The sequence below is a fragment of the Roseibium aggregatum IAM 12614 genome, assembly GCF_000168975.1.
In the GTDB taxonomy this organism is placed as follows: Bacteria; Pseudomonadota; Alphaproteobacteria; order Rhizobiales; family Stappiaceae; genus Roseibium; species Roseibium aggregatum.
On record NZ_AAUW01000009.1, the window covers coordinates 1 to 57,671 of the forward strand.

The 57,671-nt window shown below is 58.4% G+C and carries 51 protein-coding genes (1 of these 51 running past the window's edge); 33 read left to right on the forward strand and 18 right to left on the reverse strand.

The window, feature by feature from the left end:
* The 6 genes from SIAM614_RS13200 to SIAM614_RS13230 form a co-directional block, all read right to left on the reverse strand.
* Positions 1–634 (reverse strand): SulP family inorganic anion transporter (locus SIAM614_RS13200; protein ID WP_040440177.1); only part of this gene is annotated, 634 nt, incomplete at its 3' end.
* Between the two features lie 93 nt (positions 635–727).
* Positions 728–2,398 (reverse strand): bifunctional protein tyrosine phosphatase family protein/NAD(P)/FAD-dependent oxidoreductase, encoded by a 1,671-nt coding sequence (locus SIAM614_RS13205; RefSeq protein WP_006935207.1) that lies wholly within the window; start codon positions 2,396–2,398, stop codon positions 728–730.
* 139 nt (positions 2,399–2,537) lie between these two features.
* The gene (locus SIAM614_RS13210) at positions 2,538–3,431 is read right to left on the reverse strand and encodes an MBL fold metallo-hydrolase (protein WP_006935208.1); all 894 of its coding nucleotides are present in this window, start codon (positions 3,429–3,431) and stop codon (positions 2,538–2,540) included.
* A 35-nt stretch (positions 3,432–3,466) separates the two neighbouring features.
* Positions 3,467–3,901, reverse strand: a complete 435-nt coding sequence (locus tag SIAM614_RS13215; RefSeq protein ID WP_006935209.1) for a DUF6691 family protein — start codon at positions 3,899–3,901, stop codon at positions 3,467–3,469.
* A 4-nt stretch (positions 3,902–3,905) separates the two neighbouring features.
* Positions 3,906–4,334, reverse strand: coding sequence for a YeeE/YedE family protein (locus tag SIAM614_RS13220; RefSeq protein ID WP_198137321.1), 429 nt, complete (start codon positions 4,332–4,334; stop codon positions 3,906–3,908).
* Between the two features lie 510 nt (positions 4,335–4,844).
* Positions 4,845–6,920: a bifunctional DedA family/phosphatase PAP2 family protein gene (locus SIAM614_RS13230; RefSeq protein ID WP_006935213.1), complete on the reverse strand. Its 2,076-nt coding sequence runs from the start codon at positions 6,918–6,920 to the stop codon at positions 4,845–4,847.
* A gap of 220 nt (positions 6,921–7,140) precedes the next feature.
* On the opposite strand from SIAM614_RS13230, the gene pap reads away from it, so the two are divergent.
* Positions 7,141–8,607, forward strand: a complete 1,467-nt coding sequence (gene pap, locus SIAM614_RS13235) for a polyphosphate:AMP phosphotransferase (RefSeq protein WP_040440182.1) — start codon at positions 7,141–7,143, stop codon at positions 8,605–8,607.
* Between the two features lie 100 nt (positions 8,608–8,707).
* Here pap and SIAM614_RS13240 read toward each other — a convergent pair whose 3' ends face one another.
* Complete coding sequence (locus SIAM614_RS13240; RefSeq protein ID WP_006935220.1) at positions 8,708–9,652, reverse strand: IS110 family RNA-guided transposase; 945 nt, start codon at positions 9,650–9,652, stop codon at positions 8,708–8,710.
* 220 nt (positions 9,653–9,872) lie between these two features.
* A complete protein-coding gene (locus SIAM614_RS13245) occupies positions 9,873–11,051 on the reverse strand; it encodes a pyridoxal-phosphate-dependent aminotransferase family protein (protein ID WP_006935232.1) in 1,179 nt (392 codons plus the stop codon).
* 390 nt (positions 11,052–11,441) lie between these two features.
* Here SIAM614_RS13245 and SIAM614_RS13250 point away from each other — a divergent pair, with 390 nt between their 5' ends.
* Positions 11,442–12,536 carry an N-formylglutamate amidohydrolase gene (locus SIAM614_RS13250; protein ID WP_006935234.1) on the forward strand — a complete coding sequence of 365 codons (1,095 nt, stop codon included), beginning with the start codon at positions 11,442–11,444 and terminating at the stop codon, positions 12,534–12,536.
* A gap of 11 nt (positions 12,537–12,547) precedes the next feature.
* Here the strand turns inward: SIAM614_RS13250 and SIAM614_RS13255 are convergent, their stop codons facing one another.
* Together SIAM614_RS13255 and SIAM614_RS13260 are read right to left on the reverse strand one after the other, a co-directional pair.
* The gene (locus SIAM614_RS13255) at positions 12,548–13,729 is read right to left on the reverse strand and encodes an NAD(P)/FAD-dependent oxidoreductase (protein WP_006935235.1); all 1,182 of its coding nucleotides are present in this window, start codon (positions 13,727–13,729) and stop codon (positions 12,548–12,550) included.
* A gap of 121 nt (positions 13,730–13,850) precedes the next feature.
* Entirely contained in the window at positions 13,851–15,068 is a 1,218-nt protein-coding gene (locus SIAM614_RS13260) for an acyl-CoA dehydrogenase (RefSeq protein WP_040440240.1), read from the reverse strand.
* Between the two features lie 157 nt (positions 15,069–15,225).
* Between SIAM614_RS13260 and SIAM614_RS13265 the strand changes: the two genes are divergently transcribed.
* The 6 genes from SIAM614_RS13265 (at position 15,226) to SIAM614_RS31200 (ending at position 21,134) form a co-directional block, all read left to right on the forward strand.
* Positions 15,226–16,149: a LysR substrate-binding domain-containing protein gene (locus SIAM614_RS13265; protein WP_006935237.1), complete on the forward strand. Its 924-nt coding sequence runs from the start codon at positions 15,226–15,228 to the stop codon at positions 16,147–16,149.
* A 264-nt stretch (positions 16,150–16,413) separates the two neighbouring features.
* Positions 16,414–17,322: a lipid kinase YegS gene (gene yegS, locus SIAM614_RS13270; RefSeq protein WP_040440241.1), complete on the forward strand. Its 909-nt coding sequence runs from the start codon at positions 16,414–16,416 to the stop codon at positions 17,320–17,322.
* A gap of 93 nt (positions 17,323–17,415) precedes the next feature.
* Positions 17,416–18,153 (forward strand): sulfotransferase family 2 domain-containing protein, encoded by a 738-nt coding sequence (locus SIAM614_RS13275; protein WP_006935239.1) that lies wholly within the window; start codon positions 17,416–17,418, stop codon positions 18,151–18,153.
* Positions 18,154–18,169: 16 nt separating this feature from the next.
* Complete coding sequence (locus SIAM614_RS30560) at positions 18,170–19,291, forward strand: glycosyltransferase family 2 protein (protein ID WP_006935241.1); 1,122 nt, start codon at positions 18,170–18,172, stop codon at positions 19,289–19,291.
* Between the two features lie 10 nt (positions 19,292–19,301).
* On the forward strand, positions 19,302–20,264 hold the full coding sequence (locus SIAM614_RS13285) for a hypothetical protein (protein WP_006935247.1): 963 nt from the start codon (positions 19,302–19,304) through the stop codon (positions 20,262–20,264).
* 66 nt (positions 20,265–20,330) lie between these two features.
* A complete protein-coding gene (locus SIAM614_RS31200) occupies positions 20,331–21,134 on the forward strand; it encodes a capsular polysaccharide synthesis protein (protein ID WP_081455250.1) in 804 nt (267 codons plus the stop codon).
* A gap of 60 nt (positions 21,135–21,194) precedes the next feature.
* Here the strand turns inward: SIAM614_RS31200 and SIAM614_RS30565 are convergent, their stop codons facing one another.
* Positions 21,195–23,150, reverse strand: a complete 1,956-nt coding sequence (locus tag SIAM614_RS30565; RefSeq protein ID WP_006935249.1) for an acyltransferase family protein — start codon at positions 23,148–23,150, stop codon at positions 21,195–21,197.
* Between the two features lie 296 nt (positions 23,151–23,446).
* Between SIAM614_RS30565 and SIAM614_RS13295 the strand changes: the two genes are divergently transcribed.
* Positions 23,447–24,229: a hypothetical protein gene (locus tag SIAM614_RS13295; protein ID WP_006935251.1), complete on the forward strand. Its 783-nt coding sequence runs from the start codon at positions 23,447–23,449 to the stop codon at positions 24,227–24,229.
* On the opposite strand, the gene SIAM614_RS13300 is transcribed toward SIAM614_RS13295, so the two are convergent.
* From SIAM614_RS13300 to SIAM614_RS13310, 3 genes are read right to left on the reverse strand one after another with little or no spacing between them, the layout of a single operon-like run.
* Positions 24,230–25,048 carry an FkbM family methyltransferase gene (locus SIAM614_RS13300; RefSeq protein ID WP_006935253.1) on the reverse strand — a complete coding sequence of 273 codons (819 nt, stop codon included), beginning with the start codon at positions 25,046–25,048 and terminating at the stop codon, positions 24,230–24,232.
* A gap of 37 nt (positions 25,049–25,085) precedes the next feature.
* Positions 25,086–26,129: a glycosyltransferase gene (locus tag SIAM614_RS13305; protein ID WP_006935255.1), complete on the reverse strand. Its 1,044-nt coding sequence runs from the start codon at positions 26,127–26,129 to the stop codon at positions 25,086–25,088.
* Between the two features lie 7 nt (positions 26,130–26,136).
* Positions 26,137–27,084, reverse strand: coding sequence for a glycosyltransferase family 2 protein (locus tag SIAM614_RS13310; RefSeq protein ID WP_006935257.1), 948 nt, complete (start codon positions 27,082–27,084; stop codon positions 26,137–26,139).
* Between the two features lie 184 nt (positions 27,085–27,268).
* On the opposite strand from SIAM614_RS13310, the gene SIAM614_RS13315 reads away from it, so the two are divergent.
* From SIAM614_RS13315 to SIAM614_RS13340, 6 genes are all read left to right on the forward strand, one after another.
* A complete protein-coding gene (locus SIAM614_RS13315; protein WP_006935259.1) occupies positions 27,269–28,891 on the forward strand; it encodes a long-chain fatty acid--CoA ligase in 1,623 nt (540 codons plus the stop codon).
* On the forward strand, positions 28,888–29,706 hold the full coding sequence (locus SIAM614_RS13320; protein WP_006935260.1) for an SDR family oxidoreductase: 819 nt from the start codon (positions 28,888–28,890) through the stop codon (positions 29,704–29,706). The genes SIAM614_RS13315 and SIAM614_RS13320 overlap by 4 nt, the downstream gene beginning before the upstream one ends.
* A complete protein-coding gene (locus tag SIAM614_RS13325; protein WP_006935261.1) occupies positions 29,707–30,204 on the forward strand; it encodes a MaoC family dehydratase in 498 nt (165 codons plus the stop codon).
* Positions 30,198–31,184 (forward strand): NAD(P)H-dependent flavin oxidoreductase, encoded by a 987-nt coding sequence (locus tag SIAM614_RS13330; protein WP_006935262.1) that lies wholly within the window; start codon positions 30,198–30,200, stop codon positions 31,182–31,184. The genes SIAM614_RS13325 and SIAM614_RS13330 overlap by 7 nt, the downstream gene beginning before the upstream one ends.
* Positions 31,185–31,193: 9 nt before the next feature.
* Positions 31,194–32,429 (forward strand): acyl-CoA dehydrogenase family protein, encoded by a 1,236-nt coding sequence (locus tag SIAM614_RS13335; protein ID WP_006935263.1) that lies wholly within the window; start codon positions 31,194–31,196, stop codon positions 32,427–32,429.
* Between the two features lie 235 nt (positions 32,430–32,664).
* A complete protein-coding gene (locus SIAM614_RS13340) occupies positions 32,665–33,693 on the forward strand; it encodes a phosphotransferase family protein (RefSeq protein WP_006935264.1) in 1,029 nt (342 codons plus the stop codon).
* Between the two features lie 283 nt (positions 33,694–33,976).
* On the opposite strand, the gene SIAM614_RS13345 is transcribed toward SIAM614_RS13340, so the two are convergent.
* The 3 genes from SIAM614_RS13345 to SIAM614_RS13355 all read right to left on the reverse strand — a co-directional run bounded on the left by SIAM614_RS13345 (position 33,977) and on the right by SIAM614_RS13355 (position 37,616).
* A complete protein-coding gene (locus tag SIAM614_RS13345; RefSeq protein ID WP_006935265.1) occupies positions 33,977–36,091 on the reverse strand; it encodes a 3-hydroxyacyl-CoA dehydrogenase NAD-binding domain-containing protein in 2,115 nt (704 codons plus the stop codon).
* Between the two features lie 99 nt (positions 36,092–36,190).
* Positions 36,191–36,655: a tRNA (N6-threonylcarbamoyladenosine(37)-N6)-methyltransferase TrmO gene (gene tsaA, locus SIAM614_RS13350; protein WP_006935267.1), complete on the reverse strand. Its 465-nt coding sequence runs from the start codon at positions 36,653–36,655 to the stop codon at positions 36,191–36,193.
* 70 nt (positions 36,656–36,725) lie between these two features.
* The gene (locus SIAM614_RS13355) at positions 36,726–37,616 is read right to left on the reverse strand and encodes a helix-turn-helix transcriptional regulator (RefSeq protein WP_006935268.1); all 891 of its coding nucleotides are present in this window, start codon (positions 37,614–37,616) and stop codon (positions 36,726–36,728) included.
* 305 nt (positions 37,617–37,921) lie between these two features.
* Here SIAM614_RS13355 and SIAM614_RS13360 point away from each other — a divergent pair, with 305 nt between their 5' ends.
* The 16 genes from SIAM614_RS13360 (at position 37,922) to SIAM614_RS13435 (ending at position 55,442) form a co-directional block, all read left to right on the forward strand.
* A complete protein-coding gene (locus tag SIAM614_RS13360) occupies positions 37,922–38,857 on the forward strand; it encodes an ABC transporter permease subunit (protein WP_006935269.1) in 936 nt (311 codons plus the stop codon).
* Positions 38,858–38,860: 3 nt separating this feature from the next.
* Complete coding sequence (gene livM / locus SIAM614_RS13365) at positions 38,861–40,195, forward strand: high-affinity branched-chain amino acid ABC transporter permease LivM (protein WP_006935270.1); 1,335 nt, start codon at positions 38,861–38,863, stop codon at positions 40,193–40,195.
* Positions 40,192–41,037, forward strand: coding sequence for an ABC transporter ATP-binding protein (locus SIAM614_RS13370; protein ID WP_006935271.1), 846 nt, complete (start codon positions 40,192–40,194; stop codon positions 41,035–41,037). The genes livM and SIAM614_RS13370 overlap by 4 nt, the downstream gene beginning before the upstream one ends.
* Positions 41,034–41,765 (forward strand): ABC transporter ATP-binding protein, encoded by a 732-nt coding sequence (locus tag SIAM614_RS13375; protein ID WP_006935273.1) that lies wholly within the window; start codon positions 41,034–41,036, stop codon positions 41,763–41,765. The genes SIAM614_RS13370 and SIAM614_RS13375 overlap by 4 nt, the downstream gene beginning before the upstream one ends.
* 9 nt (positions 41,766–41,774) lie before the next feature.
* Positions 41,775–42,143 carry a DUF6867 family protein gene (locus tag SIAM614_RS13380; protein WP_006935274.1) on the forward strand — a complete coding sequence of 123 codons (369 nt, stop codon included), beginning with the start codon at positions 41,775–41,777 and terminating at the stop codon, positions 42,141–42,143.
* A gap of 146 nt (positions 42,144–42,289) precedes the next feature.
* Positions 42,290–43,390, forward strand: coding sequence for a branched-chain amino acid ABC transporter substrate-binding protein (locus SIAM614_RS13385; protein ID WP_040440246.1), 1,101 nt, complete (start codon positions 42,290–42,292; stop codon positions 43,388–43,390).
* 482 nt (positions 43,391–43,872) lie between these two features.
* Positions 43,873–44,967, forward strand: a complete 1,095-nt coding sequence (locus tag SIAM614_RS13390) for an ABC transporter ATP-binding protein (protein WP_006935276.1) — start codon at positions 43,873–43,875, stop codon at positions 44,965–44,967.
* Positions 44,968–45,048: 81 nt separating this feature from the next.
* Positions 45,049–46,149 carry an extracellular solute-binding protein gene (locus tag SIAM614_RS13395; protein ID WP_006935279.1) on the forward strand — a complete coding sequence of 367 codons (1,101 nt, stop codon included), beginning with the start codon at positions 45,049–45,051 and terminating at the stop codon, positions 46,147–46,149.
* A gap of 106 nt (positions 46,150–46,255) precedes the next feature.
* Entirely contained in the window at positions 46,256–47,521 is a 1,266-nt protein-coding gene (locus SIAM614_RS13400; RefSeq protein WP_006935280.1) for an ABC transporter permease, read from the forward strand.
* 8 nt (positions 47,522–47,529) lie between these two features.
* On the forward strand, positions 47,530–48,384 hold the full coding sequence (locus tag SIAM614_RS13405; RefSeq protein ID WP_040440187.1) for an ABC transporter permease: 855 nt from the start codon (positions 47,530–47,532) through the stop codon (positions 48,382–48,384).
* A gap of 201 nt (positions 48,385–48,585) precedes the next feature.
* Entirely contained in the window at positions 48,586–49,815 is a 1,230-nt protein-coding gene (locus tag SIAM614_RS13410) for a M24 family metallopeptidase (protein ID WP_006935282.1), read from the forward strand.
* A gap of 630 nt (positions 49,816–50,445) precedes the next feature.
* Complete coding sequence (locus SIAM614_RS13415; RefSeq protein ID WP_006935283.1) at positions 50,446–50,967, forward strand: hypothetical protein; 522 nt, start codon at positions 50,446–50,448, stop codon at positions 50,965–50,967.
* Positions 50,964–52,142 carry a class I SAM-dependent methyltransferase gene (locus tag SIAM614_RS13420; protein ID WP_006935285.1) on the forward strand — a complete coding sequence of 393 codons (1,179 nt, stop codon included), beginning with the start codon at positions 50,964–50,966 and terminating at the stop codon, positions 52,140–52,142. Before SIAM614_RS13415 ends, SIAM614_RS13420 begins: the two co-directional genes overlap by 4 nt.
* Positions 52,139–54,523 carry a SpoIIE family protein phosphatase gene (locus tag SIAM614_RS13425; protein ID WP_006935286.1) on the forward strand — a complete coding sequence of 795 codons (2,385 nt, stop codon included), beginning with the start codon at positions 52,139–52,141 and terminating at the stop codon, positions 54,521–54,523. The genes SIAM614_RS13420 and SIAM614_RS13425 overlap by 4 nt, the downstream gene beginning before the upstream one ends.
* Before the next feature lie 3 nt (positions 54,524–54,526).
* Complete coding sequence (locus tag SIAM614_RS13430; RefSeq protein ID WP_006935287.1) at positions 54,527–55,072, forward strand: slr1658 superfamily regulator; 546 nt, start codon at positions 54,527–54,529, stop codon at positions 55,070–55,072.
* 31 nt (positions 55,073–55,103) lie between these two features.
* Positions 55,104–55,442: a slr1659 superfamily regulator gene (locus tag SIAM614_RS13435; RefSeq protein WP_006935288.1), complete on the forward strand. Its 339-nt coding sequence runs from the start codon at positions 55,104–55,106 to the stop codon at positions 55,440–55,442.
* A 36-nt stretch (positions 55,443–55,478) separates the two neighbouring features.
* Here the strand turns inward: SIAM614_RS13435 and SIAM614_RS13440 are convergent, their stop codons facing one another.
* Complete coding sequence (locus SIAM614_RS13440) at positions 55,479–55,685, reverse strand: hypothetical protein (protein WP_006935289.1); 207 nt, start codon at positions 55,683–55,685, stop codon at positions 55,479–55,481.
* A gap of 183 nt (positions 55,686–55,868) precedes the next feature.
* Here SIAM614_RS13440 and SIAM614_RS13445 point away from each other — a divergent pair, with 183 nt between their 5' ends.
* Positions 55,869–56,564 carry a ribonuclease activity regulator RraA gene (locus SIAM614_RS13445; protein WP_006935290.1) on the forward strand — a complete coding sequence of 232 codons (696 nt, stop codon included), beginning with the start codon at positions 55,869–55,871 and terminating at the stop codon, positions 56,562–56,564.
* Between the two features lie 42 nt (positions 56,565–56,606).
* On the forward strand, positions 56,607–57,671 hold the 5' portion of the coding sequence (locus tag SIAM614_RS13450; protein ID WP_006935291.1) for an ATP-grasp domain-containing protein. Its footprint extends 120 nt past the window's final position; the window shows 1,065 of its 1,185 coding nt (coding positions 1–1,065); it begins with the start codon at positions 56,607–56,609; its stop codon lies off the right edge, out of view.

Genomic DNA, 57,671 nt, shown 5'->3' on the forward strand with positions numbered 1-57,671 from the left:
GCTTCAGCCCGAAGCCGAGCAGCAGTTTCTTCAGGCCCTTGCGCACCCAGAAGAGGAAGACGGTGGCAGACACACCGATTGCGAAGGTGATCCAGTTGATCTCGCCAAGGTGCTGCAGGATGGAGCCCAGGATGTCGTAAAGCGTATGCCCGTTCGCCTTGACGCCCAGGATATGCTTGAGCTGGCTGGAGGCGATCAATAGCCCCGAGGCGGTGATGAAACCGGAAATCACCGGATGGCTCAGGAGGTTCGCCAGAAAGCCGAGACGGAACAGGCCCATGGCGATCAGCATCAGGCCGGACAGGAAAGCAAGAATGATCGCCGCCCCCAGATATTCCGGGGTGCCCTGTCTGGCCAGCTCACCAACGGCGGAAGCCGTCATCAGCGAGACGACGGCAACAGGTCCGACCGCCAGCGCGCGGCTGGTGCCGAACAGGGCATAGGCGACAAGCGGCAGGATGGACGCGTAAAGCCCGACTTCCGGCGGCAGACCGGCCAGCAGCGCATAAGCAAGAGACTGCGGGATGAGCATGATCGTCACGATCACGGCGGCAACGAGGTCGTTCGTCGCCGTTTCCCTGTCATAGCTTTTGCCCCAGTCGAGAATGGGCAGGTAGCGCTTGAGGCGGATCATTTTTCTTGGCCTTTGTCGGGGCTGGTAAAAACGCGAGCCGGAAAGCCGGCTCGTGTTGCAGGTTGATGTCTTGGCGCCCGTTTGCCGGGTTTGTTATGCTGCCGTTACTTTTTCCGGCTTGGCCAGCCATTCCTTGCCGCGCAACATGGCGCGCCAGTAGATGGGAGGCAGGATGCGCTCCTTCAGGAGCCATGCAGTGCGCGTTGGCTTGGTCCCGTCCACCAGCCAACGCGGGAAGCTCGGCAACAGCGTTCCGCCATAACCGAACTCGGCCAGGACGATCTTGCCGCGTTCCACGGTGAGCGGACAGGAGCCGTAACCGTCATATTGTGCCGTCGCGCTGTGGCCTGCGATATCGGAGACGATGTTCTGGGCGACCACAGGTGCCTGTTTGCGTGCGGCCGCGGCCGTCTTGGCGTTCGGCGCATTCATGACATCGCCGAGCGACCAGATGTTGTCGAAGGTCTTGTGACGCAGCGTGGTCTGGTCGACGTCGACCCAGCCGGCAGCATCCGCCAGAGGCGACACGCGGATGAAGTCGGGTGCGGTCTGCGGCGGCGTGACATGCATCATGTCGAACTCGACTTCCACCTGGCGCGGATCCTTTTCCGGTTCCTTCACCTCGAAGATGGCTTTCCTGGCGGGGCCGTCAACGGCGATCAGATTGTGGAAGAAATTGAGCCCGGCATTATAGCGCTTCACGTAGTCCATCAGCGCAGGCACGTAGTCCTTCACACCGAACAGCACACCGCCGGCATTCATGAACTGGATTTCAATCTTGTCGAGTGTGCCGGACCTCAGCCAGTGGTCAGCCGAAAGATACATGGCCTTCTGCGGCGCACCGGCGCATTTGATCGGCATCGGCGGCTGGGTGAACAGCGCCCGCCCTGCCTTCATTGTCTGCACCAGGTGCCAGGTGTAGGGTGCCATGTCGTAGCGATAGTTGGAGGTGACACCGTTCTTGCCGAGCGTGTCGACAAGCCCTTCGACCTTGTGCCAGTCGAGCTTCAGCCCGGGGCAGACCACCAGGCGCCCGTATTTGACCACCCGGCAGCCGTCCAGAACAACGGCATTGTCCTTCGGCTCGAAGGCGGCGACGGCCGACTTGATCCAGTGAACGCCCTTGGGAATGAGGGACCCCATGGTCTTGGCAGTGTCCGCCGCATCGAAGATGCCGCCGCCGACCATGGTCCAGCCCGGCTGGTAGTAGTGGACGTCCGCCGGATCGATGATGGCGATCTCCAGATCCGACTTGCGGGAAAGCAGACTGGAGGCCACGGAAATGCCGGCCGCGCCGCCCCCCACGATGACGATATCGAAGCGTGCATCCTCGGCTGTTTCGGTCGGCGTGCGTCCGCCATTGGCGATACGCCGCACCACGCCTGCCATGTCGTAGCCAGCGGCCTTGGTTTTGGTGAGGATATCGGACAGCGGCAGCTTTTCGGCCTGGGACAGCGACCAGAGCGTTGCCGAGCGTGTGCCGGTCCGGCAATAGGCCAGGATCGGTTTCGGCAGGCTTTCCATCAACCGGCCGAACTCTTCTGCGTCCTCATCGCCGACCTTGCCTGCGACGATGGGCAGATAGCGTGCTTCAAGGCCGAGCTTTTGGGCGGCAGCCTCGATTTCCTCGAACGAGGGCTGGTCGGCGCCTTCCCCGTCGGGACGGTTGCAGATCACCGAGCGAAAGCCCTGCTGTGCAAAGTCGGCCATGTCCTCGGGTTTTACCTGGGGAGCCACCGATATCTGGGAATTGATTGCTTTCATGGGTCCTGTCCGCCTCCTCCCGGCGATGAAGTCGAGACCGTGTTTCGCAGTCGCCCGCCCCGTGATTACACACGGGGCCCTGGCCGACTGCTCCGGTTCTGTTAGAGAGCCTGTGAGAAGGCCCTGTTAGAGACCCCGATCAGAGGCCGTTGACCGGCACTTTGAGGAAGGTCTTGCCGCTTTCGTCCGCGGGCGGCAGTTTGCCGGCGCGCATGTTCACCTGCAGCGAGGGGATGATCAGCTTCGGCATGTCGAGCTGGGCATCGCGTTCCGTCCGGAACTTGACGAACTCTTCCTTGGTCTTGCCACCGCCGACGTGGATGTTGTGTTCCTTTTCAGCGCCCACGGTGGTTTCCCACTGGATGTCGCGGCCGTTCGGGCCATAGTCGTGGCACATGAACAGGCGCATGTCGTCCGGCAGCGCCAGCACCTTCTGGATGCTGTCGTAAAGCGTTGCCGCGTCGCCGCCCGGAAAATCGGCCCGGGCCGAACCGCCGTCGGGCATGAACAGCGTGTCGCCGACAAAGGCAGCATCGCCCATCACATGCACCATGCAGGCCGGTGTGTGGCCGGGCGTATACATGGCAAAGGCGGTCATCTCGCCAATCTGATAGACGTCGCCGTCCTGAAACAGACGGTCGAACTGGCTGCCGTCGCGCTGGAACTCCGTGCCTTCGTTGAACACCTTGCCGAAGGTTTCCTGAACCACAGTGATCTTGTCGCCGATGCCCAGCTTGCCACCCAGCTCCCGCTGAATGTAGGGCGCGGCCGACAGGTGATCGGCGTGAACATGGGTCTCGATCAGCCATTCCAGCTTGAGATCCTTCTCGTGGATATAGGCGATGATCTGATCGGCATGGTCATAGGTGATGCGGCCGGCGGCATAGTCGATATCCATCACGCTGTCGACAACGGCGCAGGCGTTGGAGGCCGGGTCCTTGACCACGTAGCTGATGGTGTTGGTGGCCGGGTCGAAGAAGGGGGTAACTTCGGGTTTGACCCCCATGTCGACCGGATAGTTTGAATTGCTCATATCAGTCTCCCGTTTGTTTTGCCGGCAGAGCCGGGTCAGGCCTTTGCGGGTTGCTGGCGATTGCCGAGGGCGATCATCCATCTTGCGGTCAAAATGCCCGCGACGATAGCACCGGCGGTCAGCACGGGCTCCATGCCAAGTCCGAGAACCGGCACGAGGCCGCCCGGGCAAAAGCCGCTAAGGCCCCAGCCGATGCCGAAAACCGCCGAACCGCCAATCAGTTTGGCGTCGAGGTCGGTCGTCGTGGGCAGGGTGAAGCCCTGCGCCAGCAACGGCGCGTTCATCCGGAAGACCAGACGATAGCCGATGGCCGTGACAAGAAGCGCACCGCCCATCACGAAGGCAAGGCTCGGGTCCCAGGTGCCGGCCACATCAAAGAAGTTCAGCACCTTGGCGGGGTCGCCCATGCCGGAAATCAGGATGCCGCAGCCGAAGAGGAGGCCAATGGCAAAGGCGGAAAGAAGTTTCATGCCGTTATCCTCCAAAGACGTGGCGTGTCAGGTAGACGGTCACGCCTGCGGTCGCCATGAACGTGACGGTGGCCACGATGGACCGTGCCGACAGGCGCGAGATGCCGCAGACACCGTGGCCGCTTGTGCAGCCGGAGCCATAGGTCGTGCCGATACCGGTCAGAAAGCCGCCGACAACCAGCAGCAGCGGGGATGACGGCACGGTGATTTCCGGCAACTGGCCGGTCACGCCGAACATGATCAGCGGGCTGGCAACCATGCCGGCCAGGAAAGCCGCGCGCCAGGCCCAGTCCTGATTGAACTGGGTCGTCAGAAATCCGCTGGCGATGCCGTTGATGCCGGCAATGCGTCCGAGCACAGCCATCAGGGCAACCGTGGCAACGCCGATCAGCGTTCCACCCAGGAAACTCATAAGGGGTGTAAAGTCAGTCATGATGGACCCTTGATTACGATATATTCAGATATATGAATATAAGAAAAAAGTATCAAGGGGTGAATTTATCATCACAGCTTCAGATGGACGAAGATAACCCCCTGGGTAACTGGCGGCCACACCACCTTACGCCAGTCAGTAAGTTTCGGACAGAAGCTTGACGGACCCAGGTGCACGTTGGATTCGTATGATCCAAAAAGCCTTTGGGGGACTTGATGTAATCGTCTTACGGTCTGCCGTCCGCAGCCACCATCCTGGTGCGCTGCTTGTGGCGGCCTTATGGGTTTTCTCCGGCAGCCAGGCCGCTTTTCCGGCTGAAGAAACAGCCAGAATTGCGCTGAAGCTTTTTGGTAAAAATGACGTCGAAACCCCGGAAAAGCAAGACGGCACTGGCCCGGGGACTTGGCGATGGCGGTCGCCAAAGGATGCTCCGCCTGATCGATGGGCCGGGCGAAGTGCTCGAACTGGAATTGCTTCTCTTGCGCGAAAAGAGCGACTGCGACAAGACGGTTACCGAGCCCGAGGATTGGCCCCTGATTTATCAGTCGTATTGATGTCGGACGGGGGTAAGGGCATGGGTCCAAAATCGAAGCCGAGCACGACTTCGGTGCTGTCAGCCCGCGTTCGTGTTACCGAGCCGGGCAGCAGATGGGCGGGGTTGTCGGTCGGAGCGGGGGTCTCGATATCCGTCTTCGGTCCGGAAAACTCGCCCATCGGGCGCAGAATGTCCTCATGCACCACACTGCCAAGGTAAAGCGGATGCAGGTGTCCCGCTTCCAGGATGGCGTAGCGACTCGGCCAGAGCCGCAACACCCAGCGGCCGCTTTTATCCGCGTCCGCCGACTGGTCCTTGCGGATGAGCACGAGCGCCGGTTGCCGCCCGTTCTGGCTGCGCGGCAGGATGGGCAGCGAATCCGGAGGTGTCTTGCCTTCCACGAAACCGCTTGCGGTCGAAAGCGACCATTTCGGTGGTGTCTGCCAGCCATCGGCTTCCGACGCCTTGGCAAAACGGTCCAGGGATCCGGCGTATTGGATCACCAGCGGTTCTTCCGTATCGCCGTTCAGTTCGATGCGTCTGGCAGGCAGGGCCCGCCAGCCTGTCGCGAGCCAGCCTGTCGAGGTCAGCACTTCCTTGTTGGAACGCGGCTGATAGATTTGCAGCGCCTTGTCGTAGGTGCCCGAAAGGTGCCAGGCACCGAAGATCCCGAGCGTTGCCACAACGATGACGGCAAGTGTCGTGCGGCCGATCTTCTCGTTGTGGATCGGGCCGAATACGAAGGCGAAGGCCGAGACCATGCCGATACCGAACAACAGCCCGGCCAGCACATCCGACATCCAGTGGGCGCCGAGGTAGACGCGCGAAAAGCCGATGGTGATGACCAGTGTCGCTGTAATGGTGAAAATGCTGGCCTTGGCCCAGCGGCTCAGATCATGCGCGATGAGCACGGCGCAGATGCCGTAGAGCACGGCATTCAGTGTCGCATGGCCGCTCGGAAAGCTGTAGGCGTCGGCTCCCGCATAAAGCTCTATCGGCCGTGACCGGTGCAGCATCAGCTTGAACAGAGGCACGAAGACGGCCGTGCCGGCTATGGCGATGACGAAGCCTGTGCCGCGCCGCCAGGCCTTCCTCAGGAAAAGATAGGCGGCGACAGCAAGGGAGACAGCGGTCACGACGATGCCGTCGCCGAGCGAGGTCGCGAACACCATGATCCTGTCGCCGACCGGGGTGCGCAGGCTGTCGAACAGGTTCAGGATGGCAAGGTCGGCCCGCACCATCGGTTCGCCGGGGGCGATTTCACCGACGATCCAGAAGAAGGCCGGCAGCGAAACCAGCAGGATGAGCGCCGAGGCCAGCATGCCCGCCGAGCGCGGATGCGCCGGATCGAAAGTAAGTGCGATCCATTTCGAGACGCGGTCCTGACGCCTTGCGAAGCGTTTGATGATGGCCACGTGGGTGTTGGGAAACAGCGGCAGAACGATCAGGATCAGCCAGCGGCCGAGCATCACCGCCAGAAAGACGATAACCAGCAGCGCCCCAAGCACCAGCGCCAGCCGTCCGCTGATCTGGCCGATGGCGTCAAGCGCCGATCCGGCGATGATGCCGGGGGCGATATGGGCAACCGTCCAGGCAAAGGCGGAGGTGACGTTGACCACAGTAAACCGGGTGAAATTCATGCCGGCCATGCCGGCGATACCTGGAACCACCGACTTCACGCCGGGCACGAAACGGCCGATAAAGACGCTCTTGCCGCCATGCCTCTTGAAGAAATTCTCGCCGCTTTCCACGATGTCCGCGTATTTGTGCAGCGGCCACATCGTCTTGATCTTGTCCTTGAAGGTGTAACCGATCCAGTAGGAGATCGCGTCACCCGCGGTGGCGCCGAGGGTCGTCCAGATGAACAGCGGAACAGGATCCAGCTTGCCGAGCCCAACCAGCGTACCGGCGCCCACCAGCACCACCGTCGTCGGCACGAACAGGCCGATCAGGAACAGCGCTTCGCCCATGGCGGCCAGAAAACAGATCAGACCTGCCAGGGATGGATTGTCCGCGATAAAGGTCAGAACGGGATCAAGGAATTCGGTCACGGGGTCGGTCGTACGGATCGAGAAAAGTCAAAAACAGTCAAATGTTAGGCCCCTTCGAAGACCCGAAGGAACTTGTTATCGCTTCATATAGGCGCGCTGCCTTCCATCCGATAGCGAAAAATTGAAATGCATGTCCATTCCGCAAGAATGAAGCAAGAGATGGTTTTTTAAGCGCCACTGTTTCAAGATGCAGCCAGTGCGTTTTTCTATTGAGGTCTTCATGTTCGAATCCGCCCGCCTGCCGCAAAACATGGACAAGAAAACCTTCAAGAAACTGGAGCCGCAGTTGCGCGAGGCGCTGCTGACGGCCCAGTTGCCTGTTGTCGAGAAACAGCCGTTTTCGACGATGATCCTGGTCGACGGCCTCGATGGCGCGGGCAAGGGCGAGGCGGTTGCCAGGCTGTACGGCTGGATGGATGCGCGCCATCTGGTCTGCAACGCCTACGGCGAAATGATGGATGAAGCCCGGTTGCGCCCGCCGCTGTGGCGCTACTGGCGTGATCTGCCGCCCAAGGGCGAAACCGCAATCGTGTTCGGAAGCTGGTATCAGACCGTTCTGCGGGACTGGATCTACAAGAAGATCGATGAAGACGCCTTCGACAAGGCGCTGACCCGCATCCGCCGGTTTGAGGAAATGCTGGCGAACGAGGATGTGCTGATCCTCAAATTCTGGTTCTACCTGCCGAAGAAGGAACAGGAAGAGCGGCTGAAGCACATCGAGAAAAAAAATGTCGCGCGTCACGTGCTGGCCGACTGGGCGGCATTGAAGCACCACAAGAAGGCAAGCGAGGCCGGCGAAAAGATCATCCTGGAAACCAGCAAGGGCTATGCACCCTGGTTCGTCATCCCCTCGCAGGACCCGGAATATCGCGATGCGGCCCTGGCGCAGACTGTTGCCGATGCCATGAAGCTGAAGCTGGAGAACGGCGAGCCGCATTCGATTGCCGCGCCACCGGTTGTCGGCGGACTGAAGCGGGAAACGGCGGTTGATACCATCGACCTGACGGAAAAACTGGACAAGGGCGAATACGAAGAGCTGCGCGACAAGTACCAGAAGAAGCTGTCCGATCTGTCGGACATGAAGTCCCTGTCCAAGACCGGCGTCGTGCTTGTGTTTCAGGGCAATGACGCCGCCGGCAAGGGCGGCGCGATCCGCAGGGTGATCCGCCCGCTCGATCCGCGCATCTACAAGGTTCACCCGATTTCCGCCCCCAGCGACGAGGAAAAGGCCCGCCCCTACCTGTGGCGCTTCTGGCGGCGGGTGCCTGCCAAGGGCCATTTCGCCATTTTCGACCGGTCCTGGTACGAGCGCGTGCTGGTGGAACGGGTCGAGGGCTACGCCGGTCATGACGACTGGCTGCGCGCCTACAATGAAATCAACGAGTTCGAGCAGGAATTGACCGATTTCGGCTACATCGTCTGCAAATTCTGGCTGGCGATTTCCGAGGAGGAACAACTGCGAAGGTTCAAGGCGCGCGAGGAGACCGCCTACAAGCAGCACAAGATTACCGACGATGACTGGCGCAACCGCCTGAAATGGGATCAATACGCCATCGCCGCCGGCGACATGATTGACCGCACCTCAACCCACTACGCGCCCTGGACGCTGGTTTCTTCCGAAGACAAGCGCCACGCCCGGATCAAGGTGCTGAAGACGATCTGTGACCGGCTGGAGGAAAAGCTTTAGTCCATAATGGGCTTAAACCCTGTCGTGCTTGGGTGTGGCTCCATAAATAGCAGCCTCATCCTGAGGAAGCGCGCAGCGCTGTCTCGAAGCAACCATGTTTTTAGGTGCTCATCGGCTGCCATTCCCTATTGTCCCTGACCATTGCGTTGAGGATGGTCAGGAGTTTCCTGGAGCAGGCGATGATTGCCTGTTTCTTGCCTGTTCCACCTTTGATGAGGCGTTCGTAGAAGGTTTTGATGATGGGGTTGTGGCGTGCCGCTGACAGGCTTGCCATGAACAGCATCCTGCGCACCTTGGCCCTGCCGCCGGCGATCCTGCGTTGCCCCCGCATCATGCCACTGTCTCTGGCGAAGGGCGCGACGCCAACCAGGGCAGCAATGGCCCGCCGCGAGACCTGCCCCAGTTCGGGCAGGAACGCCAGGAGGCTGACGGCGGCGACCGGCCCGATGCCCGGAACGGCCCTGAGCTGGTCATAGCGCTGGCTCACCTCGGCCTTTTCGCGAATGCAGCTCTGGATCATGCGGTCCAATTCCGCAAGCTTGGCCTCTATCGTCTCCAGTATATCCCGGTGCATGCGCTCCAGATCAGCATCGTCATTGAGGCCGAGCTGATTGCGCAGCCGGGTCTTCTCGGCAACAAAGCTGTCCCGAGCAGAGGCATAGCGCGCAAGCTTCGCCTCGACGTCGCCCGGACGAGGAGCCGACGGCGGATCAAACACCTGCGCATAGTGGGCCAGAACGGCTGCATCCAGCCGGTCGGTCTTGGCCAACCGACTACCGGCCTTGGCAAAGTCCCGGGGGCGGGCCGGATTGACCACACAAACATGGTATCCCTGCTGCTGCAGCGCCTGCACCGCCTTGCGTTCATAGCCACCCGTCGCCTCAAGGACCACGCGCTCGACTGGATGGGATGACAACCATCCCTCAAGAGCCGCATGGCCGTCACCATCATTGGGAAACCGCTGGCTTTTGCCGACTGGCAGAACATGCACATCCAGCGCTGCCTTCGACACGTCAATTCCGACAAAGTGCTTGGTCTCGTCCATCTGTCCCTGCCTTATCTACGCACTCTTGCGCGAGCAACCATTCGGGATAAGTTGGAAAGTGGACCGGGAACCTGGCTTCGAACGGACTTGCCGAGTACCCAGGATGGTACGGTCTCCGGCCCACTTGGGAGGGCAGCAACCGGCCCTCCCAAGACCAATCTAATCAAATCTCAACAGATAAGGATGAGGGCTGGGTGGGTGAAGTGGAAGACCACCGATCTCAGAGGGCCGTCGCCAGATAATCCATCGCCGCCTGCACACCGCCGCGACCGTGAGGAATGCCCAGTTTCTGGAAGCCGAGTTCGATGGCTGACAGCGTGCCCAGCAGCATGACCGCGTTGACATGGCCCATGTGGGCAATGCGGATGCCCTTGCCGGACAATTCGCCGATGGTCCCGCCGATGGTGACACCGCAGACTTCCTTGGTGAAGGTTCTGAGGGCTGCCGCATCGCCTTCGTTGAACCGTACCACGGTGACGGAGTTCGAGCGGGCATGCGCATCGGTGATGTTGAAATCGACCGCGCCCTTTTCCGCCCAGACCGCAACGGCCCGCCGGGTTGCCTCACCCAGAAGGGCGTGCCTGTGCCAGGTTTTCTCCAGCCCTTCCGCAAAGATCAGGTCGAGCGCCTTGTGAAAGGCGAACAGCAGATGCTCTGGCGGGGTGCCGCAGTATTTCTGGTAGTGCTCCGGCCCCTGCCGAAAGGTCCAGTCGGTGTAGTTTGTGCGCAGCTCCGCCGTCTCATGTGCCTTGTCGGCTTTCGGTCCGGCTGCGACAAAGGAGAGGCCGGGCGGGCACATCAGGCCTTTCTGCGAGCCCGTCAGCGCCACATCGACGCCCCAGGCATCCATTTCAAACGGCATGCAGCCAAGCGACGCGATGGTATCGACCATGAAAAGTGCAGGGTGCCCGGCGGCATCGATGGCCTTGCGCAGGGCAGCAATATCGTTCCAGACACCGGACGCGGTATCGACCTGAACCACCAGAATTGCCTTGATGTCGTGAGACCCATCCTGTTTCAGGCGCGCTTCCAGCCCGGTTGGGTCAACGCCCCTGTCCCAGGCACCTGGCAGAACCTCGATCTGGAGATCCAGCACATTGGCCGCTTCACCCCAACCAACGGCAAAACGGCCGGATTCCAGCACAAGAACCCTGTCACCGCGCTTCAGCGTGTTGCACAGCGCGGCATCCCAGGCGCCATGGCCGTTGGCGGCATAAATGTAGGTCTTGCCTTCTGTCCGGAAAAGCCGCTGCAGGCCGTGCAGGCAGAACCGCGTGGTTTCCAGAAGGGGACCTTCGTAGATATCGACCGCAGGCCGGTGCATGGCCCGCAGGACTTCCTCCGGCACGTTGGTCGGTCCTGGAATCATCAGAAATTCTTTGCCATTGCGAAGCGTCATGGCCGGGTCCTCGTTTGAAGGCAGATCCTGTGCGGAGGGGATTGGGCAGCCGGGGCCGCCGGAGGGGTTGTCTAGTGTGAAAATTGCCCGGCTGCACGCATCCGTCAAGACACCAGTTCCACGCCTGCCAGATGGCGGCCTCAGGAACTCTCGATCGTGCGGTTGCGAAATGATGTGGGAAAGAGAGCTCGCCATCGGAAACGGCTTTCGCCCGGAAGCGGTGCGGGCGATAAGAGTTGGCAAACAGCCATTAACGATGATCTACTTGATGGAGCCCCACCGCTCCTGGGATCAGGTGTCTTTTGGCTGAAAAGAAAATGTCTTGTTTCCGCTAAGTAAATTCTACAAGTTAGAGACCGCACGGTCTCGTCGTTTAGGCGTTGTTGAAGCATGATCCTGGTTGAAGAAGGACAAAGCCCGCTTATCGTCTGCTTGCCCCATTCGGGCACGGATATTCCGAATGCTGTCGAAAAAAGACTGAACGCCACGGGCAGGCTTCAGGCAGATCTCGCATGGCGTCTGGAACGTGTGTTCGACTTTCACGGCGAGCTGAACGCAACGGTGCTTCGCTCCTCCATCTCCCGTTATGTCATTGACCTGGACCGCGACCCGAAAACCCCTGTCAGCGCCGCGAACGATCCCGCGCGGGCCCTTTGTCCCGCGACCACGCTGGACGGCAAGCGCATCTATCAGGAGGGGGAGGAACCCGGTCCGACCGAGATCGAACAGCGTTCACTGCTTTTCTACACGCCGTTTCACAAGGCCCTGCGGCACCAGATCGACCGTCTCCTGCGCAGTCATGGCAAGGTGATCGTGCTGGATTGCCAGTCCATGCGGTCGCATATCAAGGGCGTGACCGACAACGGCCTGCCGATAGTCAGCATTGGAACAGCGGGTGGAACATCCTGTGATCCGGACCTGCGAAATGTGCTGGTCGGCTCGTTCAAGGGGTTGGAAGGCTTCACGGTCAGCGTTGATGAACAGATCAAGGGTGGCTTCATCACCCAGACCTTTGGCCGGCCCGAACGCGGCCTGCACGCCATGACCCTGCTGCTGGCACAGCGGTCTTACCTGCGCCATGAATCGCCGCCGTTCGAACCGGACAAGGCGCGGATGGCACGCCTGAAGGTGGTTCTGCAGGACGCGTTGACCCGGCTGGTGGACTGGACGTCCATCAGCGACGCGTCAACCGGTTCCCAAAGCCAGAACCAGAACCAACCCTTGCCGGTGGATGCGCCTGCTCAGGACGAGGCGGCAGCTGAAGAGCCGGACGGCGCCATTGCTTCGGATGAACCGGACAAGGCTGAGCCGGCTGCCGAAAGCGCATCAGAAACTCCGGGAGACCTTGCGCAAGACACTGTTGATGGCGCGCCCGAAAAGGCCGAAGCCATTCCCGTTGATCCGAAAAGCCTGCCCAGGGTGTCCAGCGCCCAGACGAGCAAGGTCGAGGATGGCCCCGTCACGCCTTTGCTGGTTGCCGAATAGGCCTCAGACTGTCAGACCACATTCTTTTCTATGATCGGCGTTCCGGCGGCGAGACGGTCGAATGCCAGCGGCGAAAGATCCAGCGTCTGATAGCTGCCGGTCGCGATCAGTTCCGCAAGTCCGCGCCCGACTGCTGGCGACTGCTGCAGTCCATGACCTGAAAACCCGAGCGCCAGATAGAAACCGTCCAGCCCCGGCACTGCGCCGACGAAGGCGTTATGGTCGAAGAGGTTCATGTCATAGCACCCCGCCCAGGCAGCCCCCGGACGGATGGCCTCGAACGCGGGAACGCGCGTGGCCAGTGTCGGCCAGATATGCTCTTCGAAAAGCTCGTAATCGACGTCGAAATCGTGGCAGTCCGGATCGCGGTCTTCTGGCGGCGCCGACCCGCAGATATAGCCGGTGCCTTCCGGGCGTGCATAGGTGCCGTTCGGGTCGATCAGCAGCGGAAAACGCTCCAGCCTGTCCTTGCATTCAAAGGTAAAGACGCAGCGCTTTTTCGAAACGATCGGCACATCCAGCCCTGACTGACGGCAAAGCTCGGCCCCGCCGGACGCGCCCGCGCAGTTGACGATAACGGGCGTCGACAGCGTCTCGCCGGACGAAAGTGTCACCGTCCAGCCGCCAGCACCGTCTTTTTCGACTGTGGCCTTGGCAGCGAGATAATCGACCCCCAGCGATCGGGCTTTCTTACGGAAAGCCTGCATCAGGCCATAACCGTCGAACCAGCCTTCACCGGTCAGGCCATGACAGCCGGCGGCCAGGTCGGAAACCTCCAGCCAGGGAAATTTCGCCTTCAGACCATCCGGGTCAAGAAAGGCGATGTCCGCGCCCAGCTCCTGCTGCAGGCGATGATTTTCTTCAAGGATACCGAGCTTGTCGGGCGTTGCCAGAAACAGGTAGCCGCCTTCGTGAAGATCGATCGCGGGCCTGTCGCCGTTCACATTGAGCGCGGCGCCGATCTCACGCAGGAAGCGGATGCCGTAAAGCGAGATCTCGATGTTGATGGCGCTGGAAAATTGCTGCCGGATAGACGCGGCCGAGCGTGCGGAGGCGCAGGTCTCATAGGCGGGGTCCGCCTCGATAACGACAATGCGTCCGGTAAAATCCTCGCGCATGGCAAGGTGGCAGGCGACGGAGGAGCCCATGACGGCTCCGCCCACGATGACGACATCCGCAGTCTGGTCCGCCATGGAGCCTCCTCGAGCGCTGTCAGGCAAAACAATGGGCCTGCTGACGCAAACCCTTTTCAAGAGAACCGAACGAGAGACGGGCGGCCGGGCCGCCCGCATCAAATGTCATGCTGTCAGGGTCTTAAAAGAACGCCTGCAGGCCGGTCTGCGCACGGCCGAGGATCAGCGCATGAATGTCATGCGTGCCTTCATAGGTGTTGACCGTTTCCAGGTTCTGGGCGTGGCGCATGATGTGGTATTCTTCCTGGATGCCGTTGCCGCCGTGCATGTCGCGCGACTGGCGGGCGATATCCAGGGCCTTGCCGCAGTTGTTGCGCTTGATCAGCGAGATCATTTCCGGCGCCACCTTGCCGGCATCGAACAACTGACCGACACGCAGCGCTGCCTGAAGGCCAAGCGTGATTTCGGTCTGCATGTCCGCCAGCTTCTTCTGGAAGAGCTGGGTCTGTGCCAGCGGGCGGCCGAACTGTTCGCGGTCGAGGCCGTACTGACGGGCGCGGGTCCAGCAGTCTTCAGCAGCGCCCATCGCGCCCCAGGCAATGCCGTAGCGGGCACGGTTGAGGCAGCCGAACGGGCCTTTCAGGCCGGAGACATTCGGCAGGAGGGCATCTTCTCCCACTTCGACGCCGTCCATGACGATTTCGCCGGTGATGGACGCGCGCAGGGAAAGCTTGCCGCCGACCTTCGGTGCGGTGAGGCCTTTCATGCCCTTCTCCAGCACGAAGCCGCGAATGGCGCCGTCATGGGCTTCAGACTTCGCCCAGACGACGAAGACGTCGGCGATCGGAGAATTCGAGATCCACATTTTCGAGCCGGTCAGCTTGTAGCCGCCGTCGATCTTTTCCGCGCGGGTGCGCATGCCGGCCGGATCGGAACCGGCGTCCGGCTCGGTCAGGCCGAAACAGCCGACAAACTCGCCGGTTGCCAGTTTCGGCAGATATTTCTTGCGCTGTTCTTCCGAGCCATAGGCGTAGATCGGATACATGACCAGCGATGACTGAACGCTCATCATGGAGCGGTAGCCGCTGTCGACACGCTCGATCTCGCGGGCAACCACACCGTAGGCAACATAGGACGCACCGGCGCAGCCGTAGTCTTCCGGCAGGGTAACGCCGAGCAGGCCGAGTTCGCCCATTTCGTTGAAGATGCTGCGGTCGGTCTTTTCTTCCCGGTAGGCTTCGATGACGCGCGGCAGGAGCTTGTCCTGGGCATAGGCGCGGGCGGTGTCCTGGATGAGCTGTTCGTCTTCGTTCAGCTGTTCACGCAGGTGAAACGGATCCTGCCAGTCGAAGGAGCCGCCGCCGGCCGGTGCGGACTTAACGTTTGCGGGTGCGTTCATGATCATGTCTCCCAGGCCGTGGTCCGGCCAATGATGGAAAGCCGTTTGACGGCCAAGGTCATTCTGTTTTCTCTAGTCTTGCCTCAAATCCGTTTGCGTAAAAGCGAAACCTCGTCCATCATTCATGACGAAATGGAATGAAGTAAGGGAATAAGTCATGCGCCGCGCCTTCGTCCCGCCGGCGGACACGCTGATCGCGTTCGAATGCGCGGCCCGGCATTTGAGCTTCACCCGCGCCGCGGAGGAATTGCATCTGACACAGGGCGCGGTTTCAAAACAGGTGCGGCAACTGGAAGACAGGCTGGGCGTCGAGCTGTTCAGGAGGGTGCGCCAGCGCATCGTCCTGACCGACGCGGGCCGGATCTATCTGCACGACATCCGGGGCGCGCTGGAACAGATGACGGCGGCCACGCGGCAGGTGATGTCCTATGCCGGCAGCGCGGACGTTCTGAACCTTGCGGTTCTGCCCACCTTCGGCACCCGCTGGCTGGCGCCGCGGATCGCCGATTTCGGAAGGCGGTATCCGGACGCGGGCCTGAACCTGAGCGTTCGTCTGCAGCCGTTCGATTTCGACGAGGAACCTTTTGACGGCGCCATCCATCATGGCGATCCGGTCTGGGCGGGGGCGATTGCCGAGCATCTGTTCGATGAGGAAGTTGTCCCGGTTGCCTCACGCGTCTTCCGCGACCGGCACGAGATCCGCACACCTGCCGACCTGGCGCGCGTGCCGCGCCTGCAACTGGCAACCCGTCCACTCGCCTGGCGGCAATGGTTTGACCTTGCCGGCGTTGAAACGGACGCGGCTTTTCAGGGCGCGCGGTTTGAGCAATTCGTCATGATCTCGGAAGCTGCGATCCACCACGCAGGGGCCGCGTTGATCCCGCGTTTCTTCGTCGAGGCGGAACTGGCCTCCGGGCGTCTTGTCCGGCTTTTCGACCTCTCCCTGTCGCAGCAGACGGCCTATTATTTCGTTTATCCGGAAGGCCGGACCATGCGACCGGTTGTGTCGGCCTTCCGCAAATGGCTGATGGAGGAAGCCCGCAGCGCGCGCACACGCCGCGAAACGATGCTGCCGGGCTGAAGAAAGCGCCCGGGCAGTGTCGAGGGCTTTTTCGGCGGATGTGTTTGTTCTGCTATCGGGAGAAATTGAAACCCGTTTGCGCATGAGCCATCTTTCGGTGGAACGTTTAGACCCAGTTGGCGTTTTTCAGAGGCACACAACCCCGGCAGGTCTGCCACACATTCTAACTGTCAAGAACCAGTCCAGGGTCATGATCAGCTTTAGCGGCTGAATGGGGTGTCGGCCGCGCTGGTGGCCCGCAAAGGCGAGGACAAGGAGATTTCATTGGAAAAGCACCATCTGCGCCTGATCCTCAACGGCAAGTCTGCCGACAGGGACGATGTCCGTGACGCTGTGGAAGCCGTGCGGGCCATGGGCCACAAGGTCTCCGTCCGTGTGACCTATGAGGCCGGCGACGTGGAAAGACTGGTTCACGATGCCCTGCGCGATCACGAGAACGACAGGATCGATACGCTTGTCAGCGGTGGTGGCGACGGCACCTTGAACGAGGTTCTGGACGCGGCCCTGCACGACTTGAAGGACGGAGAAAAGCCGCCGTTTTCCTTTGCCGTTCTGCCCCTTGGCACGGCAAACGACTTTGCTCACCACATCGGCCTTGACCCGGCGGACGTCACGTCCTGCCTGCGGTTCGCCGCGCGCGCCTCCGCCAAGCCGACGGATATCGGCGAAGTCAACGGCTGTGTTTTCGTCAACATGGCCACCGGAGGGTTCGGGACGCAGGTGACGTCGCAGACCGACCCGAACCTGAAACGGGTTCTGGGCGGCGCCGCCTATCTCTTTACCGGCCTGCAGCGGTTTTCGGAACTCTCCGCCTGCGAAGCGCGCATCGAGGCGGAAGATTTTTCATGGGAGGGCTCGTTCCTGGCCCTGGCCATCGGCAACGGCCGCCGCGCCGGGGGCGGCATTCGTCTGTGCCCGGATGCCATCCTAGACGACGGCTATCTGGATCTGACCATCGTCCCCTTTCCGCAATCGGGCAAGGTCATCGACCTGTTGTCGGCCTTGCTGGACAGCGGCGTGGAAGACATCAACGGCGGCCCGATCCAGCGCAAGGTGCGCAACATGAAGATCGAAACCCAGCAGCCGGTGCAGTTCAATCTGGACGGCGAGCCGATGAATGGACAGTCCTGGCAGATTGGGATAAGGCACCACCAGATCGACCTCAGGCGCTGACGGTCACTGCACCGGCAGGACGAAACGACGTCTCGCCGTCAGCAGGGCCAGGTGCGGGAAGGCGTACGGCACTGCTTTCAAGAGACGGACAGCATGGACGAATACCAGCTCAAGAATTTCCTCAAGTTCGCACCCGCCAGGCTGGGGCTGGCGCCGAAGAAATTTCTGTTTATTCACATCCCCAAGAACGGCGGCATGTCGGTTCGCCATGCCAAGGCGCTTGAGGGCAAGCTTGTGCTCGCCAACCGGCGCCGCCTGAAAAGCAAGGCTTATGCAGACGCCGTGAAGCGGAAAATGGCCGAGTTGGGTGCCCTGCCTGGGTACGAACACGCTAGGTATCGCGATGTAGATCTGTCTGTTCGCAAAGCGACTAAAGCTTTTGCTATTGTCCGAAATCCTTGGTCTCGAACCGTATCCAGGTTCAAATTTGCGCTTCAGACGCGGCAAACAGCTGGTGATCTAATCGAATATTCCCCAAAAGCCTTCGAAGCGTTTCTCGATGAGCGCCATTTATGGGCAGGCGTGGACTACTTTTGGCATAGAGCAATAAGGGGCTGGTATCAGCAGGAAGACTATCTCATAGATGAGAACAATGAAATAACGTTGGACGTAATGCGTCAGGAACATTTGGAAGAAGACTTGAAAATCTATCTCGGTCTGAAAACAGAATTGCAGGCTAGAAATGTAAGTAAGGCAATCAGTAAAGACTATCGCCAAATTTACTCAAATCATACAATCAACATTGTTGCCGATTGGTATGCCGCTGACATCAAGAGATTTGGATTCGACTTTGACACTGCAGCAACCAAGAACGTCTCAGCGTTTTCATAAGGGAAAGGTATAACTCGTGAACGCACAACCTGTTGATGATCAGTTAATAGAGGCATTTGGTTCGGAGATGCCCTTAGGGCTGAATATTCCTGCAGATGGTGTAGTCGCGGTCATTTTAGCCTACAATGAACTGTTACGGTTTCCTTATTTCCTTGAATATTACCGCGCATTAGGAATTAGTCACTTCCTAGTTGTTGATAACAATTCTAGCGACGGGAGTCCTGAGTTCTTAGCGAGTCAGCCCGATGTTCAGTTAATCCGTACAGAGAAGGAATACAGGGACTACAAATCAATCTGGCGGCAACTCCTTTGCGATAGGTATCTCACTGATCGTTGGGTGATTTTTCCCGACGTCGATGAGCTATTCGTTTATCCTGGGTGGCCTGAAAAAAAGATTGATAACATCGTACAATACCTTAACGCGGGTAATTACGCTGCGATGTTCTGTCCGATGGTGGACATGTATCCGGCAGGGCCACTGAGGGACTTAACCTATCGACCAGGACAAAGTTTTTTAGAAGTTTGCCCTTGGTTTGATGCGTCAGGTTACCGCTACAATCCGCTGAAGGGCAGCCATGGTAAGCGTTATAAGACCCCTGCGAGGCATGTTTTTGGTGGGACAAGGGAACGCCTTTTCCATCAGAACTCTAAACGTACGAAAACTGCGTTCGACAGACTGTTGCTCACCACTGTATTTTCGCTCCGCTCGAAAGAGCCAAATAGCGCTTTAGGTCGCAAACTAGACCAGCTAATTTTGAAGCTTGTTAAAAATGCTCTGCCCAGCCCAGCAGCCATACAGAGCAAAATACCGCTTATTAAATGGCAGCGTGGCTATACTTTTTCCGGTGGAGTTCACGGTATTGCGCAACAAATTCCTGTTGCCCCTGTATGGGGAGCCTTATTGCATTTCAAGTATCTAGATGATTTCCAACGTAAGGTGGCTGAAGCCTTGAGACGCAGACAGCACACCGATAATGCAGGGCACTATCGTGAATATGACGCTCAATCATCTGCTGTTATGGAAGTAGGGCTTTTGGGGGACACAAGTCGGTTGTTTCAAGGAGTTCACTCTTTGCAAGACTGTGGACTAGTGCGTGAAAGCCACGACTTTCAAATATTTTCAAGTAAGAACATTTAAGTAGAGCGCGATGAGAAAGAGTCTTTCTGACTATTATAGTAGCATCTTCATCCATTTAGGTGCACATCGAACTGGAACATCCAGGCTCCAAAAATACTTGCTTGAAGTTCAGACAAAAGCAGGAAGTCAAATTTACGATTTTGTCGTGCCACAAATTGCAGGCCAGAGAGAGCAGCCAGATCATCGTAATTTTATAAAGAAATATCTCAAGCAACACGCTCGTTTTGAAAAAAAATATCTTTTCTTTAAAATATTTGAAAGAAAAAATCTGGAAAAAATATTTGACAATTATGTTGAGTTCCTCAATCCCAAATCCAAGACACTTGTGATGTCGGAGGAAAACTTTCTAGGGCAAGCTTTTTACGCAGAGTTGCCCGGAACCCTATATCCAGAAGCAGAGCGAAACTTAAGGGCAGTTCGATCGTTAATTGGGTTAAATATTGAGAAGATTTTTCTATCTATTAGACCGTACCCGGATTTCTTAATCTCCTATGATATTATGCGCGAGGCCTATTTTAATCGAGGAATAGGTCTTGCGAATCTTTCCAATTGGGCCCACGGCGAAATACTTGGTTGGCAAAAGCTTGTAGAAGTTGTGAGGACTGTATTTCCAAACACTGTTATCGAAATCTGGCCTTATGGAGATATCACAATTGAAAGGCAGTTTTCCCGCTTAACCGGGGATTCTCTTTCGAAGGTCGCTCAAGATTTAACTACAGATGTTATAAATGCCTCCGCCACTTTTGAGGCTTTGGAGCTAATTCAGGAAAGACGTAAAACAGGCTTGAGCCTTGGTAAAGAAGATGTAGATAAAATATTAAAATCAATTGAGGGTAGGAAGATTGGTAAAAAAGACGTCTTTTCACTAGCCGATATTGATAGGCTTTCAGAATTATACTTGTTGGAATTAGAAGCTGTAAGAAAGATGTTTAATGTTATGGTTTTTAGGGATAAAATATCTAAGAATTATTGATTGAGAGTGAATTAGCTTCAGCTATTTCAATGGAAGTACAATTGAAAGCGTGCTGCAGAGGGTAAGATGCAAAAGATTTATGGGAAAATTAAAAAAACACGTTTGGGATATTTTCTACAGAGTGACGTACTTCCTATTGACTATGGAATTTTACCTAAAAAAATCTTTGTGTACTGGAATACAGGCATCGAAAATGCTCCTGAGAATTGCCGGTTTTGTGTAAAAAGTTGGCAATTATTTAATCCAAATTGGGATTTAGTAATTCTGGATGACGCTGCTGCAGAAAATATATTGCCTAGATCGACCTTTCCGAAAGACATGGCCATTGCACATTACGCGGACCTTCTAAGAACAACATTACTGTCGAAAAATGGCGGAGTGTGGGTCGATGCCACTTGTCTTTGCACTAAACCTCTAGACGATTGGTTGCCAATGATCTTTGCGCAAACTTCTTTTTTTGCGTTACAGAGGCCTGGTATCGATCGTGAAATTTCTAATTGGTTTTTAGCCTCAAAGACGAACGCGATCATTCCGAAAATTTGGCTGGCAAATTCACTAGCCTTTTGGCGCAGGCGAAAGAAGTTACCTCGTGCCTATTTTTGGCACCATTATATGTTTGAGTATTCTTTACTGACTTCCACGCGGTTTCGCAGAGCTTGGAAGTCCTCACCCAAATTTAGCGCAGTTCCTTTTCATAGATTTCAGAGAACTTTACTGAAAATGGAACTCTCGAATCCGGACAAAGGGATTATTCGTAGCGAACCGCTTCATAAGCTCTGCTATAAACGCGGCTTTACAGTAAAAGACATTAAAAGCTTTATTCAAGAAATTTGGGGTGAAGACTGTCGATTGCTAGAACTGGATGTATAATATTCTATTCAGCGGGAGTTTTGAAGAGAATATCGTGTTTAGTGAATAAAGTTATTCTGTCTACATTTGCTCGAAAGGAAACCTGCTTTTACTAAAAAAATGAGGTTTGCCGATAATTTCTGAGGCGAAATATGACTCTGCGCATCGGCTTAAGTGATCTTTGTCTCTAAAAAAGAAACACCCATTTTTAATTATAGGGTCAGGCAGCTGGAAAAGTTCATTAAACGATAGATAGTCGATGCCACTGGGAATCGAAATTGATGAAATGAATGTGTCGATGTCGTTTGTCATCTGTCTAGTGTATGTTTCCAATACAGGTTTTTCGTTCTGTTTTATTGATTTCATTGGGTCTTTGCGGAATTCTGTAAATGGCCCTACCCATAGGGTATTTATTTCTGTTTCTTTAAATACATTATTTAAGTAATAAAAGTTATATTTTATCCTCTCTTTTGATATTTGTATTCTAATATTTTTACTAAAGTTAGATCCTTCTATTTCTTTTAAATTACTAATTAGATGTGATCCGGACTGATGAAATATTATAAGATCGATTTTATTATTGTTCGTTCGAGCAAAGTTTTTAAATGTTTCATACTGACAAGACTTGATCTTATCGTGTGGGCGGCAACCGCCTTGCACTAAACCCACTACGAACTTCCGTAGTTTCGCCTGTGCAACAATGTTGTAAAGGTTCTTCCCATGGCTGTCACCCAAAACTACGAGTGCCTTTCCGTTTTTAACTTCACAAGCTTTAAAACGATCAATAAATTGGGATGTTATACTTTCAGTCCAAAATATACAGTCGTTGTTGTCCTGCATGCTCTTGTCGAAATCGTAGTCGACTGCATCCAATATCATCGCATACGTATTTGCCAACGATTGCGGGTAGACGTGCTGCAAAAAGCCATTCGTTGCCGTACCGGCTACACCGATAATGATAAAAACAGCGGTCATTGCGGAGCAGGCAGGTACAAAAACGTTTTTGGGGATTTTATTCTTCGACCTGAACGGGGATTCGATGAATCGCCAAGTCAGATAAGACAATGGTAAGAGCGCCAAGAGCAATAAAATAATGGTCGAAACAGAAAGCTCGCCGTCGGTGTTGACTCTGGCCAAAGCTAGGACAGGCTGATGCCAAAGGTAAAGACTGTAACTCATTAATCCAACAAAGACGCAGTATCTTGATCCGAGTAGCCTTCCACTAAGATTGTCATCACCCGCGAAAAGTATCACTAGCGCAGCGCCGATAGTGGGAATTAAGGCGTGGGCCCCTGGACTCGGAGTATTGTTGTTGAAGGTCAAGACGGCGACTAAAATTAACGCAAGTCCAATAGCGGAGGCGGTGTTCCGCAACATACAAGAGGCGAAGGCGAATTTATTGTATCTTATTAAAACTGCACAACTGGCTCCTATTAACATTTGCCAAATTCGAAATGGTAGTAAGTAAAAAGCTTCGTCTTTGTATTTTAATTCTACTAATATTTCCGCTGAAGAAATACTAAAAACAAATGCGGAAACTAAAATTATTAAAGAAATCTTCTTTGGTAACTTGGTGAGGAAAAGCAAGGCAAACGGAAATAAGATGTAATATTGTTCTTCGGTGCCGAGACTCCAAGTATGCAGCAGCGGTTTAAATTCTGCAGCCGTGTCGAAATAGCCACTTTTAGAAAGGAAAAAGAAATTTGATATGAAGAGGAAAGTTGCTGTCAAGCTTTCGAAAAATTGAGTTATCTGCAGTGGGTCTAATATAAACAGGCTGGCGATTGTTGTTGCGATACAGACGCAGAAGAGAGCAGGCAGAATTCTGCGAGCGCGTCTTTCGAAAAAATCAACAATGTTAAATTTTTTTTGGCTGTGTCGCTCCAGACTAAGTAAGGTAATTAAAAAACCACTAATAACAAAAAAAACGTCTACACCTACGTATCCGCCACGTATCCAAGAAAAACCTGCGTGAAATAAGACAACCGAGACAACGGCTATCGCTCTTAGACCATCAATCTCGGCTCTGTATTGCATTCCTGATAATACCGATGCTATGAGACATTCGGCTTTCTATATATGTTATTTGCCATTTCGGGTAGTCATATCACAAATCTTATGCCGCCAAATAGACAAATTCGCTAACGACACTCTGATGTTCAATGTCTTTGCAAGACGCAAAGAGCTTAATTTTCCCAGCCTCGAATTCGTAAAATTTATGGCAAATACACATCCACGGAGATATAGAAACGACCGGCGAAAGAATTAATCCAGTATACGGAAAAATAGCGCTATTTGGGAACGAATTACAGTCATGGAAGGGTTCTGGGAGAATGCTGAAAAGCGCGTTAAATAATATATTTGTCGTCAGTTTTTACACAGCAAACACGCCGTATGAAAAGGAGGCTAAGAGCCTTAAAAAAAGTTTGAATCGATTTAATGCGCCGCACTTAGTTGAGCCTTTGCAACCGAAAGGCAGTTGGGTAGAGAACTGTGCCCTCAAGGCAAATTTCGTAAAAGATGCCAGACAGCGTTTGAAATCGGATATTTGGTGGCTCGATGCTGATGCGGAACTTTGCAAGCCGCTCACGACTTTTCCTAATGGTAAACCAGATATCGCCGCGTATGTGACGGATGGCAATAATTTTCGAAGCGGAGTAGTGTTCTTTGCTTACAATGAAACTGTAGATTTAATTGTGAATTTATGGGGGGAATATTGTGAAAAATACCCAAACGTTTTTGATCAGGTTCTTCTTAGCTTTGCTATACACAATGTGTCGTGCGTAGAAAAAGTTAGATTCGAAATTCTTCCAAGAGAATACTATAAAAAGCCTAAAATGAACCAAATGCCAAAATTGCGCCACCGCGTTTTGGAACGGTTTGGGCTTCGTGACGGTCCTGTGGTTCGCCAGAATCAAGCATCGCGTAGGTTAAAAGAACAATTTTGCGCAAATAACAACGAGATATCAATAAAAGATCTCGACGAAGAAACAAAGAAACTGCTTGCTTCCGCAGAAAAAAAGTCAATCGATGTAAAAACTGTCGTTGAAAGAGCACTTGAAGTGCGATTATCGGCTGAAACGCAACAGGTAAATAAACGGAATGCGGCTTTGTGATCATGTCCTCACAAACAAAGCCGTCAATCTCTTCGTCGAAATCCTCTCAAACCTGAACCCCCGCTCGACCAGAAAGTGGCAGACTTCCGGGAGGGTGGGTTCTTTGGCGAGGCCGCGTTCGGGGCCGCAGTCGACGCAGATGTAGTTGACACGGTCCAGGATCTTGTCTGCACCTTTGAGGATTTCGGGCTCGGCGCCTTCGCCTTCGATCTTCAATAGTTTGATCGACCGGATGTCGTTTTCTTCGCAGTAGTCGTTGAGAGTGGTCGTTTCGACCTCGACAACAGAGCCGTAGCCGGAAAATTCGATGAGGGAGGAATCGGCCGTGTCCGATTTTTCGTAGAATTTGAGTGTCGTCTTTTCGTGCCACAGGGCGCGTTGTTCGACAATGCCATCCGGGTTATTGAGCTTGCAGCAGGCGGCCTCGTCCCGGCCGGGCTCGAAGGCGATATAGCGGACGGATTTGCCTTCAAGGCGCAGCCCCAGGCCGATTTCGCCTATGTTCGCACCGCAATCGATGACCACGTCGCCGTCTGAAATCATTGCCATGTCGATGAAATAGTCGCCCAGAAGGCCTTTGGTTCTCGGCTGAACACCGTAGCGGTAGAAGCCGACTCGCTCGCTGTGAAGAAACGAGATCTCCCGGCCCTCATCGTCCAGAACGCGGAAGACCGGCTCATCTGAAACAACCTTGATGTTCCAGCGCTTCTTGCTCCGCAGCGCATTCGAGAAGGTGATATACCAATTGAAAAGCTTCACGAAGGTGTGTCGGTTCGGCTGACGGACGATGAAATTGTATAGTCTTTTTTTCTTTTTCATGTTCGCGCCTGCGTGGGTTGCCTGCCGGTGGGCAGTATCAGCTCTCGAAAAGCAGTGTGGAATAGGTCTTGCCAATGGCGCCTTCGGAAAACTGGCCTTCCAGGCGGTTTTTGCCACCTTCAACCAGTGCGCTTTCCTGATCGGACTTGTTGAGGAGCTGTTTTACCGACCCCACCAGTCCATCGACATCCCCGCACGGTGACAAGAGCCCGGTCTTGCCGTGCTCGATCAGCCAGCTTGGGCCGGGCGAGGCGGTGGCGACAACAGGCAGTCCGGCGTTCCAGCCTTCCAGGACGACGTTGCCGAGCGGTTCGTCGTCGGTCGGGCACAGCAGGATATCGGCGGATTTCAGGAAAGGCGAGGGGTCGCGTTGCCAGCCCAGGAAGTGGACGCGGTTTTCGACGCCGAGGTTGGCGGCCAGTGCCTTCATGTCGGTCATCAGCTCGCCGTCGCCGATCAGCCAGGCATGAACGCTCTCCGGCAGGCCGGCGACTGTCTGAATGGCAAGGTCGAACCGCTTGCGTTCGACGAAGCGGCCGAGGTGGATCAGCACCGTGGCATCTTCCGGGGTGTTGTAGTCCGCCCGGTTGACCGGCTTCAGATCCGCAGGCAGCGGGTCGACGAAGTTGCTGATGACGTGGGCGCGCTCCGCCGACCAGCCCATTTCGATGGCCTGGCGGATGATCTCCGGCGTGTTGCCGATCAGATCCTCGACATTGCCATAGGTGTGAAAGCCGTCCGGCCAGTCGCCGAGCCGCAGGAACGTGCGCATGTTGGGACCAGGCTTCGGCATCCACTTGCTGGCCGGGCTCATCCAGCCCATGGTGGTACGCGCGCCGAACGCCTGGATCTGGCGGGCAATGTTCCAGCGGATGACATGGCGTTTCAGGTGCGAGCGGCTGAAGGTCATCTCGCGCACATCGCAGTGTCTGGCAAGGTCGTCGCGCCAGGGTCGGTCCTTTCGGATGAAGGCGACCTGCTCCACGCCGCGTCGCGCGAGAGCACCCGCCAGGCGCACGAAGAACCGTTCCGCGCCGCCGTCGACGCCAAGGTGGATGTGGGCGAGTTTTTTTGGCGGCATTGGTGTGTCAGTGACCATCGATCACATCGTAATAGTTATGCGCCCGGCCTAGAAGCCCGCGCAGGTTGCCGGAGCCTTTCATGAGGCGGATCAGGCCATAATAGTAGAGCTTCTCGCCACGCTTCCTGGCGAAGGGCTTCAGCACGAAGCCGACGATTGTCGCCAGGAGGCCGAAGAACATGCGCCGCAGGCTTTTGGGAATGAAATGCAGCGCAGCCTTCAGCCGGCCTTCACGCAACACGATGTTGAAGGCGCCGGAGGTCGCCGCCATGTGCATGCGGCTGAGAAGACGGCCGGTGGTGACGCGCGAGGCCGGAATGTCTTCTTCGACAAAGGCATCATCCACCCAGATCATCTTGGCGCCTGCCGCATGGGTGCGGCGGAAGAAGTCGATGTCCTCGCTACCAAAGGTCAGGCGCTCGTCGAACCGCAGGCCAAGGCCAGCCCTGGCGATGATGCGGCCACTCAGCAGCACGTTGTTGGTCGGCGCTTCGGTGATGATCGAGCCGGTCGGCTGCGGCTTCAAAAGCTGCGATTTCCACCAGTGCGGGGCCGGTTTTTCATAAATCCGGCGCACGGGCCCGTTGGCGACTTCGGCCTTGAACTGCTTGCAGGCCGACAGAAGTTTCTCGATCCAGTCGGGTTCGGCGCGTTCATCGTCGTCGATCAGCGCCACCCAGTCCGGGTCGTGTTCCAGCGCGGCTTCCAGTGCCGTGTTGCGGGCAAAGGGAATGCCCTTGCGTTTTTCGTGGTGGAAGAAAACCGGCAGGGACAGTCTTTCCTTCACGTCGTCAGCGGCGGCACCTGTGAAATGCGGCACGGGATCGTTTTCCACAACGACGATCGCCATCTGCGTGTTTTCGGGCACGATCAGCTTGTCGAGGCTTTCCAGGCACGCCTGCAGCATTTTCGGCCGCTGCGCGGTGCAAACGGCAATGACCAGTTTCTGGGTCATGAAGGGGTCTCAACCATTCCACTTGGGTTGGGCAGGGTTTGGCGCATGTGCCTGCCGCTGTCAAAGGGTTTCCGGAACAGTGCCCGGAGGAAATTGACCTTTCCAGCACGTCTGCCGCACGCTAGGCTCCGGGGACAAGCCCTTGAGGGACCGTATGAAGCGGCAGTGTTCTGGGAGGAAACACATGAAGGGAATGATGATGCACCGTCCGCTGAAAATCGCGGACCTCATCACCTTTGCAGCGGATACTTATCCGGCCGGCGAGATCGTTTCCGTGAGGACGGAAGGCGATGTTCACCGCACAACCTACAAGGAAACCGCCGGCCGCATCGCCCGGCTGGGCCATGGCCTGAAGGCGCTCGGTGTCGGCGAGAGCGACCGCATCGCGACACTTGCCTGGAATGGCTATCGCCATTTCGAGCTCTACTATGCAATTTCCGGCATCGGCGCCATCTGCCACACCATCAATCCGCGTCTTTCGGCGGAACAGATGATCTATATCGTCAATCACGCCCAGGACCGGCTGCTGTTCGTTGATCTCACCTTCTTGCCGATCGTGGAAAAGCTGCGCCCGCATTTTCCGGCAGACCTTCGCGTGGTCATCATGACGGACCGCGCGCATATGCCGGAAACGACGCTGGATGGCGTGCTCTGTTACGAGGAGATCCTTGACGGGCAGCCGGATGAAATGGACTGGCCGGATTTTGACGAGGACCAGGCCGCCGGCCTTTGTTACACCTCCGGTACGACAGGCAACCCCAAGGGCACGCTCTATTCGCACCGCTCCACGGTGCTGCATGCCTACGACATGTGCGTCACCATTCCAAAGGTCCTCAAGGAAGGATCGCGCATTCTGCCCGTTGTGCCGCTGTTTCACGTCAACGCCTGGGGCCTGCCCTATGGCGCACCGCTTTCCGGCTCCAGTCTGATTTTCCCAGGCGGCGCGCTGGACGGCAAAAGCCTGTTCGACCTGATGGACCGCGAAAAGGTGTTCTCCGCCTGGGGCGTTCCGACCGTCTGGATCGGCCTCATGAACGAGATCCGCCAGCGCGGCCGCCTTCCCGATGGCTTCGGCGATATCGTCGTCGGCGGCTCGGCAGCCTCGCGCTCGCTGATCGAGGGGTTCGAGAAGCAGGGCGTCAACGTCTGCCATGCCTGGGGCATGACGGAAATGAGCCCGCTCGGCACGCAGTGCAATCTGCCTCCGTCGATGGCGGATCTGCCGTTCGACCAGCGCATCGACAGGAAACAGAGCCAGGGGCGGCGGATCTTTGGCGTCGACATGAAGATCGTCGATGATGCCGGCAATCGCCTGCCGCACGACGGCAAGACACCGGGCCATCTCTATGTCCGCGGCAACACGATCACTTCCGGCTATTATGAGAACCCGGAAGCTTCGAAACCGGTCTTCGACAAGGAAGGCTGGTTCTGCACCGGCGACATCGCCGCCATCAGCCCGGACGGATTTCTGACGATCACGGACCGGTCCAAGGACCTCATCAAATCGGGTGGTGAGTGGATCAGCTCGCTTGATCTGGAAAACATCGTCATGTCGCATCCGGGTGTTGCGAATTGTGCGGTGATTGCCGTTCCGGACGCCAAATGGGACGAACGTCCGCTGTTGATCGTGCAGGCCCGCGACGATGCACAGCCGCAAAAGGAGGAGATCCTCGGCCTGCTGGCGGAACGGGTCGCCAAATGGCAGGTGCCGGACGATGTCGTCTATGTAGATGAATTGCCGATGACCGCGACCGGCAAGGTCTCCAAGCTCACACTCAGAAAGAACTTTGCGGAAGGTGGTGCATGACGCCGGATATTCTGTTTGATCTGACCGGAAAGACAGCGCTGGTCACGGGCGGTGCCACAGGTATTGGCAAAATGGCAGCCCAGGGCCTTGTGGCTGTGGGCGCACGTGTCCTGATCGCCAGCCGCAAGGAAGCCGCCTGCCAGGCTGCGGCGGACGAGCTCAACAGGCAAGGGTATCCCGGCAAGGCTGAAGGATTTGCCGGCGACGTCTCGACCGAAGAAGGCATTGCCGAACTGACGGCAGAGGTCAACCGGCGGACGGACCGGTTGTTTATTCTGATGAACAACGCGGGCACAAGCTGGGGCCAGCCGCTTGGAGACTTTCCCTACCATGCCTGGGAACGGGTGATGCGGGTGAATGTCACCGGTCTGTTTCAGCTCACGCAAAGCCTGTTGCCGCTTCTGGAAGCGGCCGCCAACAACGCCAACCCGGCGCGGGTGGTCAATGTCGGCTCGGTGATGGGAGAGACCGCCCATGGCGACAGGGCCTACAGCTATGCCGCCTCCAAGGCGGCGGTGCACCACCTGACGCGGATCCTGGCCAAGGAATTGGCGGCAAGGCACATCACGGTGAACGCCCTGGCGCCGGGGCCGTTCGTCAGCAACATGACCGCCTTTGCAACGGCGGATGAGGATGTACGTTCTCGCGTCGGGGCGCAGGTGCCGCTCGGCCGGGTTGGTCAACCTGGCGACATCGCCGCAGCCATGCAGTATCTCTGCGGTTACGGCGGGTCTTATGTCACCGGCGCCATCCTGCCCATCAGTGGCGGCATCAATGTGGAAACAGGACCGGACCTCTTCCAGGAGGCTTATTGAGTGCGTGCTGAAACGCTGTCGCGCCGCCTTGCCGCAGGCGAGCTGGAGACGCTTGTCGGAACGGAGGTCGGCGTGTCCTCCTGGCACCTGATCGACCAGGCCCGGATAGACGCTTTTGCCGAGGTGACGCAGGACCACCAGTTCATCCATGTTGATCCTCAAAGGGCGGTGGAAACGCCTTTCGGCGGCACGATAGCGCACGGCTTTTTGACGCTGTCGCTCCTCTCCGCGATGGCTGTCGAAGCCCAGCCGAAGATCGAGGGCGCCACGATGGGCATCAATTACGGTTTCGACAAGGTGCGGTTTCTGGCGCCCGTCAAAGCGGGCAGTCGGGTGCGCGGGCGGTTTGTCCTAGCCCGCCTTTCAAGGCCGAAGCCGCAGGAGATCGATATCGTCTGGCAGTCGACGGTGGAGATCGAGGGTGGCAAACGGCCGGCGCTGGTCGCCGAATGGCTGAACAGGTTCTATCTGGAAGGAGAGGCGGACAAATCATGCTGAAGGCAAGATCCCTTCCAAAGGCGCTTCAGGGCTTGAGGCTTCCGGCTGTCGCGGCACCACTCTTCATCGTCTCCTGTCCGAAGCTGGTGATCGCCCAGTGTAAGGCCGGCATTGTCGGCAGTTTTCCGGCGCTCAACGCACGGGATGAGCCCGGTGGTCCGGTCATGCTGGAAGCCTGGTTGAAGGAGATCACCGAAGCGCTCGACCGGCACAATCAGGAAAACCCGGACCGGCCCGCAGCCCCGTTCGCGGTCAACCAGATTGTCCATCGGTCCAATGAGCGGCTGGAACGGGATGTCGAGATCTGCACGCGCTGGAAGGTGCCCATCTGGATCACCTCCATGGGGGCGCGGGTCGAGGTGAACGAGGCCGCCCATTCCTGTGGCGGCATCGCCCTCCATGATGTCATCAACAACACCTACGCCAGGAAGGCTTTCGAAAAGGGCGCCGACGGGCTGATTGCAGTTGCCGCAGGGGCAGGTGGTCACGGCGGGCCGCAGTCGCCTTTTGCGCTGGTGCGCGAGATCCGGGAATGGTTCGACGGGCCGTTGCTTCTGGGCGGGGCCATCTCCACCGGCGAAGCGCTGCTGGCGGCCCGTGTTCTTGGGGCCGATCTTGGCTATGTCGGCTCGCCCTTCGTTGCGACGGAGGAAGCAAACGCGGACCGGATCTACAAGGACATGATGGTCGCGGGCGGAGCCGAGGACGTGCTGACCTCCGCGCTCTTCACCGGGCATCCCGCCAACTACCTGAAAGGCTCCATTCGCAAGGTCGGTCTCGACCCGGATCATCTGCCGGACGAGTGGGATGTCAGCGTCATGCCGGATGACAGCCCCAAGCCAAAGGCCTGGCGGGAAATCTGGGGGGCTGGCCAGGGCATCGGCGCGATCAAGTCCGTCGGGCCGGCCGCTGCCGTGGTCGAGCGCCTGGAAACCGAATACCGCGCTGCCATCGAGCGGCTGCGCGCCGATATCTGTTAGGGGGAAGTGATGGATCTTGGAATGACCGACCGGGTGCGGCCGCTGATCGAGCAGGTGCGCCAGATGGTGGAAACCGAAATCGCCCCTCTCGACCGGGAATATCACGAGGAAGTCGGACGTCATCCGTCCGGCGACCGGTTCCGGATGACGGATCGCCAGCTTGAAATTCTAAACAGCCTCAAGGCCACAGCCAAGGAACGCGGGCTCTGGAATTTCTGGCTGACGGACAGCGAAAAGGGCTTCGGCCTCACAACCGTTGAATACGCCTATCTGGCCGAGGAAATGGGCAAGGTTGGTATTGCCGCGGAAGTCTTCAACTGCAACGCCCCTGACACCGGCAACATGGAAGTGCTGGAGCGCTACGGCACCGAGGCCCACAAGGAAAACTGGCTGAAGCCTCTGCTTCAGGGCGATATCCGCTCCGCCTACCTGATGACAGAGCCCGATGTTGCCTCGTCGGATGCCACGAACATCGCGCTGACCGCCGTGCGCGATGGTGATGGCTGGGTGCTGAATGGCGACAAGTGGTGGGCAACGGGCGCGGGAGACCCGCGCTGCGCGCTCTACATCGTCATGGCCGCAACCGACCCGGAAGCCCACAAGCACAGCCGCCATTCCATGTTCCTGGTTCCGGCGGACGCCGAAGGCATCGAGGTGCTGCGGCCGATGCATGTCTTCGGCGCTGACGATGCGCCGCACGGCCACATGCACATCCGCTTCACCAACGTGCGCGTGCCGCAGGAAGACCTGGTGCTGGGTGAAGGGCGGGGCTTCGAGGTGGCCCAGGGCCGTCTTGGTCCGGGCCGTATCCACCACTGCATGCGCGCCATCGGCCAGGCGGAAAAGGCGCTGGAACTCATGTGCAAGCGGGCCATGGGCCGGGAAGCCTTCGGCAAGAAGCTGATGGATCTGGGCGCCAATTACGACATCATTGCCAATGCGCGCATGGAAATCGAAATGGCCCGGCTCCTCTGCCTCAAGGCAGCCTGGGTGATGGACACGCAGGGCACCCGCGCCGCGCAGCCCTGGATCAGCCAGATCAAGGTTGTGGCACCGCTCACGGCCCTGAAGGTGGTCGATGAAGCCATGCAGCTGCATGGCGCCGCCGGCATCAGCCAGGACTTCCCGCTGGCCGCCATGTGGACACACCTGCGCACCCTGCGCTTTGCCGACGGCCCCGACGCCGTCCACCGCCGTCAGGTTGCGCGCACGGAGCTGCGGAAATATTCCAACGGGAAGCTGTGAGGATGGTCTTTCTCCAGCTTTCAATCGGGAGCGACTGCCACGATGCCTTACCTCCCCACCCCCTCATCCTGAGGAAGCGCGAAGCGCTGTCTCGAAGGATGGGCGGCAGACACCGGTACAAGTGGCCCATCCTTCGAGACGCCGCTGGCGCGGCTCCTCAGGATGAGGCGGGAGTAAGTGGCGCTTCAGGCTTAAGGACTGGGGAAAGCCAGGTCACCTCAGGGACATCCCCCTCATGACCCCTGGCACGGACCTCGACCTCCCGGCTCTCAGCAACTGGCTGGAGCGGACCCTTCCCGGGTTCAAGGGCCCGCTCAGGGCCGAGAAGTTCAACCGGGGCCAGTCCAACCCGACATTCCGGCTGAGCGCGGCGTCTGGTGACTATGTGCTTCGCCGCAAGCCTCCGGGGGTGTTGCTGAAGTCCGCACATGCCGTTGAGCGCGAGTTTCGGGTGCAGAAGGCGCTGGCCGGGTCAAAGGTGCCGGTCGCGCGCATGCATGTCCTGTGCGAGGACGAGGGCGTGATCGGGTCGGCGTTCTACGTCATGGATCTCGTCCGGGGCCGCAATTTTGACGATCCGCGTTTGCCGGATCTTGATCCGCAAACACGGCGCGGCATTTACGCCGAGATGAACCGCGTTCTGGCCGCCATCCATGGCATTGACCTTGAAGCCAGAAACCTCGCCGACTTCGGCCCCACCGGAAATTACTATCGCCGCCAGATCGACCGCTGGACCAAGCAGTACCGCGCGAGTGAGACCGGCCCCATTCCCGCGATGGACGCGCTCATAGCCTGGCTCGACGCCAATGTGCCCGAAGACGATGGACGGCGCACGCTGGTGCATGGCGATTATCGCATCGACAACATGCTGTTTGCGGAAGACGGTCCGGCCTGTGTCGCTGTGCTCGACTGGGAACTGTCGACCATCGGCCATCCCTTTGCGGATCTGGCCGCCCTGATCATGCAGTGGCAGCGCCCGCCCGGCACCGAAGGCCGAGGACTGGCCGGTGTCGACCGGAAGCCGCTCGGCATTCCGGAAGACCGGGAGTTCATCGACGCTTACTGTGCCCGCATGGGGCTCACAGGTATTCCGGAATTCGGCTTCTACCTGGCCTTTGCCTTCTTCCGCATGGGGGCGATCCTTCAGGGCGTCAAGAAACGCGCCCTCGACGGCAACGCCTCCAATCCCGAACTTGGCCTGAAACTGGGCGCAAGCGTGCCTGACTACGCTGCTGGCGGCTTGAAGGCGGCCCAGGAAGGCTAGACACCTCCAGCAAGCCGGAAGAGGCCCGTTGGGGGGCACCCTTCCCCTTGAGGTCACCCCGGCCGACCGTAGGGAGAGCCGGGGCCTACTCGTTTCCAGAGAGATCATGAGAAGGTTCCGGAAGAAGCCGCACCGTTGCTGACCTCTTCCACACATTTTGGAAAGACGCGAGGCGAGTGGGCTCCAGATCGTCGCTCGCGCTCCGGCCGGGGTGTCATCTTGCGTGGTGGCGTATGCTTTTCCTCATCGACACCACGCGCAGCGACTTGGGTTTTGCCCTCAATCAGCCCTTCGCATTCATCTCCGCAAAGGTTCCGCCAGTTTCGGACATCGTCCGCAGCAGGCCAGGCACTTTCCAGTAGTAGGCGTCTTCCTTGGCATACTCTTCGATCCGGCGAACCAGTTCCCCCGGACCGATGACATCTGCGGTGTGCAACGGGCCGCCGCGGAAACGCGGGAAGCCGTAGCCGTTGAGGAAGACGGCGTCGATGTCGATGGGGCGAAGGGCAATGCCTTCTTCCAGAACGCGCACGACTTCGGAAATCATCGCGGTCATGAACCGGCTGACGATTTCTTCTTCCGTGAAGCTGCGCGGTGTGACACCGGCTTTTTCCCGTTCCGCATCGATGATCGCAAGCGCTTCCGGGTTCGGCCGGGAGCCCTGGTCGTCATAGATGTAGAAGCCCTGGCCGGTCTTGCGCCCGAACCAGCCGTTCTCGCAAAGACGGTCGGCGATCGGAATATAGCGCTCCTCGGCCGGGCGGGTGGCGGCGCGGCGCTTGTTGGCGGCCCAGCTGATGTCGAGCCCGGCAAGGTCGGCCACCTGATAGGGGCCCATCGCAAAACCGAAGCCGCGCATGGCCGTATCGATTTCCTCCGGCGAGGCGCCATCCATCATCATGTAATCGGCAGTCTTCTTGTAGAAGGTCATGATGCGGTTGCCGATGAAGCCGTCACAGACGCCCGAGCGCACGGCGATCTTCTTCAGTTTTCTGGCCAGCGCGAACCCGGTCGCAACCACATCGGCGCCGGTCTTGTCAGCAACCACCACTTCCAGAAGCCGCATGACATGGGCGGGCGAGAAGAAGTGCAGACCGATGACATCCTGCGGCCGGGACGTCGTCGCGGCGATCTCGTTGATGTCGAGATAGGACGTGTTGGAGGCAAGCACGGTGCCGGGCTTGCAGACCTTGTCCAGCGTCTGGAAGATCTCGCGCTTGACGCCCATGTCCTCAAACACCGCCTCGATGACGAGATCGGCCTCGGCGAGCGCGGCAAGATCCGTCGAGGTGGTGAGTTTTGCGGCCAGAATGTCGTCGCGGGCTTCTGCGGAAAGCTTGCCGCGTTTGACGGCGCCTTCCAGGTTCCTGGTGATTGTTGCGACACCGCGGTCAAGGCCGTCCTGATCGCGTTCGGTCAGGGTGACCGGCAAGCCGACCAGCAGGATCGCGGTGGCGATGCCGGAGCCCATGGTGCCGCCGCCGATGACACCGACAGAGTTGATCTCGCGCGCGGTCGCCGTGGCTTCGGGGATCTTGGTGACGGCACGCTCGGAAAAGAAGGCGTGGATCAGGCCAGCGCGCTGCGGGCTCGCCATGCATTCCTCGTAAAGCCGGCGCTCTTCCTTCATGCCCTCGCGGATCGGCAGGTGGCAGGCCTCGACGGCGTCGACGCATTTGTGCGGCGAGAACAGCAGCGGTTGGCTCTTGGCGAGCTTGGTACGCATTGCCTTGATGGCGGCCGGGTCCGGTTCGGCGGTCAATTCGCCCGTCTTGCGGTTGGGCAGGTCACCGGCAAGCAGGTCCTTTGCAGAAGACAGCGCGATGTCGCGCGGGTCGCCTTCCACGATCCGGTCGATCAACCCGTGGGACAACGCCTCGTCCGCGGCCATCGGCTTGCCGCTGGTGATCATGTCGAGGGCTGTCGCGATCCCGGCAAGCCGCGGCGCGCGCTGGGTGCCGCCGGCACCCGGCAGAATGCCGAGCGTGACTTCCGGCAATCCCACCTTCGAACCCTTCAGCGCCACGCGTGCATGGCACGACATGGCAACTTCCAGACCACCGCCAAGGGTGGTGCCATGCAGCACACAGACGATGGGCCTGGAAGCGCTTTCGATGAAATTGCACAGTTCCGGCAGCCACGGATCAAGCGGCGGCTTGCCGAACTCGCGGATGTCGGCGCCGGCAATGAAGGTGCGACCCTTGGCATAAAGCGCGATCACTTCAACGCCATCCGTCTGCTGCAGCGTGTCCACGGCCTGCCACAGTCCGGAGCGGATGGCATGGGAGGCGGCATTGACCGGCGGATTGTCGAGGGCGATGAGGCCGACAGAGCCGTTGATCTCGATTGAGACGACGTCGTTGATACCGGTTTCGCCGGCAAGCGGTTCCGTAGGCATGAATATCTCCCTTGGCGCCAGAACGGCGCAAAATTTTGGGCCGGATTGTCAGGTCCGGGCAGAGCTTGTCAAGGTGACCGAAGAGGGCAAGTGACGCGTTCAGTCCTTCGGCGGTGCTTTCGGGGTGAAAGCGCAGCGATCAGGCTTCAGGTCGATAAGCGGGGTGCCGTCGAGGCAGTCAAGTCCGCGCACGACCAGGGTCGAGCCGTCAACCGAGACCAGTTTCGCCACAACGGTGCCGATGGGGTTCGGCCGCACGGGCGAACGCAGGGCAAAGGTGCCGAAAGTCTTTTCGCTATGCGCCGGGTTCTGGACGACCAGGTCCCGCCTGGCCTTGTCGAGCCAATAGAGCAGTTCAACCCGGTCGTATTGCTCAAGCCCTTGCAATGCCGGCACCCAGGGGTCGAAGATCTCGATCCGGCATTCCGGGCCGTCCACGCTGCCCTGACGCGGGCAGTCCTTGCGCTCCTTGAAGGGCGTGTGGATCCTGCCGATGAAAAAGAGCCTGGCATCGTCCGGTTCGGGTATCGCAACCGAGACTTCATGCGGGCGGATATCGCTCATCGTGTCTTTCCTGAATGAGTGCCTGAATGAGAACCTGAATGCGCTCCGGACCGCTATGAGATGGTGCGGATCAGGCGGATAGCCAGCGGACGTCGCCGTGACCTTCAAGGTCGTACCCGCCGAGTGCTGCAGCCTTGTCCTGAAACTCCTGTGTTCGTGCGAACGCGAACAGCGTTTGAACAGGCGGAGTGAAATAGGAGCGGCGATCGATCAGAAGATCGAAGCATTCCTCGGCCAGCGGCACGAACCTCAGTTTGAATGGCTTTGCTGCGGTTTCGATGCCGAGAGCAGCTTCCGCCTCGCCGGCGGCGACAGCCGATGCCGCATCGTTTTCCGTGTGGGCAGTGGCAGGGCCGATGGTCAGATCGGCTTCGCTCAGGCCGGCCTCGGCAAGCAGTCTGGAAAACAGCAGGGCCGTGCCCGTGCCTGGTTGCCGCAGGGCAACCCGTTTGCCTTTCAGGTCGGCAACGGAGCGGATGGTCGTCGCGGCCTCGCGGGAAACCAGCAGACCGCGTTTGCGGGTCGCCCAGCCGACCAGAACAGCCTCCTTCAGGTTCAGGCGGCTAACCGACTCGACATTCCAGCCGATTTCTTCAGGCAGATGCAGCCCGGCAAGCGCTGCGTCACCGGTGGCAAAGCGGCTCAAGCCGTCCGCGCTGCCGTTGCACAGCATGGCCAGCCCGCAGCCGGAGGCATGGACCGCCCAGTCCAGCAAGGGATCGTGGGAACCCGCCAGAACGCCGGGGCGTTCGGCGGCGGTAGCGGCAGCCGGTCCCTCGATCCAGGAACGGAGTTCGGCTGCGGGAAAAAGCAGCTTTCCCGTGATTCGCCGATGCGGAATCTCGTTGGCGGCGGCAAGGTCGTAAACCTTGCGCTCCTTGACCCTCAAAAGGTCGGCCACTTCCTTGGTGGTCAGAAACTGAAGTTGCTGAGTGCCGGTGTCTTGCAAAGCGTCGCCCATGGTTGAATAACAGGACTTTACCGGAGGACCTTCCGGAGAGACAAGACTGTCCGGACAGTCTTTAACTTGATGGTTTGACGGATAAGCGAAACCGTACCGCCCGGTCCGGTTATTTCTGACCTGAATTTTTAAAAAGAAGAATAAATTTCCTCAAAGTTCGAAAACAGGAAATCTTTTATTTTTATCTTTCCCCTGATGCGAGAGGAATTGTCTCACCTCGCGTGAGTTGCTAATGAAGCTTTAATGAAGGCAAAATGCCTCGTTCTAAGAAGCGGCAAAGGCTTCCGGGGGTAACAAAAAAGAACATGGATTACTTTCTGCAACAGCTGATCAATGGTGTGACGCTCGGGTCGATCTACGGCCTGATCGCCATTGGCTACACGATGGTCTACGGCATCATCGGCATGATCAACTTCGCTCATGGTGACATCTTCATGGTCGGCGCATTTATCGCGCTGATCTTCATCGTCGCTTTCGGCATCACGGCAGGCTTGCCGGTGGCCCTCCTCATACTGGCGCTTATCGGTGTTCTGGTCATTTCGATGGCTCTGACTGCAGCCTGGGGTTGGACGGTCGAGCGGATCGCCTACCGCCCGCTGCGCGGGTCTTTCCGTCTGGCACCGCTGATCACGGCGATCGGTGCATCCATCACGCTCCAGAACTTCGTGCAGATCTCGCAAGGCGCGCGCAACAAGCCCCTGCAACCTTTGATCTCCGGCGGCTTTACGTTGAGCGACGGCGGCCCGGACGGGTCCGGTTTCATCGTGCAGCTTTCCTACTCGCAGATCCTGATCATCGTCGTGACCGTGGTGCTGATGGTCGGTTTCACCTTCCTGATCAACAAGACCTCTCTCGGCCGTGCGCAGCGTGCCTGCGAACAGGATCGCAAGATGGCGTCTCTGGTTGGTGTCAACGTCGACCGGACGATCTCGCTGACCTTCGTCATGGGCGCGGGTCTGGCCTCCGTCGCCGGCCTCATGTTCCTGCTCTACTATGGCGTGATCGATTTCTACATCGGCTTCCTCGCCGGGGTGAAAGCCTTCACCGCAGCGGTTCTGGGCGGTATCGGCTCACTGCCGGGTGCTATGCTCGGCGGGCTGCTGATCGGTCTTATCGAGACGTTCTGGTCGGGCTATTTCTCAGTCGAATACAAGGACGTTGCCGCCTTCTCGATCCTGGCGATCGTGCTGATCTTCATGCCTGAAGGTCTGCTCGGCAAGCCGGAAGTGGAGAAGGTCTGATCCATGTCCGCAAAATCTGAGAACCTCTTCATGGTGTCGCTCAAGGATGCGGCGGCTGGGGGCGCGGTAGCGCTTGCCCTGTTCGGCGTTCTGATCGGCATGAAGGCCGAGGTCGCAAGCGGCCTCGGCGGCCAGCTCGGCATCGAATACCGCTGGGCGGCAGTTGCCATTGCGGTTGCCATCGTCTTCGGCGGACGCCTGCTGCTGAACCTGTTCGTCTGGAAGACCGACAAACCGGTCACCGCGACGGCCAAAGGCTTCCTGCCGAGCGCCAAACCTCTGGCAAAACTCGGCAAATACGCGATGCCGGTGTTCCTGATCCTGGCCGTGGTGCTGCCGTTCCTGCTGATGTCGGCCTATGGCTCGCGCGGGTCCCGCCAGTATCTGGACCTTGCCATTCTTGTGACCACCTACGTGATGCTAGGCTGGGGGCTCAACATCGTGGTCGGGCTCGCAGGGCTGCTGGATCTGGGCTACGTCGCCTTCTATGCGGTCGGTGCCTATTCCTACGCGCTGCTGGCCCAGTATTTCGGCTTCTCCTTCTGGATCTGCCTGCCGCTCGCCGGCATCCTGGCCGCCTTCTGGGGCATTATCCTGGGGTTCCCGGTTCTGCGTCTGAGGGGCGACTATCTTGCCATCGTGACGCTGGCCTTCGGGGAAATCATCCGGGTGGTTCTGCTGAACTGGTACGATTTCACCGGTGGTCCGGACGGTATCTCCGGCATTCCGCGGCCGAGCTTCTTCGGTATCGAGTTCGAGCGTGGCCCGGGCGGCTTCGCCGATACCTTCGGTCTGGAATACAATTCCATTCACCGGATCATCTTCCTTTACTACCTGATCCTGATCATGGCTCTGGTCACCAACTTCGTGACCATGCGCCTGCGCAAGCTTCCGGTCGGACGGGCCTGGGAGGCCCTGCGCGAGGATGAGATCGCCTGCCGTTCGCTCGGCATCAACACCACCCACACCAAACTGACCGCCTTTGCGCTCGGTGCCATGTTCGGCGGTTTCGCGGGCTCGTTCTTTGCCACCCGGCAAGGCTTCATCTCGCCGGAAAGCTTCACCTTCATCGAGTCCGCGGTCATTCTGGCCATCGTGGTTCTGGGTGGTCTCGGCAGCCAGATCGGCGTCGTCATCGCCGCGGTGGTGATGATCGGCGGTTTTGAATTCTTCCGCGGACTGGAGGAATACCGCATGCTGGTGTTCGGGCTTCTGATGGTCGTCATCATGGTCTGGAAACCGCGCGGCCTCATCTCCACCCGCATGCCGTCGATCACCCTCAGCGGCAAGAAGGCCAAGGGCATCAGTGCCGACCTCGTGCAGGAGGGCCACGGATGAGCTCCTGGGAGACAAACCCCGTCCTGACGATCGAGCATCTGACCATGCGCTTCGGCGGCCTGGTCGCCATTGACGATCTGTCCTTCAATGTCGGGCGCGGCGACATCACCGCCCTGATCGGCCCGAACGGCGCCGGCAAGACCACCGTCTTCAACTGCGTCACCGGCTTCTACAAGCCGACAGAGGGCCGGGTCGTGATGCACCGGACCAACGGCGAGCATTACCTGCTCGAGCGCATGGCTGACTTCCAGATCTCGGCGAAAGCCAAGGTCGCCCGCACGTTCCAGAACATCCGCCTGTTCGGCGGCATGACCCTTCTGGAGAACCTGATGGTCGCGCAGCACAATCCGCTGATGCTGGCATCGGGCTATTCGCTGGCAGGTATCTTCGGCCTGGCGACGTTCCGCAAGGCAGAGCGTCAGGCGGTCGAGAAGGCACGCTACTGGCTGGAAAAGACGGCGCTCATCGACCGGGCGGATGCCCCGGCGGCGGATCTGCCTTATGGCGACCAGCGTCGTCTGGAGATTGCCCGCGCCATGTGTTCGGGACCTGAACTCCTGTGCCTTGACGAACCGGCCGCCGGTCTGAACCCCAAGGAAAGTGGCGAGTTGAACACGCTCCTGCAGTACATCCGCAAGGAGCACGGAACCTCTATCCTGCTGATTGAACACGACATGAGCGTTGTGATGGAAATTTCGGATCACGTCGTGGTTCTGGATTATGGCGAGAAGATCTCCGACGGCACCGCAGCCGAGGTGAAGGACGATCCGAAGGTGATCGCCGCCTATCTGGGCGTTCCGGATGAAGAAGTCGACGCGGTGGAAGAGGAGGTCGGAATATGACTGCCTCCAACCATCTTCTTGAAGTCAGAAACGTCGAGACCCATTACGGCAAGATCATCGCGCTGCGGGGTGTCGACCTGACCGTCGACCGGGGCGAGATCGTCTCGCTGATCGGCGCCAACGGGGCCGGCAAGTCGACGTTGATGATGACCATCTGCGGCACGCCGCAGGCAAGCTCCGGCCAGGTCATCTACGACGGCGAAGACATCACCCGCATGCCCACCCACCTGATCATGCGCAAGTCGATTGCCCAGTCTCCGGAAGGGCGGCGGATCTTTCCGCGCATGAGCGTGATGGAAAACCTGATCATGGGCGCCGAAATGGCCGGCAACCACGACCTGGAAGCCGGTCTGCAGCGCGCATTCGACCTGTTTCCGCGCCTGAAAGAGCGTCGGAACCAGCGTGGCGGCACGCTTTCGGGCGGCGAACAGCAGATGCTGGCAATCGCCCGGGCGCTGATGTCCAATCCGCGTCTCCTGCTTCTGGACGAGCCGTCTCTCGGTCTGGCACCGCTGATCGTGAAACAGATCTTCGACGCGATCCGGGATCTCAACCAGAGCGACGGCCTCACCGTTTTCCTGGTGGAACAGAACGCCTATCATGCGCTGAAACTGGCGCACCGGGCCTATGTGATGGTGAACGGCAAGATCACCATGTCGGGAACCGGCAAGGAACTGCTTGCCCGCGAGGATGTGCAGGCAGCCTACCTCGAAGGCGGAAGACACTAGGAGCGCGCTATGGGTATTCTTTATCAGACCGGTTTTGGCGTGTTTCTTGTCCTGCTGTGCGGCCTCGGCGGCGGTGCGGCCTGGATGACGGGACGGGCCTGCGCCAACACCTGGCGGCCGCTTTACGTGCTGTTCTGGTTCGTGTTCCTGCTGAGCCTGGCGATCAGGTTCCTGACCTTCGCCCTGTTCGACGGAACGCTGCTGTCAGTGCACTATCTGGTTGTAGACTACGTCATTCTGCTTGCATTCGGGTTGGCAGGATGGCGCTATACACGGACCAGCCAGATGACGACACAGTATGTGTGGCTTTACGAAAAGACGAGTCCCTTCAGTTGGCGGTTGAAGACCGGCCAGACGGACAAATACGCCAAGGGCTGAGAATTCCGGAGGTGCATTTTCCGCACCGATGGGGAACCGGCAGGGAATGGACGAAAAACAACAAAAATCGTCTGTGGCCCGGCCAAAACGGAAGCACGGGCTTCCAATCCAAGTGGTCCAGATAACTGGAACCAGGGGAGTTGATGATGAAAAAGTATCTTTTGGCTAGCGTTGCTGCGATTGCCGGTGTGGCTATGTCCACTGCCGCTTTTGCAGACATCGTGATTGCAACTGCAGGTCCGATGACCGGCCAGTACGCTTCCTTCGGCGCACAGATGAAAGCCGGTGCCGAGCAGGCCGTGGCGGACATCAACGCAGCAGGCGGCGTCAATGGCGAGCAGCTCGTGCTGGAAGTGGGCGACGACGCCTGCGACCCGAAACAGGCTGTTGCCGTTGCCAACCAGATGGTCGGCAAGGGCGTGGTCTTCATGGCCGGTCACTTCTGCTCGGGCTCTTCCATCCCGGCATCCGCCGTCTACGCGGAAGAAGGCATCGTCCAGATTTCTCCGGCTTCCACCAACCCGAAGTTCACCGACGAGCGTCCGGGCCCGGGCACTTTCCGCGTCTGCGGCCGTGACGACCAGCAGGGTCAGGTTGCCGGCACCTATCTGGCAGAGGAATTCGGCGACAAGAACATCGCCATCGTTCACGACAAGACTGCCTACGGCAAAGGCCTCGCCGATGCGACCAAGGAAGTCATGAACGCGGCCGGCAAGACCGAAGCCCTCTACGAAGCCTATACGGCCGGTGAAAAGGACTACACCGCGCTGGTTTCCAAGCTGAAGTCGGAAAACATCGACGTTCTCTATGTCGGCGGTTATCACACCGAAGCCGGCCTGATGAAGCGTCAGATGGTCGACCAGGGCATGAGCACAATCCTCGTTTCCGGCGATGCGCTCGTGACCGACGAATACTGGTCCATCACCGGCCCGGCCGGCGAAGGCACCCTGATGACCTTCTCTCCGGATCCGCGCAAGAACCCGGAAGCTGCTCCGGTCGTGAAGGCGCTTGAAGACGCCGGCAAGACCGCTGAAGGCTATGCGCTCTACACCTATGCCGCCATCCAGGCATGGGCAGCGGCTGCATCTGCTGCCGGTTCCACCGAGTATGACGACGTTGTCGGCGCTCTGAACGACGGCGACTTCAAGACCGTTCTCGGCGATCTGTCCTTCGACGACAAGGGTGACGTTACCCTGCCGGGCTACGTCTGGTACGAGTGGAAAGACGGCAAGTACGACTATAAATAAGCCATAGTCGCTGCAAGTTTGGTGCTTTGCACAAGACCCCGTCCGGCCTTTGCCGGGCGGGGTTTTTTGTTGCCGGCAGACCGCCCGCGGTCTTTTGGCGACCCTCCCGGTGAATGACGCAGTCAGAGCATTTCATGACGTTCTACGGCAAATGGTGCAAGTTAGCTTGGGCGAAACTCTTCTAGAGGCACAACAAAGAACATTGCTGTGTAGTAAAGATTGCCAAACCCGGAGGAAGAAATTCCTTTCTTCGGGCGGTTCTTCTTGAGTAAAAGTACCGGCTCCATACCGCGCTGCAAAATATTAAGTCGGTGCCTGACTAAAAAATATCCAATTTTTTTTCATAAGCCCTTCCCAAATGGCAGTAATTTTGTTTTTCTATGCGCGTTCGCACATATCGATAGCTCTTTGGGGACGGAGGTTACCTGAGGGTTATTGGGCGTGCGTCTAATAATAATGATAGAAGCTGACTTGGGGACACAATGGCGAACACACGGGGCGCTGCTGTTAAGTATGACAGCGTTCAAAAGAGCTATGACGGGGAAACCCTGGTCGTAAAGAACCTCAATCTCGATATCCCGCCGGGCGAATTTCTGACCATGCTCGGTCCGTCCGGTTCCGGCAAAACCACCTGCCTCATGATGCTGGCCGGTTTCGAACCGGCAACGCACGGCGAAATCTATCTGAACGACCGCCCGATCAACAACGTGCCTCCGCACAAGCGCGGCATTGGCATGGTCTTTCAGAACTACGCCCTGTTTCCGCACATGACGGTGGCCGAGAACCTCGCCTTTCCGCTTCAGGTCCGTGGTGTCGGCAAGGCCGAACAGCAGGACAAGGTCAAGCGGGCGCTTGAGATGGTCGAACTCGGCGCGTTCGGCAACCGCCGCCCGGCCCAGTTGTCCGGTGGTCAGCAGCAGCGCGTTGCCGTGGCGCGCGCTCTGGTGTTCGATCCGGAGCTGGTGCTGATGGATGAGCCGCTTGGCGCTCTCGACAAGCAGCTTCGCGAGCAGATGCAATACGAGATCAAGCACATCCACGAGAACCTGGGTGTGACAGTGGTCTATGTGACCCACGATCAGACCGAAGCGCTGACCATGTCGGACCGGGTGGCGGTGTTCAACGACGGTGTCATCCAGCAGCTGTCGACGCCAGACGATCTCTACGAGGATCCGCAGAATTCCTTCGTTGCCCAGTTCATCGGGGAAAACAACAAGCTGAACGGCAAGGTCGTCGAGATCAACGGTTCGGAGTGCCTTGTTGAAATCGATGACGGCACGAAGCTCAAGGCCGACAAGGTCAACGTGGCCGCCGTCGGCGACAGGACGACCCTGTCCCTGCGGCCCGAGCGGGTGGAATTCGATACCGTCGACACAATGGACAATCTGGTCAATGGCCGGATCGAGGAGCTCATCTATCTCGGTGACCATATCCGCGTTCGCATGAACGTGGGCGGCAACGACGAGTTCATCGTCAAGGTTCGAAACCGCGGAGAAAAGCGCAAGCTTGCCGTCGGCGAGACAGTCCGGGTGGGCTGGGCGCTGAACGACTGCAAGGCGCTTGATGCGGTTGTCTGAAATCGCCCGGCGGCCGGTCCACGGCCGCCAGCGACTAAAACGGAAAAATCCGTTAAATCCTAAAAGAGGGAGCTAACTCACATGAAGCTCAAAACTGTAATTCTCGCAGGCACCGCTCTGGCATTTGCCGGCAGCACAGCCATGGCGAAGGACATGACCATCGTTTCCTGGGGCGGTGCCTATCAGGCCTCCCAGAAAGCCGCCTACGCAGATCCCTATGTTGCAGAAAACCCGGACATCAACGTGATCTGGGACGAGTCTTCGAACGAGGCTGTCGCCAAGCTGCGCGCCATGAACGAAGCCGGCAACATCACGTGGGATCTGGTTGACGTGGTCGCCTCCGACGCCATCCGTCTGTGCGACGAAGGTCTGGCTCTGGAAATCGATCCGGACACCGACCTTGCAGACGCTCCGGACGGCACCAAGGCTTCGGAAGACTTCGGCGACCTTCTGGTCTCCGAGTGCTTCATTCCGCAGATCGTCTACTCCACCACCTTCGGCTACCGTTCCGACGTGGCAGAATGGAACGGCAAGGAGCCGGACGACATCTGTGATGTGTTCGATCTGGAAACATTCCCGGGCAAGCGCTCGCTGGAAAAGCGCCCGATCAACAACATGGAATGGGCCCTTCTGTGCGACGGCGTGCCGAAGGAAGAAGTCTACAACGTTCTTGAGACCGAAGAAGGTCAGGATCGTGCTTTCAAGAAGCTCGACTCCATCAAGGACAACGTCGTGTGGTGGTCTGCCGGTGCGGAAACCCCGCAGCTTCTGGCTGACAAGGAAGTCGTGATCGGCTCCACCTACAACGGCCGTCTGTTCTCTCTCATCGAAGAGCAGGATCAGCCGGTGAAGATGCTGTGGGACGCTCAGGTGTTCGACCTTGACGGCTGGATCATCCCGGCCGGTCTGCCGGAAGACCGCCTCGCCATGGTGAAGGACTTCGTCAAATACGCCACCGACACCCAGCGTCTGGCGGATCAGGCGAAATACATCTCCTACGGCCCGGCGCGTAAGTCTTCGGCTCCGCTGGTTGGCAAGCACGCTGACCTCGGCATCGAAATGGCTCCGCACATGCCGACCGACCCGAACAACGCCAAGAACACCTTCCTCTATAACTACGAGTGGTGGGCGGATTACCGGGACGACATCGACGCCAAGTTCCAGGCGTGGCTGGCACAGTAATCAACGGATGCTGTCCGCGTTCGGATGAACGCGGACAGAAGAAAAACCGGTCCGGGTGGGGCTTGCTCCACCCGGATCTCCCAACGGATTTGCGGAAGACTGTTTCATGAGCGATACCCACGCGGGCGAGGTTCTGACGACGCAAGACGGCAAGCCGCTAAAGGTGGCCCTTGCCAAGGCGCTGCGCCGCGAGAAGCTGCGCGCCCTGGCGCTGATTGCGCCCCTGCTGATTTTTGTCCTGCTCACCTTCGTAGCCCCGATCGTGGACATGCTGTTCCGCTCGGTCGAAAACGGGATCGTGGAAGAGACACTTCCCAAGACCGTTGTTGCCCTTCAGGAGTGGGATCCGACCTCCGGCACCGTGCCCGATGAAGCTGTCTTCGTTGCGCTTTACGACGACATGGCCGTCGCGGTGGAGGAAAAGACCCACACCCGCCTCGGCTCCCGCCTCAATTACGAGGCATCCGGTATCTCCAGCCTGTTCCGCAAGACGGGTCGCGGCATCAAGCGCATGGACGAAGCCGGCCCCTTCAAGGAACAATTCATCGATCTCGACAAGGACTGGGGAACTGTCGAGACCTGGCAGGTGCTCAAACGGTTCTCGCCGCGCTATACGCCCGGTTACTTCCTGAATGCCTTCGATGCGCAGCAAACTGCGAATGGCATCGAACTGAAGCCGGAAGACGAACGGATCTACATGTATCTGTTCGGCCGCACGCTGTTCCTGTCCGTCGCGATTACCGTGTCCTGCCTGCTTCTCGGTTATCCGATCGCGTATCTGCTGTCGGCCCTGCCGCTGCGCTCGTCCAACCTGCTGATGATCCTGGTGCTGCTGCCCTTCTGGACATCGCTTCTGGTACGCACATCCGCGTGGAAGGTGCTGTTGCAGCAACAGGGGGTGATCAACGATTTCCTGGTCTGGACAGGGATCATCAGCGACGCCGGACGTCTGGTGATGATCAACAACCAGACCGGCACGATCATCGCCATGACGCACATCCTGCTGCCGTTCATGATCCTGCCGCTCTACTCGGTCATGAAAACCATTTCGCCGTCCTATGTCCGCGCCGCCAAGAGCCTTGGCGCCAATGACTGGACCGCGTTCTGGCGGGTGTATTTCCCGCAGACCATCCCTGGCATCGGTGCAGGTGCCGTGCTCGTCTTCATTCTGTCGATCGGCTACTACATCACACCGGAACTTGTGGGCGGAACATCGGGCATCTTCATTTCCAACCGGATTGCCTACCACATCTCGTCGTCGCTCAACTGGGGTCTGGGTGCGGCTCTCGGCACGCTGCTGCTCGTTGCGGTTCTGGTGCTGTTTGTTGTCTACGACAAGATCGTCGGCATCGATAACGTGAAACTCGGATAGGTGACGGCATGAGTGCACTTCCTCCCTACGCGTCTCCTCTCCAGATCACCTGGTACTATATGTTCCGGGTGATCTGCGGGCTGATCTTCTTCTTCCTGATCTTCCCGATCCTGGTGATCCTGCCGCTCAGCTTCAACGCGGAGAACTTCTTCACCTTCACCAAGGAGATGCTGGCCCTTGATCCGGCAGGCTATTCCTTCAAGCACTACCAGGATTTCTTCACCAATCCGGACTGGCAGCAGGCGCTGACCAACTCGGTGCTGATCGCACCGGTGGCGACCATCCTGGCAACCGGTTTCGGCACGCTGGCTGCCATCGGCCTGTCGCAGTCCCATGTGCCTTACAAGTCTGCGATCATGGCGGTGCTGATTTCGCCGATGATCGTTCCGCTGATCATCTCGGCGGCGGGCATGTATTTCTTCTATTCGCGCATCGGCCTCCAGGGCACCTACTGGGGCGTGGTTCTGGCCCATGCCGCACTCGGCACGCCTTTCGTCATCATCACGGTGACGGCGACGCTGGTCGGCTTCGACCGAAGCCTTGTGCGGGCGTCGGCCAGCCTTGGCGCCAACCCGGTCACCACCTTCTTCAAGGTGCAGATGCCGCTGATCATTCCAGGCGTCGTTTCCGGAGCGCTGTTTGCCTTCATCACCTCCTTCGACGAAGTGGTGGTGGTGCTTTTCCTCGGCTCTGCCGGTCAGAAGACCCTGCCGTGGCAGATGTTCACTGGCTTGCGCGAACAGATCTCGCCAACCATTCTGGCGGTGGCATCCCTCATGGTGGCCATTTCGATCTGTCTGCTGACCGTGCTGGAGCTGCTGCGCCGCAGGTCCGAACGCCTGAGAGGTCTGTCGCCGGGCTGATCCCGGACGGGCGTGAAGAGCGCCCCGCTGCTTTCATGTTGAGCCGGTGGCGGAACGCCAGTCACCGGGTGGAGACAGGATCTCCCGGTAGCAAGACATTGTGAATTTGGGCCTGGCGGGCCGGCTTCTTCGCGGAAGCCGGCCCGTTTTGCGTTTCAGGCCCCGGAAACCGAAAGCTGGAACAAACGGAAGGAGCCTTCAATGAGCAACGACATGATCCGCATCTACGAAATGAACAATGGAGAGAAGGCGTTTTCGCCCTTTTCAGCCGCCGAAATGGACAGCCGCCAGGCAAAGCTCCGCAAGCTGATGGAGGCCCGGCAGATCGATGCCGCGCTGTTCACCTCCTATCACAACATCTGCTACTACTCGGGCTTTCTCTATTGTTACTTCGGCCGCAAGTACGGCTTCCTGGTCACCCAGGACAAGGCAACCACGATTGCGGCCGGTATCGACGGTGGTCAGCCCTGGCGCCGGACCCATGGCGATACGGCGATTTATACCGACTGGCGCCGGGACAATTACTTCCACGCCATCCAGTCGCTGCTCGGGATGCCCAATCCTGCGGTCAAGCGCGTAGGCATCGAGTTCGACCACGTCTCCCTCGACATGCTGAAGCTTCTTGAAGCCGCGCTGCCGGGTGTGGAACTGGTCGATATTGCTGCCGACGCCATGGCGCAGCGCACGATCAAGAGCGACGAGGAGCATGTACTGATCCGGGAAGGCGCGCGTATCTGTGATGTCGGCGGGGCGGCGCTGGCGGAGGCGGTCGGGGCCGGTGTACCCGAGCACGAAATCGCCATGGCCTCTACCAACGCCATGATCCGGGAAATCGCGAAGTCCTTCCCGTTCGTTGAATTGATGGATACCTGGACCTGGTTCCAGTCGGGCATCAATACGGACGGAGCCCACAACCCGGTCACCAACAAGAGGGTCGAAGCGGGCGACATCCTCAGCCTCAACTGCTTCCCGATGATCTTCGGCTATTACACCGCACTGGAGCGGACCCTGTTCTGCGAATATGCCTCCGACGAGCATCTGCACCTGTGGGAGATCAACTGTCATGTTCACCGCGAGGGGCTGAAGCTGATCAAGCCGGGCGCACGCTGCTGCGATATTGCAAGCGAGCTGAACGACATCTATCGCAGCCACGATCTCCTGAAGTACCGCAGCTTCGGCTACGGACATTCCTTCGGCGTGCTCAGTCACTACTACGGCCGGGAAGCGTCGGTGGAACTGCGCGAGGATGTCGAGACGGTGCTTCAGCCCGGCATGGTCGTCTCCATGGAACCGATGATCATGATCCCCGAAGGCGAAGCCGGAGCAGGCGGTTACCGGGAGCATGACATCCTGATCGTCACGGAAGACGGTGCTGAAAACATCACCGGTTTCCCGTTCGGACCGGAGCACAACATCCTGCCGGAACGATAAGACGGCAAAGATCTGCTGCAGAAAAAGAACCGGCGGCAGGGTGCACGCCTCTTGCCGTCGCTCGGCATCTGCGATGCGGTCGTGACTACACCGCGAATCACCGCGAGGGTCGGCGGATGCTCCTCAAGCCGCCGAACCGGCAGACCGCATCAGCGGGACCGCCCCCCTGACGAAGCGCGGTTTTCAGGCGTTTGTGGGGTGCCGGGCGGCGGCATGCTGTGTTGAGGCGAGCGTGTCTGAAACGGTGTTGGCAGGCTTTCAAAAGCCGTTGCAAACCGTCTTGATTCGAGGGCATTTTCTCAAGGTCTCTGTGGCCTTGCGAGGTCATCGGAAAAGCCTGCGGCTATGGCGCACCGCGGCAATTACTGGCGTTTTTCATGATCAGATCAGGATGCCGTTACGGACACGCGGTGGAAACCCAAAGTTTAGAGTTGGGACGCTATGTTGATGAAGTACAAACCATTGGAACAATCGCGGTTGATATATTCTTGGCAATAAGCGACACCGTATTGTTAAAGACATGAAATATCGATGACACGAGTTCAATCGGCCAAAATTTCCAGCTTTCTCGTATAAAACAGAAGTGCACCCCTTTGCGGTGCCATTGACCACGCCAGCGGGGGAATAAAAATGCAGGCACCTTCTGAAGGCATATCATTGAATTCCGGTCTGCCGCAGATGATTCACCTGGATTTGGACATCAAGGATTTTTGTACCGACTGGACCCATTGCGATCTCATGTCAGGGTACATCGCCCGGATGGTGAGCCATAACCGGCTGGATTCGCTCCTGTTCTCCAATCTCTATTCGTCGGCTCTGAACGAACTGCTGGAAGCGGTCTACCGCACGCATGGATCGAGCGGCAAATTGCAATGCGCGGTTCAGCGCGACGGCAATGTCGACCGCATCGAACTGACTTTTCCGGCCGATGAGGAGACTTACAAGGTCTATGAGGCGGCGATTGCCAAAGTAAACGGCGATAACGCCGAAACGCTGTATCTGGAGGCGCTGTTTGCCGACGCCGAGCCGGATGCGAGCCTTGGACTTTTGGAACTCGGCGTCGATTACGGCGCCCGGCTTGCCATCGGACGGAATGAAGACGGCCGTATGAGCCTGGTCGCAGAGCTCGTGCTTGAGGACGATGCAGAATGATCGCTGATAATATGACACAGGCCTTTCAGTGGACCTTTAACGAGAACGATCAGGAGTTCTCCCTGCATGGCAGCTTGCGCCCGCAGCGGGCCGACGAGCTGAATGGCTGCTTTTCCGCCATGGAGCAGTCCGTCGCCAAGGTGAGTGGCAAGTTCTACGTCAATGTCAGACGCCTTGTGCGCATGAACAACGTCGCCTTCCATGCCTTTGCCGGCAAAATACTGGACCTTGTGCGCAGCCGAAGCGACCTCAGCGTTCACGTGACGACGTCGAGCGTGGTCGGCTGGGCAACGCGCAAGTTCGCCGTGCTCGAGACGATGTCCGACAAGATCACTGTCAGCGAATACGACAACGAATTCTATCCGGGACAGTCGTTCGTCGAGGACAGCGAATTCATTCATGTCCTGCGGACCCAGACCAAGCTCACCTGGCGGCATGAAAAGGAACTTCTGCGCAAGCACGGCTTGAAGCCGGGTATGCAGGTCGCCGACATTTGCTGCGGCATCGGCGATTTCGCCGTGCTTTTGCAAAAGGAATTCGAGCCGGACAGGCTGGTCGCGCTGGACCATTCCAGATCCAGTCTCGACTACGCGCGCCGTGTCGCCGCCGACTTCGGCATCCGGGGCATCGATTATGTCTTCGGCGATGCCGCGGACATGCTGCTGGAAGACAATCAGTTCGACTTCGTGACCTGCCGCCATTCCCTTCAGGTGTTCGACCAGCCGGAGCTGATCCTGAAAGAACTCTACCGTATCTGCAAGCCGGGTGGTCGCGTCTACGTCACCAACGAAAAGAACTCGCACTGCCTCGGCGAACCGAGATCGGAAAGCATTCAGTGGACCTATAACGAGGTCGCCAAACTCTGGCACCATTTCGATATGGATATCGAAATCGGCCCGAAGAGCCGGCGCCTCCTGATCGACGGTGGCTTTCAAAACGTCACCATCGGATCCTTCATGGTCACCAACACGGATGGCGATCCGCAGGATTTCGCGGACGTCATCGCCTCGTGGAAAAATCTCTTTGCCGGCAAAATGGCGCAGGAACGCGGCGACAGCCCCGAGTTCATCGAACGGTTCGCCAAAGGGTTCGACGATCATATTTTCGCAGCGCTCCACCCCAAAGGCTACGCAGGCTGGCCGATCTGGGTTGCTTCGGGACGTAAGCCGCTATGAATGCACCGGTAACCAGCCCTCAGACCGAAAAGCAGATCGGCCGCTTTTCGCTGCGAAGCTTTCGGGCCAAGTTCATGCTTGTGGTCGGCGTCGCGGTTCTGTTCGATCTGGCGCTTGCCGGCGGGATCGGCATCTGGAACGTGCAGAAACTGTCCAGGGATGCGACGGAGCAGGTCGGTGAAGGCCTGACCACAGCGACCGAAGACTATCTGCAGACCTACATCGACACGACGGCCTTCCGCGCCGACCTCATGATCGAGCGCGTCCATTCCGAACTCGCGACGCTCGCTTCATCGATGCAGACGCTGATCGACCACCCGGAGGTCCAGGAAGCTGTCGGAAACACGATCGAAGGCAGTCCCGAGTTTTCCTCCGAACTGGTCTATGACGAAAAGGGCGGCTGGTCGCAGAACACGGAAGGGGTTCCCTCCGCCGTCAGCGTCTGGGGCTATTTGCTCGATGAAAACAGGAACCCGGTGCCCAAGGCAGCCGAAGAGCTGAAGCACAGCTCCTTCCTCAGCCTTGTCGGTCCGTCGATGATGTCGACGGGCGCTCCCAAGCTGCAGATCTATTACGTCGGTCCCAAGGACGCGTCGATCATGCGCGCGACGCCCTATTCGGAACAGGCGCAGACATTCGACCTCTTGTACCCCGGCCATAACGAGGGTGCGAACTTCTGGGACTTCTTCTTTCCCGGCGTTTACGAAGGCTGGCAGGCTTGGATCAAGGATCCGTCCTCCAAGCCGGTTGAATCCAACATCGTCACCACCGCTCCCTACATCGATGCGATCACGGGCAAGCTGATCGTCAGCTTCTTCCATCCCCTGTGGACGCAGGACCGCCAGGACGTTGCGGGCATGGTCGCGGTCGACATTACGCTCGAGCAGCTCACCTCGCTTGTCGAGAGCCTTGAGATTTCGGAAAACGGGTTTGGTTTCCTGACGATGTCCGACGGCAACGTCGTGGCAACGCCGAAGGCCGGCGAGCAGACCCTGGGCCTGGTCTCCAGCGACGTCAGCGGGCAGGGGGTCACCGGCGTGAACCGGAACCTCAAGGAAAGTAGCCAGCCGGCCATCGCGTCTCTTGCGCTGAGCGCCAAGGACGAGACCGTTATCAAGCATATCTTTCTTGAGAACGACGGCGAAGAAGTTCCCTATCTTCTGGTTCTCAAGCAGCTCAATCCGACGAACCTTTGGGATGGTGCCGGCATCACCTCGGAAACGATGACGCTCGGCTTCGTCGTCTCCGAACGCGAGATCTACCAGTCGCTGATCGATGCCACCAACAATATCTCCGAAGCGACAGCCCGTATTTTGAACTATCAGCTCATCGCTTTCTGCGTCAGCATTCTCGTGGTGTTTCTAGCGGTCTATGCCATTTCCGGCCGCATCACCAAAGGCCTGTCGCAACTGGCGGAAGCAGCGCGCGCCCTTCAGAACAAGGACTATTCGGTTCGTGTTGCCATCCCGACCCGCGACGAGGTCGCGGCGGTGGGCCTGGCTTTCAACCGCATGGCTGACGAGATCAGTTATCACACCGAGAACCTTGAAAATCTCGTTGAGGAGCGTACCAGGAAGCTGGAAACCGCGAACCGCGAGATCGGCGAACTGAACAAGCGGCTGAAATCGGAAAACCTGCGCCTTGGGGCGGAGCTGGATGTCGCCAAGCGCATTCAGGAAATGGTCCTGCCACGCCTGAGCGAACTGGAAGTCATCCCGCAGATCGAAATTGCCGCCTTCATGGAACCGGCAGACGAGGTCGGCGGCGATTACTACGACGTTCTGTTCGACGGCAGCCGCATCAAGGTCGGTATCGGCGACGTGACCGGCCACGGGCTGGAAAGCGGCGTCTTGATGCTGATGGTTCAGTCGGTTGCCCGGGCGCTTCAGGAAAAAGGCGACAAGGACCCGATTGCCTTCCTGGATGTGCTGAACCGCGCCGTCTACAAGAACATCACCCGTACCAGATCCGACAAGCACCTGACGCTCGCCTTCGTCGACTATGAAGACGGCCAGGTCACCCTGTCCGGCCAGCACGAGGAAGTGCTGATTATCCGTGCCAATGGCGAAACCGAGCGCATCGACACGATGGATCTCGGTTTCCCGGTCGGGCTCGAGGCCGATATTTCACCCTTCGTGGCGACACTTGATCTCGCGTTTGGACCTGAGGACATTCTCATCCTGCACACGGACGGGATTACGGAGGCGGAAAACGCCAAGGGCGAGATGTATGGCCTCGACCGGCTTGCCCAGAGCGCCCATGAAAACCGCGAGAAAACCGCAAAGGGTATTGCGGCGGCGGTCATTCACGATGTGAAGTCGCATATCGGCGACTACAAGGTATTTGATGACATCACTCTTGTTGTGTTGAAGCATAGGTAAGGCATGGTCGAGGATTTTGGAGAAACGACTGCTGTGAATGGCGGTGACGCGAGGCAGTTTTGTCTCACGTTGAACGCAGAACCGCTGGAGCTGAGCTGGCATCATTGCGGCCTTACGTCGGATTTTATCGGGGAATATTTCAGCAGGGCCTGCGGCAAGGGCATCGACCCGGTCGATGCGCGCCACAGCATCAGTTACATGATCAACGAGATTCTGGAAAACGCGATCAAGTTCCGTCACGGCGGGGACGTTGTGATTCACAGTTCGCTGGAAGACCAGACGTTTGAAATCCGTATCGTGAACCGGATCGACCAGGAAACGGCCACCAAGTTTCAGGTTCACCTGAAAGCCCTGCTTGAACGCGAGCCGGGAGAGCTGCTCCTGGAACGTATCGAAGAGAACGCCCTCAACCCGGATTCCACCGGCTCCGGCCTGGGTTTGCTCACACTTATGAGCGACTACGAAGCCAAATTGGGCTGGTCTTTCACGTCTGAGCGTGTAAGTGAAGGCGTTGAGTTGACGACATATGCTTCTTTGCGACTTTCCTGATCGCTGACATATTCCAAAGGAAGATACCAAAATGGAAATCAGCACGAACGATTACCGCGTTTGGACTGAAGGCTCCGACATCCACTACGAAGGAACGATGCGGCTTTCAGGAACGGATGCCTATGCCCCTATTCTGGAGATCATGAACTCCGTTCTGGCATCCAAGCCGGAACTCATCACGATGGATCTGACCAGCCTGGAGTTCCTGAACAGCTCCGGCATCAACCTGCTTGCGAAATTCACGATCGAAATCAGAAAGCAGCCGGAAGTTGGCGTTCGCGTTCTTGGTTCAAAGTCCATTCCCTGGCAGTCGAAATCGCTCCGCAACCTGCAGCGTCTGCACCCGGCGCTTGAACTGACGATTTCCTGATCCCGCAGCCTGCGGCAAGCAGCACGGAAATTCACGCTAACGTCCGGCCTCGGTTTCAAGAGCGCCGGATGGTGTGTTCCTGACGTTGGCGCCTCCGCCGCGCTCCATCTGGGGAGCGCTCGCGGCTTCTGCCGCGCCTGTTGCCCTGAACCTCCCAGTCGTCTTGATTTCCAGAGGTCCTGGCACCCACACGTCACCGCCCTGTCCGCCACGGTTGAGGCGCGCTTCCAGTGTGTTGCCCACCGACCCGTCTTCAGATCTGTACAGCTTAAAAATCTCTTGGCGGGCAATGCGATCCGGTCGAATATGCCGCCTCCACCGCTTGAGCCTGCGCCGGGACAACGCCCCCGGACGGGACCAGCGGCATGGCCTTTGAAACGTTGCTGTCCTCCTGTTCCCTGTCAGCGCCATCTTCCGGAGACCTCCATGACCCTGTCCGCTGAAGCCGTCGAAATCCTGAAATCCGTCAGCACCGCGACGCTCACCACGATCCTCCTGAAAAAGGGCCTGCGCAACGTCTGGATCCGCGGGGCGATGCCGCTCGACCGCGCCAAACCCCGGATCGTCGGACCGGCATTCACCCTCCGGTTCGTGCCGGCGCGCGAAGACCTGGCAACGCCTGCCTCATGGGGCTCTCCCATTTCAACGCGCGCCGCCATTGAGGAGATGCCGGAAGGATGTGTTGCGGTCATCGACGCAATGGGCATCCGGGATGCCGGTGTCTTCGGCGATATCCTGTGCGCCCGAATGCGCAAGAGAAATGTCGCCGGCATGGTGACCGACGGCACGGTGCGCGATCTCAGCGGCGTCCTGGCGTCCGACCTGCCGGTCTGGTGCAGCGGCGTGTCGGCCCCGCCATCGGTGGCCGGTCTTACCTTCGTCGGCTGGCAGGAAACCATCGGCTGCGGCGGCGTTGCGATCATTCCGGGTGACATCATCGTTGCCGATGGTGATGGCGCGGTTGTGATCCCCGCCGCCAAACTCGAAGAGGTTCTGAAAGAAGCACCGGAACAGGAACGCATGGAAGCCTGGATCGTCGAGCAGGTGGATGCCGGTGCGCGCCTCCCGGGGCTCTACCCGATGAACGAGGAAACCAGGGCACGCTACGAAGCCGAACGCTGAGGGGTGCCGGGGATCTGCATTCGATAAAGGAAGCTGACGACGATGCAGCCTGCCTTCCGAGCATCCTCCGGCCAGACCGTTCTGATAACGGGTGCCCGTGCGCCTGTTGCCCTGCATCATGCCCGGCTGTTTCACGCAGCCGGTTGGCGGGTTGTTCTGGCCGATATGCCTGCTCGGCCGCTCTCCAGTTCAAGCCGCGCCTGCGCGGTCTATCAGCGTCTGCCATCGCCGAGGTTTCATCCGGAAGACTTCGCCATCGCTGTAGAGGCGCTGGTCGAACGCGAAAAGCCGGCATTGATCATTCCGACCTGTGAGGAGGTCTTCTACCTCGCCGCTCTCAGAGAAAGGCGTGGCCTCGGGGCGGAGTTGTTCGCACCAGGCCTCGACCTGCTTCAGACGGCCCACAACAAGCATGATTTCATCAGGCTATGTGAGGGCTTCGGTATCGCCGTACCTGTAACAAGGCTGCTGAGGTCCCCGGAAGATCTCACCGGCCTCGGCAAGGAGGCAGGAAACCTTGTGTTCAAACCGGTCTGGTCGCGCTTTGCCGGTCAGCTGCTGGTGGCGCCCACTCCCGGCAAGTTGAAACACGTGGTGCCGAGCACCGCGATGCCCTGGGTCGCGCAGGAGCGGTTGCAGGGCGAGGAAATCAGTGCCTATGCCGTAGCACGTGGCGGCAAGGTGCTGGCAGTGTCGATTTACCGCTCACTTTACCGGGCGGGTGCCGGGGCCGGGGTCTGTTTTGAACCTGTCGGGGACGCAGCCGCACGGGAGTTTGTCGAAACATTCGTCCAGAAAACAGGTTGGACCGGACAGGTCTCATTTGACCTGATGCGTCTCAAGGATGGCTCTGTGCGACCGTTGGAATGCAATCCGCGCGCGACCAGCGGCCTGCACTTTTTCAAAGACGCGGACCGGTTCGTCCGTGCGCTATCGCAAGGTGGCGCGGAAGTCCTGCCGGATGTAACGCGCATTCAGACCGTGCGTCTTGCCATGTGGATCTATGGCCTGCCCGCAGCGCTCCGCTCATGGGACATTCGGCGCTTCCGCAAGGTGTTCGGTGCCGCCGAGGAGATCGTCGGAACCGCAGACGATCCCGCCCCCGGC

Bases quoted from the DNA above. Each gene is read 5' to 3' on its own strand.
- SIAM614_RS13205 (WP_006935207.1), bottom strand. From the start codon at position 2,398: ATGAAAGCAATCAATTCCCAGATATCGGTGGCTCCCCAGGTAAAACCC.
- SIAM614_RS13210 (WP_006935208.1), bottom strand. From the start codon at position 3,431: ATGAGCAATTCAAACTATCCGGTCGACATGGGGGTCAAACCCGAAGTT.
- SIAM614_RS13215 (WP_006935209.1), bottom strand. From the start codon at position 3,901: ATGAAACTTCTTTCCGCCTTTGCCATTGGCCTCCTCTTCGGCTGCGGC.
- SIAM614_RS13220 (WP_198137321.1), bottom strand. From the start codon at position 4,334: ATGACTGACTTTACACCCCTTATGAGTTTCCTGGGTGGAACGCTGATC.
- pap (WP_040440182.1), top strand. From the start codon at position 7,141: ATGTTCGAATCCGCCCGCCTGCCGCAAAACATGGACAAGAAAACCTTC.
- SIAM614_RS13240 (WP_006935220.1), bottom strand. From the start codon at position 9,652: ATGGACGAGACCAAGCACTTTGTCGGAATTGACGTGTCGAAGGCAGCG.
- SIAM614_RS13245 (WP_006935232.1), bottom strand. From the start codon at position 11,051: ATGACGCTTCGCAATGGCAAAGAATTTCTGATGATTCCAGGACCGACC.
- SIAM614_RS13250 (WP_006935234.1), top strand. From the start codon at position 11,442: ATGATCCTGGTTGAAGAAGGACAAAGCCCGCTTATCGTCTGCTTGCCC.
- SIAM614_RS13255 (WP_006935235.1), bottom strand. From the start codon at position 13,729: ATGGCGGACCAGACTGCGGATGTCGTCATCGTGGGCGGAGCCGTCATG.
- SIAM614_RS13260 (WP_040440240.1), bottom strand. From the start codon at position 15,068: ATGAACGCACCCGCAAACGTTAAGTCCGCACCGGCCGGCGGCGGCTCC.
- SIAM614_RS13265 (WP_006935237.1), top strand. From the start codon at position 15,226: ATGCGCCGCGCCTTCGTCCCGCCGGCGGACACGCTGATCGCGTTCGAA.
- SIAM614_RS13275 (WP_006935239.1), top strand. From the start codon at position 17,416: ATGGACGAATACCAGCTCAAGAATTTCCTCAAGTTCGCACCCGCCAGG.
- SIAM614_RS13285 (WP_006935247.1), top strand. From the start codon at position 19,302: ATGAGAAAGAGTCTTTCTGACTATTATAGTAGCATCTTCATCCATTTA.
- SIAM614_RS31200 (WP_081455250.1), top strand. From the start codon at position 20,331: ATGCAAAAGATTTATGGGAAAATTAAAAAAACACGTTTGGGATATTTT.
- SIAM614_RS30565 (WP_006935249.1), bottom strand. From the start codon at position 23,150: ATGCAATACAGAGCCGAGATTGATGGTCTAAGAGCGATAGCCGTTGTC.
- SIAM614_RS13295 (WP_006935251.1), top strand. From the start codon at position 23,447: ATGCTGAAAAGCGCGTTAAATAATATATTTGTCGTCAGTTTTTACACA.
- SIAM614_RS13300 (WP_006935253.1), bottom strand. From the start codon at position 25,048: ATGAAAAAGAAAAAAAGACTATACAATTTCATCGTCCGTCAGCCGAAC.
- SIAM614_RS13305 (WP_006935255.1), bottom strand. From the start codon at position 26,129: ATGCCGCCAAAAAAACTCGCCCACATCCACCTTGGCGTCGACGGCGGC.
- SIAM614_RS13310 (WP_006935257.1), bottom strand. From the start codon at position 27,084: ATGACCCAGAAACTGGTCATTGCCGTTTGCACCGCGCAGCGGCCGAAA.
- SIAM614_RS13315 (WP_006935259.1), top strand. From the start codon at position 27,269: ATGAAGGGAATGATGATGCACCGTCCGCTGAAAATCGCGGACCTCATC.
- SIAM614_RS13320 (WP_006935260.1), top strand. From the start codon at position 28,888: ATGACGCCGGATATTCTGTTTGATCTGACCGGAAAGACAGCGCTGGTC.
- SIAM614_RS13330 (WP_006935262.1), top strand. From the start codon at position 30,198: ATGCTGAAGGCAAGATCCCTTCCAAAGGCGCTTCAGGGCTTGAGGCTT.
- SIAM614_RS13335 (WP_006935263.1), top strand. From the start codon at position 31,194: ATGGATCTTGGAATGACCGACCGGGTGCGGCCGCTGATCGAGCAGGTG.
- SIAM614_RS13340 (WP_006935264.1), top strand. From the start codon at position 32,665: ATGACCCCTGGCACGGACCTCGACCTCCCGGCTCTCAGCAACTGGCTG.
- SIAM614_RS13345 (WP_006935265.1), bottom strand. From the start codon at position 36,091: ATGCCTACGGAACCGCTTGCCGGCGAAACCGGTATCAACGACGTCGTC.
- tsaA (WP_006935267.1), bottom strand. From the start codon at position 36,655: ATGAGCGATATCCGCCCGCATGAAGTCTCGGTTGCGATACCCGAACCG.
- SIAM614_RS13355 (WP_006935268.1), bottom strand. From the start codon at position 37,616: ATGGGCGACGCTTTGCAAGACACCGGCACTCAGCAACTTCAGTTTCTG.
- SIAM614_RS13360 (WP_006935269.1), top strand. From the start codon at position 37,922: ATGGATTACTTTCTGCAACAGCTGATCAATGGTGTGACGCTCGGGTCG.
- livM (WP_006935270.1), top strand. From the start codon at position 38,861: ATGTCCGCAAAATCTGAGAACCTCTTCATGGTGTCGCTCAAGGATGCG.
- SIAM614_RS13370 (WP_006935271.1), top strand. From the start codon at position 40,192: ATGAGCTCCTGGGAGACAAACCCCGTCCTGACGATCGAGCATCTGACC.
- SIAM614_RS13375 (WP_006935273.1), top strand. From the start codon at position 41,034: ATGACTGCCTCCAACCATCTTCTTGAAGTCAGAAACGTCGAGACCCAT.
- SIAM614_RS13380 (WP_006935274.1), top strand. From the start codon at position 41,775: ATGGGTATTCTTTATCAGACCGGTTTTGGCGTGTTTCTTGTCCTGCTG.
- SIAM614_RS13385 (WP_040440246.1), top strand. From the start codon at position 42,290: ATGAAAAAGTATCTTTTGGCTAGCGTTGCTGCGATTGCCGGTGTGGCT.
- SIAM614_RS13390 (WP_006935276.1), top strand. From the start codon at position 43,873: ATGGCGAACACACGGGGCGCTGCTGTTAAGTATGACAGCGTTCAAAAG.
- SIAM614_RS13395 (WP_006935279.1), top strand. From the start codon at position 45,049: ATGAAGCTCAAAACTGTAATTCTCGCAGGCACCGCTCTGGCATTTGCC.
- SIAM614_RS13400 (WP_006935280.1), top strand. From the start codon at position 46,256: ATGAGCGATACCCACGCGGGCGAGGTTCTGACGACGCAAGACGGCAAG.
- SIAM614_RS13405 (WP_040440187.1), top strand. From the start codon at position 47,530: ATGAGTGCACTTCCTCCCTACGCGTCTCCTCTCCAGATCACCTGGTAC.
- SIAM614_RS13410 (WP_006935282.1), top strand. From the start codon at position 48,586: ATGAGCAACGACATGATCCGCATCTACGAAATGAACAATGGAGAGAAG.
- SIAM614_RS13415 (WP_006935283.1), top strand. From the start codon at position 50,446: ATGCAGGCACCTTCTGAAGGCATATCATTGAATTCCGGTCTGCCGCAG.
- SIAM614_RS13420 (WP_006935285.1), top strand. From the start codon at position 50,964: ATGATCGCTGATAATATGACACAGGCCTTTCAGTGGACCTTTAACGAG.
- SIAM614_RS13425 (WP_006935286.1), top strand. From the start codon at position 52,139: ATGAATGCACCGGTAACCAGCCCTCAGACCGAAAAGCAGATCGGCCGC.
- SIAM614_RS13430 (WP_006935287.1), top strand. From the start codon at position 54,527: ATGGTCGAGGATTTTGGAGAAACGACTGCTGTGAATGGCGGTGACGCG.
- SIAM614_RS13435 (WP_006935288.1), top strand. From the start codon at position 55,104: ATGGAAATCAGCACGAACGATTACCGCGTTTGGACTGAAGGCTCCGAC.
- SIAM614_RS13445 (WP_006935290.1), top strand. From the start codon at position 55,869: ATGACCCTGTCCGCTGAAGCCGTCGAAATCCTGAAATCCGTCAGCACC.